Below are 57671 nucleotides of genomic sequence, written 5' to 3' on the forward strand. Positions count from 1 at the left end.
ACGGCAGGGACGCCGTTGCAAGGAATGTGCATAGGGATGTGCGTACATTCCGTCTTCGACGATAATATAAATCTTAATTAAGGATTAGGGATTTAGCCGAAAGCGGCTCTTTTGGTTACTTTTCTAGCTGTTGAGAAAAGTGACTCGCCTTTAGGCGAAAAGCCGCCTGCAAGGCAAATAAAGGCGCAGCCTGCAAGGTGAATTATGTGATTCCTCTGCACTCGGTGGGAGATCCCTAATATCGCTGGGGCTCTTTTGGAATGACGTTTTTTGTTCTGGGTATTTGGAATGAAATTGTGCTACAAAAAAAGCAAACCTAAGGTTTGCTTTTTTAAGGAAAGAAAAAGACCCAATTAATTACATCAATTGCGTATCTTTAAATTTATCACCAAAGGCCTCTTTTAAACGACGAATTGCGTCTCTTAAAAGCTTCTCTGTAAGCTTTTCAGCTTTATCGGCATCGCCGGTAGAAATAGCATCACAAACTTCACGGTGAAATTCGACAGAGTCACTATTTTTGCGAGGGTCTTGATTCGTAATTCGAACACTGACTAACAATGCGGAGTAGATAACCCCTTCCATCGCATTTAAAAATTCGTTGTGAGCTGCCCGTAACACCGCTTGGTGGAATAAAGCGTCAGCAACGACAAACTTTTCTAGGGAACCGGTTTCTTCTTCCATTCGTCGACAAGCATCGTCTATGACTTTGATGTCTTCAGCGGTTGCACGTTCTGCGGCCCAACGGGCGGCTTTTGGTTCAAACGCTAATCGTATGTCCATTAACTGGCTGATAAATTCGAGTCTTGGGGTTGCTGTGATATGCCAAGCAAGTACGTCATCGTCGAGTAAAATCCATTCGTGTCGCGGTCTTACTTTGGTGCCTATGCCTCGGCGAACGTCGAGTAAACCTTTACCGACTAAAATTTTAACCGCGTCTCGGATAACAACTCGGCTCACTTGAAAACGATCTGCCAGTGCATTTTCGTCTTCTATTAAGGCTCCGGCTTCAAATGACCCTGCAACAATACGTCTACCTAACTCTCTAGCAACTTGCACAGAAAGACTCGGCGTCATTTTCTTGGCTCGTTTTAAATCGTAATATACTAATTCACTCATATTGTCAGAGTTTCTTCCTAATAAACTGATTTTTAAACATATCATGTTTAATTCGATGATAATACAAAAACATTGCTACACAACGCCTGTGTGAGTTGCGATTGTATATAACCTAACCTATTTACTCACTTAGTAATTAATTAAGCATGGCTTATGTTATTTAAACAAAGTTTGTACTGAGCTACAAAAGCTTTGGCTTGTGTTCTAATCTCCGCCATCGACATCGTAGGTTTATACAAAGCGGAACCTAAACCAAATCCCGCGGCACCAATTTTAACGTAAGGGTTCATACTTGCCACCGACGCATCAATGCCGCCCACCGGATAACACCCAGTGCCTTTTGGTAGTACCGAGTTTAATGCTTTAAAACCGTCTAGACCGACCATAGAAACTGGAAACAACTTCAAGCCTGTTGCACCTGCGTCTAATGCGGCAAAAGCTTCAGTTGGCGTGACTATGCCAGGAAATACCGCACAACCGGCGTCTGCAGAAAAGCGGATAACATCAGTATTGCAATTTGGTGTAACAACTAAGTTTGCGCCTGTGCCTACAACTTGTTTCGCTAAATCCATATTGGTCACGGTACCTGCGCCTAACAGGTAGTTTTTAGTGCCAAATTGTTGTACCAATTTGCTTATGCTTTCAATCGCACCGGGGCTGTTAAGCGGCACTTCAATCATAGTAAACCCTTCATCAATAAGGATTTGGGTAACTTCAATGACGTCCTGTGGGGTGACGCCACGGATAATTGCGATTAAAGGTAAGTGTTTGGTTAAGTCAAAAGTGGGTTTCATTTTATGCTCTTAATTAGTATTGCCATGCCAGCTAGAAAACAATCATTACCAGCAACGAGTGTTGTGGTTTTACCTAAATGTTCCGCAGCGAGTTGATAACGCAGTGATAGACCTTTTCCACCAACGATGTAGAGGTGTTTTTGAGGTAGGTTTTTAAGTTCCATGCCGATTAACATGCCTGATAAATAATCCGGGATCTGTGCTTCGTTTAACGAATTAAACAACCGTTGTGTCCACGCGAGGAATATCCGATTACTAAACTCACCACTTTGGCCGTCGTCGACGCCTTTGATAAACGCCTCGTGATCACTTGAGGCATCTGATGGCAGGCCTTTACCAAGCAATGAATGTTTGGTTAATAAGTCAAACAATTCACCAGTTAAATAACTCGAAAACTGAGTTAACTTGCCGTCAACCACATGGGCATGTTTAGAATGAGTGCCGGGTAACACTGCCGTTAATTCTGTCTGACTATATTGCGCGGCGAGTCCTAAAATTTGCACTTCTTCACCGCGCATGACGTCGTATTTATCAACTTCAGTTAAATCAAGACTGCTTTTTTCGGCTGTTCTGCTGTCGAGCAGATCACAATAGCCATAACACACACCAGGAATAATCACGGCTTGTGGCCCCCAGGGCAAAGCAAAAACATGTGCCTTGGCTACTAAATCTGGGGCTGAAACCGGCGCATGTGCGTAGTCGACATTAACCCAACCTTTCATCGAGCCCACCATGCCAGCCATATAGATTGGCAAGCTTTTATAGTCGTCTAGCCAATCATTAAGAAGTACTTCTAATGCTGTTGCGAATTCGCTATTTGGGACTTGTAAAAGTCCCATTGGCGCTTCTTTTACTTCAATTAACTGGTCGGTATCTGACATCGCGAACGCTCGGAAGTTAGTCGTTCCCCAGTCAATGATCAGATGATGTATTTGTTCTCGTGCCTTTTCCATCAAAAAATCCCTTATGCTCTGGCGTATTCTTGTTCAATGTCTTCGATAGTTTTACCTTTGGTTTCAGGCAATGCAAAGTACATAACAACAAGGCCAACAGCGCCGATTATGGCGTACAACATAAAGATGCTCGCGACCCCTAAGTTGTCGAGCTGCCACGGGAAAAATTGTTGAATAGACCAAGACGAGATAGTTTGAACCAAAGCTGCCACTGGCAGTGCGACACTGCGTACGGAGTTTGGAAATATCTCAGAAAATACCACCCACATTATTGGTCCGATGGACAAGTTAAATGCCGCTAAGAATGCAAATATGCCAAACAAAACAAGTGGTGCATTAATGCCTTGAATGGTTTCATTAATAATGGGGCCACTGACAATAGGCAGTTCTTTTTTGTTAAACAGCTCCTTGAGTTTTTGTTTTAATGCCACGTCGTTGTCAAAGGTAGCACCGCGTAATGACTCAATCTTTGCAGTATCAACGCCCTCTTGATTAAGTTCTACCGACAGGACTTCAACGGCATTATCGCTAAAGACAAAATTTGCCTGTTCAAAACCAATATAAGTAGAAGTATGTGCAACTACCACCAAAACCAGACCCGCTACGGTTAAAAATCGTCGACCGAGTTTTTCAACAAAACCGATGGCAATTAACGTTGCCAATAGACCAACAACGCCTGTCGTGATGGTTTGCATAAACGTATCTTCAACACTCATTCCCACTTGTTCAAATACCATTGGTGCAAAAAACAATACGGCATTCATCCCGGTTGCCCCCTGGACGATGGCGTAACTCACCGCAATAAATAAAACAAACCGCATTCGCTTACTAAACAAAGACTTCAGTTGCCCGAGCGTATCGAGTTTAGTGTCCTGTTCTAGGCTTTTTTCAACTTGTGCAGAAAGTGTTTCAACTTGATCTGCCGGAGCAATTAGATTAAAAACCGCTTTAGCTTCTTCTTTTCGTCCCTGCTTTATTAACCAACGAGGCGACTCAGGAATGGTTAGCAATAACCCGACCCAAATTGCATTAGCGATGAGCTCTGCGCCTAACATCACACGCCAAACATTATCATTTGTTAGCCAACCAATATCACCGATTAACTTGACTAAAAAGTAGTTGACGATAAAGGCCAGTAATAAGCCTAGGCCGATCATAAACTGGTTAATTGATACAAACTTACCGCGTTGGGCTGCAGGTGCAATTTCACCTATATACATAGCCGACACCGTAATTGACGCAAATGCGACCCCACCAATAAATCGGCCCACAATTAACATTTCATAATTTAATGCCGTAGCGGATAGCAATGACGATAAAGAATAGGTTAAGCCGATCCCTAACAAAACACGAGAGCGGCCAAACTTGTCGCATAACGTGCCGGTAAATAACAACGCAACAATAACGCCAAGTAAAGCACAGCCAACAACCGTACCCTGCTGAATACTGTCGAGTTCAAATAGAGAGCTGACAAAACGTACCGCACCAGAAATATTTGCAGCGTCTAGACCAAAAACAAAACCACCAAAAGCAGCAATTAATGAATATTGGGTGACGCGTTGATTAGGACTTTTTTCCATAATTTTACTCAAACCTATATACATACTATTATTTTAAACATATTATGTTTAAACAATTCGGAACACAACCAATAAATTCGAAAATACCAAATTAGGCAACAACTATGTTATTGACCAACAATTTTGTTAAAGCAACAACCGCCCTATTAGCGTTGCTTATAGTAAGTGGCACTAGTCAAGCAATGCCGCAACCGGCAACTTTGTTTGCAAACTTACCACAGCAATGCGTGACGCCAGATGCATTTGATGTTGCACCAAATGGCTCGTTAACATTGAGTTGCCCTAACTTTGCCAATCGAAAACTGCAGGGGGAGTTATTTTCGCTTACCCAAAACGGTACTGTTAAACACCTTGCTACCGTGCCTAGTTTAAGCCTTAAGACTAAAGCGAATCCGATGGGTATCGCGTACGGACCCGATGGCGGCTTATATATTGCAGATTCCCGCGGTGCCAAACATGGTCGAATTTTAAAAATGAACTTCCGTGGTGATACCCTAATATCAACCGAAGTTATCGCCTCTGGTTTTAACCCTAATGGCCTGCGTTTTCATAACGGCTATTTATACGCAACCCAACTTAACTTACCTAAAGTTAAGTCTAAAACCCCTACAAGTGGCATATACCAATTTAACGCAACTGACAGAAATGTCATGGTCAACAACACCTTAAACGACAAACAACTGATCTTTACCGTCGAGTCAACGACCAATAAACCTGGTCTCGATGGCATTGCCTTTGATTCTAAAGGCAACTTGTACTCAGGTCATATTAGTGACGGTACGGTGTATCGTTTTACTTTTGATGCTCAGCAAAATATTAGTAGCCAACAAATTTATGCCAAAGTACCTGCTGCGTCTGGCATTGATGGGATGGCTTTTGACAGCGAAGATAATCTTTATTTAGCGGGCTTTGCACAAAACCAAATTTTAAAAATTGACACCAATAAACAAGTGTCCGTTATCGCGGAATATTTGGACAACGACGGCTCTAATGGCCAACTCGACCAACCCGCAGATCTGATCGTTTACAACAATAAATTGATCATTTCAAACTTTGATCTCATGGTTCAAGAAGGCTTTAGAAACACAAAACATTCAAAACCTTACACCTTATCTATGATCGATTTGGCAACAATTAATTTTGATTTAACTAAATAACAAATAGTTTTGCTACGCTTAGCCCTTAACATCTATTAAACCGATGGCGAGTGATAAGCACATGGTGAAAATACAATTTATGAGGAAGACGTCATGACTTCATTGCATGCACATAACAAAGCAATCGTTGCAAACTCTGAAAGCCCGTTTGTAAAATTACACGCCATTAATTTTGGTGACTGTCAGTGGACTAAAGGCTTTTGGGCTGAAAAAACCCAAAAAGCTGTCGACGTTATGATCCCGTACATGGGTGATGTACTGTGTGGTGACATCGGCCACGCGCTTAATAATTTTAAAATTGCCGCCGGACTAAAAACCGGTGAGCACAAAGGCATGTATTGGCACGATGGCGACTTCTATAAATTTATGGAAGCCAAAATCTATGCCTATGGTCTTTCAAAAGACGCTGCGCTGCTAACCGAACTCGACGAGTACATTGATATTTTGTCCAAAGCGCAGGAACCCGATGGTTATCTGCAAACCCAAATCCAATTAGATCCAGACGCTGATCGTTACGAAAACCGTAAATACCATGAGATGTATAACACCGGACATTTATTTATTAGTGCCTGTGCCCATTTTCGGATCACGGGTCAACGCAATTTCTTAGACATCGCAATCAAACATGCTGAATTGCTTTACACTATCTTTTTTCCAGACACAAAACATTACCGCCGATTTGGTTTTAACCAAACTCAAATCATGGGATTGGTTGAGCTATACCGTACTGTGGGTGACAAAAAGTACTTAACATTGGCCCAAAAATTTATCGACCGTCGCGGGACATATGACATAGTGCATGACTCAACCACCGTCGGTTACCCAATTGGCGACATGGTGCAAGAACGCACGCCACTGCGTGAAGAGACAGACCCTGTTGGCCATGCTGTACTCGCTTTGTATTACTACGCCGGTGCGGCGGATGTATTTGCCGAAACCGGTGAAGAAGCACTAATCACAGCCCTTAATCGTTTATGGGAAAGTGTTACACAGAAAAAAATGTATGCTACAGGTGCCGTAGGCCAGACGCATTATGGCGCGAGTGTTAATCGTGACATGATCGAAGAAGGGTTTATCGACGACTACATGATGCCAAACCTAACGGCTTACAACGAGACATGCGCAAACCTGTGTAATGCGATGTTCAGCTTTAGAATGTTGGGTATTCATGGTGAAGCAAAATACGCCGATATCATTGAGCTGGTGATGCACAACAGTGGTTTATCGGGCATAAGCATTGAAGGTAAAGACTACTTTTATGCGAATCCACTAAGAATGTTACACGGCGTTCGAGACTACGACGCCCACGCCGACGTTACTGAAACACCAGACCGTGAAGGTTATTTAGCGTGTTTTTGTTGTCCTCCAAACTTAGTTCGTACTATTTCTAACTTATCTGGTTGGGCGTATAGTTTAACCGACAATGGTGTACACGTTAACTTGTACGGCAGCAATAACCTTGCAACTACCATGTTAGATGGCTCAGCGATTAAGTTAAGCCAAGACACAGACTACCCTTGGAAAGGTTTGGTTAAACTTACCGTTGATGAATGTAAGTCCGGCGCGTTTGATATCGCATTGCGAGTACCAGGTTGGTCGACAGGCGCAACCATTACCGTCAATGGCAAAGATGCCGGCGTGACCGCAACTCCAGCCACCTATGCTGTTTTAAACCGAGAATGGCAAGTTGGCGACGTAATTGTTATCGACATTCCTATGGAAACCACCTTTATCGAAGGTCACCCTAGAATTGAAGAAGTCCGTAACCAAGTCGCGGTTAAACGTGGTCCTGTGGTTTATTGCATTGAATCACCAGATTTACCAGAAGGTACAAATATTTTAGATGTGTACATTGACGGTGAAGAACCTCTAAAAGCACAAAGTCAGCCAGAATTTTTAGGCGGGTTAACCACCATTGAAGCCAAACTATTGCTTCGAGAAAACAAAGGCGATGCTATGTATCGTAACGTTCGTAAACCTAAGTGGCAGGAACTCAGTACTCAATTGGTTCCCTATTATGCATGGAGCAACCGTGGCACCGCTGAAATGACCGTATTTATGCCAGTTGTGTGGCGTTAGCCAGCCGAAGCTCGCTTTATTAAGCTGACAAATAAAACCCCGACAACCGGGGTTTTTTTATGAATTTTAGAATACTTTGGTTTAAACTGTCCCTCACTTTGAACTCAACATATCGTTAATTTTGCGGTTTATTATAAGCAGTTTGGTTTACTCTATACGCCAAGCCTAAGTTGCTCGCATTTACCCATAGTCATCAACTTAGTTAAACCCAATCGATACATAGAAAATGTGCCCATGTCCCTAATGAAAAGTCTTATTTGTTTTTTTATATTGTCCACTGCGTTTTGCTTCTCAGCGCTGGCAAACACACCAGAACAAAATTGTGTGTCTTGTCACCAATCTGCGGTTTCTGACTGGCAACAATCTGACCACGCGAAAGCGATGGCAGAAGCAACGTCTGCCACTGTGTTAGGGGATTTTAACAACGCGACATTTGATCACTTCACCCAAAAAGCCCGATTTTTTAAACAAGACAACACCTTTAAAATTGAATTTACCGAACAACAAAATACCAAGGTATACACTGTAGCCTATACGTTTGGGCACTATCCTTTGCAGGAATATTTGATCAAAACCGATGATGGCAAAATGCAAGTCTTTCCTTTTGCCTGGGACAGTCGTCTTAAATCGGAAAATGGTCAACGTTGGTATCCTGTTTATCCCGATGAAGACATCAAAAGCGCGGACCGTTTACACTGGCAACAACCGATGCAAAATTGGAATGGCATGTGTGCCGATTGTCATTCAGATGGGTTAAAACGGAATTATTCAATCCCTAAAAAACAATTCGACACCAACTGGGACAACATCAATGTTGGTTGTCAGTCTTGTCACAACGACATGACAGATCACACCAAAAACACCGCCTATAAAGCTGGCGATGGCAGTATCGCAGGTCACTTAACCTCAAGTGATAAACAAAAAGCCATGGGCTGGTTACTTGACCCAAGTAAACCTGTTGCCGAATGGCAAGGCGAGCCGCGCGATAACCAATTTATGGAAACGTGTTTTTCTTGTCATTCACTGCGCTCTCCTTTGACCGATGGCATTGAGCCTAAAACCCGATTTTTAGATCAGTTTTCACCAAGTTTATTGACCCAGCCTTTGTACCACGCCGATGGTCAAATCAAAGATGAGGTTTATGTTTACGGTTCATTTTTACAAAGCAAAATGTATGACAAAGGCGTTAACTGCCTTGACTGTCATAATAAACACACCATGAAAGTAAAACTTCAAGGCAATGGCTTGTGTCTACAGTGCCACAATGCTCAAGTGTACCAACAACCTGAACATACCATTCATCCACTTGACTCCGATGGCGGTCAGTGTGTCAATTGCCACATGCCACAAACCACCTATATGGGCGTTGATGCGCGACGGGACCACAGCTTTAAAATTCCACGTCCTGACCTTAGTGACCAATTTAATACGCCAAATGCCTGCGTAAATTGTCACACTGACAAAGACAACAAATGGGCAGCTGCCGCGCTTAAATCTAACTTTGGCGCACCTAAAGATTTAGCAATTAGTGAGCAGTATTTCATTACGTTATTGCACAATCGAACCTTGCCACTGGATCAACATTTAGCGCTCATTAATGACAGTTCAATGAGTGATATTAAACGAGCAAGTGCCATTGCCCTGCTGCCCAATTCCACTCAAATCTTAACCGACAGAGTTATCGCCCCTTGGGTTAGTTCAGAATTGCCCTTACTAAGATTAGCCACCGGACTTGTGGGCCAAATCCTTTCACCTGAAGACCGATTAAAGTCATTTAAAGCGTTATTAACAGATGAGTTTAAAGCGGTACGTACTGCGGCGGCGAATCATTTTGTTGATGTTCAAATCAAAGATCTTGCGGTTGTCCAACAAGCTCTTAACGAATTGAGTATCGCTAATGAAGTTAGCAGTTGGCGCGGCGAAGGTAACTTAAACCGAAGCATAATTTACCAACGTCAAGGTCGCACTGAACAAGCTATCGCGGCATTGGAACATGGCTTAATCGTCGACCCTTATTTTGAGCCAAACTACATTAACCTTGCCGATCTTTACCGTAACAATAATCAGGTAAAACGAGAGGGTGAAATTTATCAAAATGGACTTAAGGCGAATCCAAAGTCAGCGACATTGCATTACGCCTATGGCATGTACCAAATCCGTAATGGCGCAAAAGCCGAATCGGTGGCTTCGTTTAAAACCGCCGTAAAATACGACAATACAAATACCCAATATGTGTATCTGTATTTCCTCGCTTTGGATAACGTTGGTAAAACAAACGTGGCCCTTAACGAACTTAAACGTGTATTAAAACAATACCAATATCAACGCCAGTTAGTTGAGCTGGGGTTAAACTTCTCGCAAAAACTAAATGATCGTGAGAGCTATAACTTTTTTGTTCGCTTTTACCAGTAGCATTAGTAGCACTAAGCGGCCCTTGCTAATGTTTGACCTAGTGTAAATTTGGCTATTATCTGTTTTCCTTTTTTTTATAAATAAATAAATAAATAAATAAATAAATAAATAAATAAATAATAGAAAATAGATAGTAGCCAACAGACTAGGTATATTCCTTAGTTCTCATCCTAAGGAAGGATTTATTAAATGACGTCACCCGACTTTACCCAATACAGCAAACAACAACTCATCGAAGCATTGGCCAATACGGATGTTAAACCATCTCCTCAGGAAATCGCGCTTATCGAACTTGAATTAACCAAGTTTGAAACTCAACAAACAGAACCTGCCATTAAAGAATTTTTTCATGTCGAAAACGACCCCCTAGCCATGAGCCTAGTTAAAGGCATGGACCCATTAGTTTATGGCTTTATTTGTGCCTGTCTCGCTATGTTAATTTTCCCAATGACAGACATTAAAAATTACCTCGATGGCGTTGCATCAACAGTTAGCGAAACCCTAGGGGTACGATTATTTTTTAGCGTGTTATGTGGTTATGTTTGTATTAAAAATATCGGCCGATGGTTTACGAAACGAAAGTCAAAAAACAATAAACCTCAGCAATAGAATATTTTGCTGAAATAAAATAAGCCTTCTTTGTTGTTCTGCTCTATTATTTATTTCTGTGACCTACGACGTAAAGTCATGACTTAAAAGTTCTATGGCCTAACAATCTACAATAGGGGAAAAGAATGACTCAACCAGTAAATGAAACCGCTCCGATTATTCCGCAAGAAGCTTTTGATTGGTACGATGAATACGCACACGGCATGATTGACCGCCGAACGTTTTTAAAACGTTTAGGCACGCTTGTCACCATAGGGTTAAGTATGTCGGTTCTCTCAGCTGCGTTATTACCTAACTATGCCCTTGCCGAGCAAGTCTCATTTAATGATGATGCCATCAAAGCGAGTTATGTAACCTTCCGTTCGCCAAAAGGTCATGGCGAAGGTCGAGGATACTTTGTTACCCCAAAAAACCTTGATAAACCATTACCCGTTGTTCTAGTTATTCATGAAAATAGAGGACTTAATCCTTATGTTAAAGACGTTGCTCGGCGTTTAGCCAAAGCCGGTTTTGTCGCGTTTGCGCCCGACGCACTGCATATTTTAGGCGGATATCCTGGCAATGACGATGAAGGGAAAGCAATGCAACGCTCCCTAGATAAAGCGAAAATTCAACAAGATTTTGTCGCCGCTGCTGAATTTTTAAAAGCCCATGCCCTCAGTAACGGCAAGCTCGGTGCTGTTGGTTTTTGCTTTGGTGGTTATATCGTCAACATGTTAGCTGCAACTATTCCTAATAGCCTAAGTGCTGGCGTCCCGTTTTATGGAACCCCCGCCGCCGCCGAAATCCGTGACAACATTAAATCGCCATTGATGATCCAATTGGCTGAACTTGATAAACGAGTTAATGCCACATGGCCTGAGTACGAGGTGTCTCTTAAAAAGAACAAGGTGGATTACCAGATGTTTATGTATGAAAACGCAAACCATGGCTTCCATAATGATTCCACAGGTCGGTATGACCCTAAAAATGCCAACCTAGCGTGGGATAGAACCGTAAACTTCTTTCAACAGCATTTAAGTTAACGACTAAGTCATACTAGCCTACAAGGGTTCCGCAGAATTAAAGCAATAGCGACAAAAAAAGCGGGTGATGAAATTGTACTTTCATCACCCGCTTTTTAATCTTCTTAATCATGCCCTAACAAGGGCAATAATCAGAGGGTTACATTTTTTCCATTGTTTTGATGCCGAGTAGCTCTAAACCTTGTTTCAGGGTACGGGCAACTAACAAGCTTAATGCCATACGGCTTAACTTGGTCTCTTCTGCTACGCCGTCTTTTAACATTGGGCAAGCTTCGTAGAAGGTCATAAATAAGCTCGACAATTCATACAAGTAAGTACACAACAAATGTGGCGTTGAATTAGCGCTCACACCAGCAATCGCTTCAACAAATTGCAATAACTTAACGGCCAGTGCTTTTTCTTGGGCTTCAGTAATAATGACTTCGGCATTAAACGTAGCAACATCAATTTCGGCTTTACGGAACACACTCATGGCTCTGGTATAAGCATATTGCAAATAAGGAGCCGTATCGCCTTCAAAGCTCAACATCGTTTCCCAGTTGAAAATGTAGTCGGTCGTTCTGTTTTTACTTAAGTCAGCGTACTTAATTGCACCAATACCAACTTTACGAGCAATTTCTTTTTGCTCATCTGCACTTAAATTGCTTTCGCGTTCTGACAGTAATTTTTCGGCACGCTCAACCGCTTCATCTAACAAGTCCGCTAGTTTAACTGTGCCGCCAGTACGGGTTTTAAATGGCTTGCCATCTTTACCCAACATCATACCAAATGGGCCGTGTTCGTAGCTCGTTTCAGCTTTTAGTAATCCACCTTTACGGCCAACCATTTCAGCTTGCTTAAAGTGCAAAGCTTGACGAGCGTCAGTGAAGATAATGATACGGTCTGCGTTTAAGTCAAATGAACGGTATTTCATTGCCGCTAAATCGGTTGTTGAATATAAAAAGCCACCGCCTGATTTTTCAATTATAAAGACGGCAGGTTCGCCTTCTTTATTTTTCATTTCATCAAGAAATACAACCTGAGCACCTTGGTCTTCAACGGCAATGCCTTTCTCTTTCAAGTCTGCAACTATGCCAGCTAACATTGGGTTATATGCACTTTCACCCATGATATCTTCGTGTTTTAGATTAACATTCAATTTGGCGTAAACTTCTTCGCTGTGTTGAATCGATACATCGATAAATTGTTGCCACAACGTAAGGCATTCTTGGTCACCGCCTTGCAATTTAACCACGTACTCGCGAGCTCTATTGGCAAAACCTTCTTCTTCATCAAACCTAATTTTAGCTTCGCGATAAAAGTCTTCTAAATCTGACAACGCAGTTGTTGCAACGTTTTCAGACAATAACTTGTCTTGCAAATGCGCAATCAACATACCAAATTGTGTGCCCCAATCACCCATGTGATTTTGACGAATAACCTTGTGACCTAAAAACTCAATTACTCGAGCCACTGAGTCACCAATGATAGTTGAACGCAAATGGCCAACGTGCATTTCTTTCGCTAAATTTGGTGACGACAAGTCAACTACTACTGTTTGTTCAGGCTCTTTTTCTACCGCTAATCTTGGATCGGTTAACGCAGCAGTAATTTGCTCACCTAGCCATTGAGGCTTTAGCTTTACATTAATAAAACCAGGACCGGCAATCTCTAAGCTTTCAGCTAAATCGTCTAATTCAACAGCGTCCAAAATTTTTGCGGCAATTTCTCGAGGGTTTGATTTTAGCTTTTTCGCTAACCCCATAGCACCATTAAATTGGTATTCTCCAAATTCAGGGCGATTGCTTCGAGCCATTGGCGCAGCAGCACCTTCGGCTCCTTCAATTTTTGTTAACGCTTGTTTAAATCTATCTTGTACTAACTGAAAAATGTTCATATTCAAAATGCCTTTGCTCGTCGCGAGAAAAAGTAAAAACAGATGCAACGCCTAAGGCTGCATCTCATTTGTTTGGTTTAGTGCTCTCTTGTTTCCAAGAATGAGACTTCTGGATAACGTTCCATCGACAGGTTTAAATTTACGCGAGTCGGCGCGATATAGGTCAAGTTATCACCGCCATCGAGTGCTAAGTTTGTCGCGCATTTGCGTTTAAAGTCTTCAAACTTTTTCACGTCTTCGCATTCAACCCAGCGTGCTGTAGCAACATTGACAGGTTCGTAAATCGCCTCAACGTTATATTCAGATTTAAGACGCTGAACAACAACGTCAAACTGCAAGACACCAACCGCACCAACGATCAAATCGTTGTTTTGCATTGGTCTAAATACTTGCACAGCACCTTCTTCCGATAACTGGATTAAGCCTTTTAATAACTGCTTCTGTTTCAGTGGATCTTTTAAACGAATACGGCGGAATAACTCCGGCGCAAAGTTTGGAATGCCCGCAAACTTAAATGCCTCACCTTGCGTGAATGTATCGCCAATCTGAATCGTACCGTGGTTATGTAACCCAATAATATCCCCAGGAAATGCCTCTTCAACGGCTGAACGGTCTCCGGCTACAAAGGTCAATGCATCTGAAATCCGTACGTCTTTACCTAAACGTACATGCTTCATCTTCATGCCCTTTTCATACTTACCTGAGACAATCCGCATAAATGCCACGCGGTCTCGGTGTTTAGGGTCCATGTTGGCTTGGATTTTAAATACAAAACCACTGAAATCAGCTTCACTTGCAACAACTTGGCGTTCATTAGTATCCCGAGGCATAGGCGTTGGCGCCCACTCAGTTAGGCCGTCTAGCATATGGTCAACACCAAAGTTACCTAAGGCTGTACCAAAAAATACTGGGGTTAATTCGCCCGCCAAAAACAGTTCTAAATCAAATTCGTTAGATGCACCGATAACAAGCTCTAGCTCTTCGCGTAGTTGCTCTGCTAAGTCTTCACCAACGGCTTCGTCTAATTCTGGAGTATTAACACCTTTAATTGTGCGAACTTCCTGAATTGTGTGCCCTTTACCCGTGTTATATAAAATAACTTCGTCGCGATGAATATGGTAAACACCCTTAAACAATTTTCCGCAACCAATTGGCCAGGTTATTGGGGCACAAGCAATTTTTAATTCGTCTTCAACTTCGTCCATGACTTCCATCGGATCACGGATGTCACGGTCAAGTTTATTCATAAAGGTAATGATTGGCGTGTCACGTAAACGGGTGACTTCCATTAATTTGCGCGTTCGGTCTTCTACACCTTTAGCGGCGTCAATCACCATCAAGCAAGAATCCACAGCCGTCAACGTACGGTACGTATCTTCAGAGAAGTCTTCGTGTCCTGGAGTATCTAGCAGATTGACTAAATTATCGTTATAAGGAAACTGCATAACAGAGGTTGTTATAGAGATACCACGATCTTTTTCCATCTCCATCCAGTCAGATTTTGCGTGCTGTTTTGAGCCACGACCTTTTACTGTACCGGCAGTTTGCAGGTGTTGTCCGTACAACAATACTTTTTCAGTAATGGTTGTTTTACCGGCATCTGGGTGAGAAATGATGGCGAAAGTGCGTCGGCACTCGATTTCTTTGGCAAGTTGAGAATCTGTCATAATTTTCTTAGATAATGGTGCTGGAAACGCACCAAAAATTCAGTCTTTTTGGCCTATTAATTTCAATGGCCGGAATTATACCTGAATCAATACCGATGTAGTACCCATCAATCATTCTAAAATTGCGTCCTTATAGTCGATTTACCGGACGACTCGCCGATATTTATCAATATCATTTCAATTTTTAAAATATTATATCGCGCTAGACACATGCCTGATTAAGCGTGTTATGCTCGTAAAAAAAATTAACCCCTACATTTATCAAGGAAAAAGATGAAGCCTTTTGAATTCCAATCTGTTTTATTCAACTTTCATGACGTCATGTTGTTGATGACAACGATGCAGTGTTTGTTTTTTGGGGTTTTACTTTACGTTACAAATACAAAGAATGTAAAAACGGCAATGTTCCTGTCGGCCTTCCTCTTTGCCCATGCTTTGATCCCAGCAAACGAGCTGATTATGTGGGGTGCCGAGTTTAAGGTACAAGTCAGATATGAATGGCCTGGCTTATATTTTATTCTACAGATGGCGTATTACTTAGACGGTCCCTTGTTATTTTTATGTATTAAATCATTAGTTTTTAAGGATTTTAGTTTAAGAAAAATCGACATCCTTCATATCGTGCCCCTCATTATTTACCTCGTTTTCATTTCAACAACGTTTTACAGTCATACCTTCGACGAACGCCAAGTCATGCTTATCAATGAGTCTTTTGTCTATGATACGGGTTATGTCAGCTTAGAATTGTTCAATAAAGGATTACGAGTATTTTATGCCATTGCCTGCGTGATCATGATTAGACGCTACAGATATTTATTACAAGATACCTATTCCAACATAGACAAGGCCCACACCAACTGGCTAAATGGTCTTGTCTATGGATTTATGGCAGTGATGTTTTCAGAGACCGTTTTGGTAATGGCAAAAATTATTAGCTTATTCACCCCTATTGGAAATTCAGTATTTTCACAAATTGGTTTAACCGGAAATTATCTGTCTTTTGTTTTAGTGAACTTGTTGGTCTTTACTGCCATTCGCCACTTTTTGACCTTTGAGCAGGTTACCTATAAAGAAACGGCGACAAAACCGGTGGATGATCAATTTGTGAATCCCGAAATTGCCACTGAAATTGACATAAAAATGAAAGACAACAAAGCGTTTATGGACCCAGATATTACATTGGACAGTTTAGCGTCGGCGTTAGAAATTACCTCTCGCGATCTTTCTATGTTAATCAATCGGCATTTTGGTATTAACTTCTACGAATTTATTAATAAATACCGAATTGAAGAAGCCAAAAAAATGCTAAGTGATCCCACTCATAAAAAGGACACCATTACCGACATTTACCTAGCCGTTGGGTTTAACAGCAAGTCAGTGTTTTATACGTTTTTTAAGAAATTTGAAGACGTAACACCGTCACAGTTTAGAAAGTCAGCCTTAGAGGTGGGACGTGCATAATTAGCTGTAATTGGCTCATAATTTCAGAACAAAAAACGTCATTCCCTAGCTTGTAAAATGAGTCGAGCCACAGCGATATTAGGGATCTCCAACCAAGTGCAGAGGAATGACATAATTCGCCTTGCAGGCTGCGCCTTTCTTTGCCCTGCGGGCGGCTGTTTCGACTGCGTCGACCATACTTTTTGCAACAGCCCCAAAAGTAGGCAAAAAGGCCGCTTTCGACCAAATCCCTAATCCTTATTTTAGATTTATATTATCGTCGAAGGCGGAATGTACGTACATCCCTATACACATTCCTTGCAACGGCGTCCCTGCCGTTCACTTCGAGATATAAATCTCAACTAAGGGGGATTTAAACGAAGTATATGTAGTCTGAACTTTAGGAGTGAAAACGTGTTTTTTTTAAAATGTCATCAGAACCAAACAGAAAAAACCGTCATCCCAATTAAACAGAAAAAAACGTCATTCCAAAAGAGCGGAGCGATATTTGGAACCTCCAACCAAGTGCAGAGGAAGTTCATAACTCGCCCTAAATTAGCTCACAATAACCAGAATAAAAAACGTCATTCCAAAAGAGCGGAGCGATATTTGGAACCTCCAACCAAGTGCAGAGGAAGTTCATAACTCACCTTAAATTGGCTCAAAAGTCCAGAACAAAAAACGTCATCCTAAAAGAGCCAAAGCGATATTTGGGATCTCCAACCGAGTGCAGAGGAAGTTCATAACTCACCTTAAATTGGCTCAAAAGTCCAGAATAAAAAACGTCATCCTAAAAGAGCCAAAGCGATATTTGGGATCTCCAACCAAGTGCAGAGGAATGACATAATTCACCTTGCAGGCTGCGCCTTTCTTTGCCCTGCAGGCAGCTATTTCGACTGCGTCGACCATACTTTTTGCAACAGCCCCAAAAGTAGGCAAAAAGGCCGCTTTCGGCTAAATCCCTACTCCTTATTTAAGGTTTATATTATCGTCGAAGACGGGATGAAAGTATGTCCATGGTTCGTCTGACGTACATCCATGTACTGACGAATTCCCTTCGTCCTTGAAGTGAACAAGCATCCCTTGCAACGGCGTCCCTGCCGTTCACTTCGAGATATAAATCTCAACTAAGGGGGATTTAAACGAAGGAAAATGTCGCCTGAAATGTAGGTTTAATAACTAGTTTTTAAGAAAAACGTCATCCCAATTAAACAGAAAAAACGTCATTCCAAAAGAGCGGAGCGATATTTGGAACCTCCAACCAAGTGCAGAGGAAATTCATAATTCGCAGTAAATTGGCTCACAATAACCAGAACAAAAAACGTCATTCCCTAGCTTGTAATATGAGTCGAGCCACAGCGATATTTGGAACCTCCAACCGAGTGCAAAGGAAATTATAAAATCAGCGACTCTGACCCCACAGGTTTTGACCCCACAGGTTTACGCCTTATATTATCTCCCCTGCACTGCTTTTTAAATTTTAATAAACCAGAGTCTGCATGGCCCTTGCTGGAATGGTCAGTATGGTCTGTAGGTCTTCGACAAAAAAGTTGTACTTAATTTCTTTGTCGGTCTGATTCATAACAATCGTTGCCATTTTGTTGTCTTCATTTACAAACGAGGTTGCTAATAACACACTGCGGCTGCTGCTAGTACTCATTCGCTGGGCGTTTGGTTTAACAAATTTAGAAAAATGGCCGATGTAATAATAGGTTGGCGTATAAATAAGTTCGCCACTGTCTGTGTCGGCATGGATTGGAGCAAAGCAGAAGTTACTTACATGGTTAGGACCGCCGTTTTGATCTAATAGAATATTCCAATCGGTCCAGCCAACAGTACCTCTATTAAAGTCGTTAATCATTGAATGGCCATAACGTTCTGCGTTTGGCCAGTATTGGTAACGGTCTGCTCTAAACCCTTCTACTGTCCCTTCCGTAAACAAAAGATTCATATTTGGATATGATTCATTAATAAGTGCTAAATTATCGTGCATCGTTTCGCCACCAGCCCAGGTTTCGTACCAATGAAAACCAATTCCCCAGGCGTATTTAGCGGCTTCAGGATCGTCAAAAATGACGTTCGCGCGATTGGTGATTAGGTCACGGTTATGATCCCAAACTACGATATTTTTATCGCCATAACCTGCTTTTTCCATTACAGGACCTAAGTGGTTTTTTAAAAAATCACGCTCTTCTTCAGCGGTGTATATCATAGATTCCCAACGTTGTGTTGCCATCGGCTCGTTTTGAATCGTCACGCCCCAAATTGGCATACCTTCGGCTTCATAGGCTTGAATAAATTTAGTGAAATAAGTTGCCCATGTATCGTAATACTCTGGTAACAACTTCCCACCTTGCAACATGTTATTGTTACTCTTCATAAAGGCAGGTGCGCTCCATGGACTGGCATAAAGCATTAACTCTCCACCGGCGGTTGCAATTGCTCTTTTTATCATAGGAATACGGTACTGGCGGTCATGGCTGATGTTAAAGCTTTTAAGTGACTTATCGCCTTCTTTTATATAAGTGTGACTGCCACTACCAAAGTCAGAGCTATGAATTGTGGTACGCGTTAATGAGTAACCAATACCTTCTTTTGGGTCGTAATACGCTTTTAATAGTTCGGTTTGTTTTGCTGCGGGCAATTTGGCAAATACTTCTGCACTGGCATCGGTTATTGCGCCGCCAATGCCCAAAACTTTTTGAAATCGTTTATTTGGATTAACAAATATCGAAATTTCACCTTCCGTAGGCTGAACACGAGGTTTAAGGGATTTGCTATCGGTAAGTTGCAAACGCAGTGTTGTGTCTTTGGCGGTCGTATAAACATCGACACCTTTGGCGTTGCGTTCGCTCGCATACAGAAGTCCTGTCGATACTAGGCAAACTAGTGACAACAGGGTGGCTAGTTTTTTTAACTTTATCTTATACATTGGAAAACTCTTTTTAATATTTGATTTAATTAATGTCATATCGCTAATTTTTGCATTTGAAAAAGCGGTTAAAATGGAAAGCGGCTACCGCAGCACCTAAAGTGCTGCGATATTGCTAAGTTGGATTTAGCTAAATCCTTGTATTATTGAGTCTTAGAAAATCGGATCCAATTGAGGTTCCACTGCTCACCTAATGCTTCAATTCGAAGGATATGCTCACCTGCAGGCAAGCTAATTGTTGTGCTTTGGGTCGCCCAAGTTTGCCACCCGCCAGTCGCTTCAACCGCTACAGTGTCGATAACCTCATCATTCAATTTTAAGGTAAATCCTGTGCTGCCGCTTTCGGTGGCAAGTCGATATTCAACAAGATAATCACCCGCACTTTCGATGTTTACGGCATATTCAAGCCAGTCACCTAGATGGGCAAAACCGGTGTTTTTACCGCCGCCGGCATCTGCTGTCGCTTCTACTTCAAACCCGTTCATTGTGGTCCAGTTTTCGGCTTCTACAGTACCTGGTATGGCTTGAACTAATTCACCTACGCTTATCTCGTCACTGCCATAACTAATGTCTTCTGCGTCAACGGCGCTGACTTTATAAAAATATAAGTTATTGTCGATAACCGTGTCATCTAGATAGCTAAGGCCTGCTACATTCTCAGCAAAAAGTTGATAACTGCTATTGTTGTTAACACTTCGGTAGACATGGTATCCAGTCACATCCGTTTCTAGGTTTGCATTCCAACTTAACATGGCCCCAGAGTCAGCCATTTGTGCAGTGAATCCAGTAGGTTTTGCCGGCAGTGTGTATAAGTTTGAAGGCGCTTCGGCTGTCATCGCATTAAACAGTGGCTGATGAATTTCATAGGATATTGAGCCATATAATTGGAATACGGCTTCGATTTCTTCAATTGGCGCATTGACAAAGTCGACACTTGGCAGAGCCGCCTCTTCAAGAATATCAACGCCGTTTTCAGGCATCGTGGCGACAATATAAAATTCCCCCCAGGCATTAGCACTTGCGTTGTCTTTAAACACACCAGATAAGGTATAGTTTTTACCGCTTTCTAATGTAATTGCTTGGTAAACACCGCCGTTAAATTCAGTCACAGTTGCATCTGTCGTTCCAGTCATTCTAAGAACGGGGCCGTCGGCATTTGTTGGCGCTAAGGCAACGTCAGTTTCATTAAAATTAATGGCTGGTGCCGCGCTCGCCGACCATTGAGTCCAGTTGCTGTCAGAACCAAAATTACCATTTAATAAAACTTCATTATTGTCTTCATCAACCAAACTAAGTTTGTCTAAACTAATGTCGAGGTTGCCATCGCAACAAGCACCAAATTTAACAACAAAATAGTAGGTCTGCGTGCCTTCTGCTTGCGGGGTAATGGTGTCTGCGCCAATTTCACATGCGGTACTAAGTTCACTGTCCCAACCAGGACATGCCCAAGTACTAGCTTTAGCTACCAACCCTAAACCAGATTTTTTATTGGTGACCATGCCCCACGTACCATTACCTTGACCGCCGCCTCCGGTTAATACTTTATAAGACCAGTTAGTTGCAGCCCAATTTAACGCACCAAATTTGTCATAGGTAGCACGGGTGTTTTCGCCACCAAATTCATAGCCGGTACTTGCCCACGGTTGGAATTCACCGACTAATAATGGAGACTCTAAATTGGCCATTTTGGCCTGCCATTGGCAAATGCCTTCATTCCCAGCTTCACCGCAAGTTAACCAGTCACGATGAGTTTCATAGGTGGGGTCACCCCAACCAAATATGCCCGGATAAAAGTGCATTTCATAAGCGACATTAGTACCGTTAAATGAGTCAGGATGGCCGTATTCATCAATCCCAGAATGGTGCCCTGGTAGAATAATAATTTTGTTTTCATCGGCTTCGCGCAGTTCGGCATATAAATCCAACATTACTGATGCTAAGTTAGCGGCGTCTGTACCCCATGGTTCGTTTAATAAACCATAACCCGCTACCGTACCGTTGTATTTATACCGCTCAGCGATTTGTTGCCATAACCAAGTTGTACGTTCTTGGTATTCAGGTGTGCTCCAGTATAAATTTTTATCGGCACAACCTGAATGATCTGGCCAGCCCTGTGAACCAACAGCGCCATGCAAGTCTAAGATCACATACATACCGTGGGCTTCTGCTTGTTCGATGGCATAATCAATGTACTGCCAGGCATCTGCACGAAGTGTTTTAGGGTTATGCTCATCTTCAATCACATTCCAAACAAACGGCAGACGGATCACATTAAGTCCAAAGCTCTGCATGACATCCCAATCGCGCTCCGCTATCCAATTATCACGAAACATATCAAGGAGACGTTCGCGCTCTTCAAACCCAAATCGTTCGTCTAGTGTGGCTTCAAGTCTACATTGATCGGTGGCTACGGTATTTGATGATTGGTTCATCATCCAAAACTCATGTAACAACCAGTTACCTAAGTTAGTTCCTTTTAAAATAACGGCTTCGTTGTCGGCATTGACCCATTTAATACCGTCAGTATGAAGTGGTGACAAACCGACGTATTCTGGTTCTGGTTCCTGCTCGGTTTCTGTTACCGGTGGATTTGTTTCATTAGTGGTTTTAGGCAGCTCGTTATCGCTACTGACACCAAAACACCCAGAGATAGCTAATACGCAAAAACATGTTAGCAACGTTAAAGCCACTCTAAATGACTTTATGTTTGATTTTGTAATTATATTGGTAAACACGATAGTGTTTCTCCTGCTAATTAAATAGGCGTTTTTTTAAGACTCATTAAGTCATTAATTAACGCTCCAGTTTTGACAGTAACAGCCTTGGTTTCCTCTTCCCGAAAGTCGTCTAAATAAACGAACATTACTCAAAATAAATTGAATGATTTGGTTCGAATAAAATCCGGTTATTCAGGCCGTCTTTTGGGTACTTTTAAAGAAACTAAGCTCTGTACATAAATAAAAATGGGTTACATAAAGCCACTAATTAAAGTGGCTTTACTGAGCACTAATTTAAAATGAGTAATGAACCCCGACGTTGTATCTAGCGTGGCCAACAGAATATTGCCTAACTTGGTAGCTAGAACGACCATGAATTCGTTGGTCTTCTTCTGTTATGTTTATGCCTTCGACAAAAAACGAAAGATTGTCATTAACTTGATAACTGATATTGGCGTCGAGCTGGAAATACTCTTCGACAAAACGAGGGTCCCGAGCAGCCGATTGCAAATACTTGTCGCGCCAGTTATAGGCAATTCGAACTTGCAAGCCGTCTTTGTCGTAAAAAGCAACAAAGTTTGCGGTGTCACTCATACCAGGCACGACCCATTGCTCTTCGTTGAGATTAATGTCGTAAACCAGATCCCCTTCAACCACGGTGTAGTTAGCTTGAAAACCAAATCCGGACTCACCAAACGTATGTTGTAAAACAAACTCCCAGCCTTTTACCGATGTTTCGTTTTGGTTAATGGGCATAGTGACATCAAATGTCGCTACTGGATCGGTGGCTAAACCGGTCACCACAACTTCAATTTCGTCGCCTTCGCCTGTCACTTCAACATTTGGTTCATCAGCAAAGTGTTCAGCAAAATAATCATTGATGTCTTGGTTATCGTAGACAAACAGCGGATCGCCACCGGTAATGGCTTCAATCGCTTCATCGTATAGCGCACCGTCCATTGGCGTCGTTAGATCTTGAAACAGGGGTTGGTCTTCGAACGTCTCGCTCACGATAAAGTTGTCAACATCTTTGGTCCAATACCCCGCAGACATGTAACTTGCTTCGTCGTAATACCACTCCAAAGAGAAATCAAGATTGCTCGATTCCATCGGTAAAAGTTGCGGATTGCCTCGGCCACCACCACCGCCGTCAGCACCAAAATAATAGATATTCATCGCACCTTTGAGGTCGTTATAAACTGGGCGCGTAATGGTTAAGCTATAAGACGCTCGAAAATACACATCTTCAATAAACTCAATATCAAAATCGACACTCGGCAGTAACATGTCGTATTCGCCGTCAATTTCAGAGAAGCCCACAATCGTATTATTGTCTGCGTCTTTTTGTTCATATAAAGCAAAGTTATTGTTGATTACACTCCATTCAATTCGATCCTGTAATGGCACAAGGGCTTCTGAATGCACTTCGGTTTTTTCATACCGTAAACCTGTAAATAAGTTAATTGGCATGTCAAATGGTTCTGCCATATAGTGGCTTTGCAGGTAGATTGAAAACGTTTTTTCTGTTGTGACTTCATCCGCGTCAAAATCATATGACGGACAGAACCCCGTCAAACATGGACCGCCATTAGTGACATTGCCGTGGGCACCAGTTTGCAAAAGGGCTTCGCCACGTTCAATTAAGCTTGCAAAATCCCAAGTGAAAAACTCGGTAACTTGGCGAGGATCATTACTGCCTTCAAGACCGTCAAAAACGCCGTCAATTGAATCGATAGTCAGTAAATCAGCAATATCTCCCGGAGTACCAACGCCACTCCAGCTATTTCTTGAAATGCCAGTAGATTGTCCTCTGTTAGTCACTTCAACGGTGGATACGCCGAAGTCGATACTGTGGCCCTCATCAAACTCATAAGTACTATCAAACTGAACTTGCTCTACGTCCATTCGGTTGTTGTAGCTGCCAAAGTTACTGCCTGACAACTGCATATCATTAACATCAATTTCATCAAGACGGACAATTTGATTATGTGAATTACGCTCACCTAATTGCACCTCGAGTACCGGCATACCGGTTGCGCTAAAATAACCTGACGTTGTGATCCGGTTTAACGCTGCAACAGCCACCGAGCCGCCAGAGCCATATTTACTGTTTGGCTGAGATTGACCACTGGAGTCGTGATAATCCAATGCCATCGACAAATTGTCTGTAGCCTGCCATTTTAAGTTAAAACCCACTGATTTGTTTTCATCAACCGTGGCGTAAATTCCCACCCCTTGCAGGTTATCCTGAGCACAACCCACCTGAGTATAGGAAGTAGGAGAGTATATATTACCCTCTTTTACCCATTCGCTTTCTCGAGTTGAACAACCAGGGTCAAACCAGGCTGATAAATCTTGATGTTGGTAGTTCTGCTGATTTTCAGCGTAGGTGTAATCTACCGTCGCGGTAAGATTATCAAAGGGTCGCCATTGTAAAGTCAGTTGGCCGTTAATCCTTTCACGATGAAAGTCATCCAAATTGTATTGAATATTCGTCGGGATTGCGTAAATACCCGTACCGACTTCCGTTGGGAAGTTTTTTGCGCTCGGATCGCCCACTGGAATAGAACCCCATTCCGCATCGTCAACTTCGTCTATGATGTCTTGTTGAGTCACAAAGTTACGCCCCATGAAGTCTTGGGTCGTTACCGACTGATTCCCACCATCTCGCTCTTGATAACTCAGTGAAATCGCAACACCAATCGTATCGTCGGCAAACGTATTACTGTATAACCCAGCAAACTCTGGAGTAATACTCTCACCTTCCCTTGTGCCTGGATCATAGGCTGCCTTCATGCTAAGTGCGCCCTGCTCTCCCGGTTTGGACAGCGGTTTACGAGTGGAAACATTTACCACGGCTCCAATACCACCGGTGGCGACATTTGCCCGCCCTGACTTATAAACTTCGACGGATGAAATGCCTTCAGAAGCAATATTGCCAAAGTCGAAAGAACGGCCCCCTGTAGTTGGCATTTGGCGGCTATTAAAGGTCACAATGTTAAAGTCTGGGCCAAACCCCCTAACCGTAATTTTTGAGCCTTCGCCATTGTCACGTTCAATCGCGATGCCTGTAATTCGCTGCAAAGATTCGGCTAAGTTTGTATCGGGGAACTTACCGATATCTTCAGCAGATATGCCATCTACAATACCTTTAGCTTCCCGCTTAAGGTCCATAGAACGGAGCATACTGCCTCGTATGCCCGTGACTTCAATAACTTCAACATCTTCATCAATTGGTGTTGGCTCAGCTACACTTTCTTCTGCAAATCCAGGCGTACTTATTGCAGCTGCGATGCTAACGGCCAAAATATGTGGTTTAAATTCTTTTTTGTACATAATAATTACCCTAATGAGACAACAGTTGTTCTTTATTTTCTGCTGTTGTCCGTGTCAGTGATTAGTTCGAACCGCTCAATTAATGGCGGTGCATAATTCTTGATTGAGCGATTAATTGGTTATTTTTATCCAATTAAAGTTGATTGCTCCGCCAACAAAATCGATTCGCATCGTTTGTTCGCCTTGAACTAAATCAACTGTCGATTTTTGAGAAACCCATTCTTGCCAACCACCGGTTGCTTCGAGTTCTTGGGTATCTACCACGACACCGTCAAAAGAAACGGTGAACCCTTCACTGCCAAGGTCACTGGCTAATCGATATTCAATACTGTAAGTACCATCAGCGGGGATATTGACGGTATATTCAAGAAAATCACCGGGGTCTGTGTAACCCACATTTTGGCCGCCGCCTTCATCTGCCGTGTCTTCCAATTGCGTGCCTGACTCTGCGACAAACGCTTCTGCTTCAACAAAAATTTCAAACACAGGTTCAAATATTTCAAACCAGTTGAAATTAATTGCGCCACCGATAAATGCGACTCGAACCGTATGTTGTCCCGCAGTCATTTCAAATTCTGTTGAAGTCAGAGTTGTCCACTCCTGCCAACCGCCTGTTGATTCAACGGCTTGGGTGGCGACCACTTGGCCGTCGACCAAAAACTCAAATCCCTCGCTACCGCCATCGCTAGCCACTCGGAAGTCGACGTAATATGTGCCATCTGAAGGGGCTGTGATCACATACTCAAGGAAGTCACCGGCATCGGTATAACCCACATTTTGGCCACCGCCTTCATCCGCAGTATCTTCTAACTGGGTTCCAGATTCTGTCGTGAAATCTTCCGCTTGATAAACTGTACTTGGCGCTTTAGGACCTGACTCAGCATGAATAGCCAATGGGGCTTGCACGCAACTTTCAGCGGCGATGCAAGTTAAGCGAATGTTGTCTAATTGAAAATGCACGCCATCATGAAATTCAATGACAAGTAACGCTCCTATATTGGTTGGGTCAAGTGGCAGTGAGTCCCCTTCGGAAATGCCTGGCAGCCAAGTTAACCAATCAGGCGCGATAAACGGTGTATTGATAAATTCAGAGACCGGTATGGAATATGTGACCCAGGCATCTTGAGTTAAATCAGCCGTCATCCATGTCAACATCCCCATATAAGGCCAACCGGTTTCCATTCTGATGTCAAAAGACTCAGTAAGGGTATTGGCACTGTCAATGTACATATCAAAACTTAACACTGCGTTATGACCAATCAGTCCAATGCCTGGGGTGGCAAATCCAATATTGGCATCGCCTTCGGTAGAACTGATATCTATCACCGTGGCTTGATCGTTTTCAAGCACGACGGTTGATATCGTTGGGCTGTTAAAGTTGGATATATTCATCTCGATAATTTGGTCTGTGTGGTGCCAAACTAAAGGTTGAAGATCAGAGATTTTGACGTCGTCTTTATCATAAAATCCATCAACAAAGACATCTGTAGTTACTTCTTCAATTGTCGGTATTTTATCTGACGCGAGTTTATCAATTGTTCGACTGACTTTAGCCGAACAGTCATTAAGTGCTGGCGCGACAAGCGGATCACAGGTCCAAACGTTTATTGAATCAACCAACAACATGGCGGGTTCAGAGCCTGAGTTTTCAAGTTTAAGCACGAGTTGCAGGTCTTGATCAAATGGACCTGATGCCCCACCCAATGTAAAGATATTTGCCAATACTTCGTCATTGACTAGGTTATGAGCCCATAGGTTGAGCCGGTCGACGGTATGAATATGTGTACCGTCGATATACCAGCGAATAAAGTCGTCATTCCATTCAACGGCATAGTCATGAAACTCAGTGGACGCCGAGGCAGTTACTTCACTATTAAATTTAACGCCATTAGTTTCGCCGATACCAAAATGCGCGCCCGCGATCAGGTCACCATTTTGAAAGCTTACCGCTTCTATTGCGTTATATCCGTCATATTGGTCCGCCATCGGCAAAGCGGCAAATATAGATTTTACAGCGTCGCCCGCTGCGACTTGAATACGTGCTTCAAATCGACCTTGGGGTAGCGAATTAACCGCCATTAATGAGGCAAAACCGCCTGCTTCTGCTGTTAATACTAAGTTACCCTCAGTTTCAGTGGCGCCTTCACTTAACCATTGACCACTTGTCAGGCTTGATCCGTTAAAGTCTTCCTGAATTACAAGACCCCAACCGGCTTCTTCTGGCGTTTCAAAATCGCTAACAACATTGATGGTTAATATCGCAGAGTCGGTTTCTCCGGTACCGGCCTGGTTGACCACATATTGGTATGAGTCCGTCCCAGAAAAATTAGCATTGGGTTTGTAGGTAAATGTACCGTCGGCATTAAATGTCAATTCACCATTTTCAGACAAACCGTCGCCACTTAACACATATGACAATCCTTCGCCCTGATCATTTTCGCTAACGTCACCTTCGATCATCTCACCATCTTCTAGCGCCTCTACTGTCTCGCCAATCGCAAATAGGTTACGAACCACATTTTCATCAGCGTCTCCACTACCGCCACATGCTGTGAGCGACGTTGCAGAAGCCAGTAGAATTAAACGCAGCAATCTACTTTTTCTCATTTTAAACCCCATTAATTGTTATTTTTATTTTGTGTGTGCAACTAAGACTTAGTCCGATGCAATTGTCACTTTATTAATAAAAATGAATATTTAGAGAGACAAAAATATTCAATTTCACTTAGCTACAATAAGCGACTAATACGGTTTTATAATGAGGGGGGAATTATGTCGTCCTGTTAAACGACTCGAACAAATAAAAATAATTAATTGCTAGTATGAGTAAATTTCACTTATTCAAACACCTTATAAACAGTGGGATACAAGCTAAATTATTAAAATAGCGTTACTTAAAAATAGTTGGTATTTCTTACGTTTTTTCGAATGGTTAACGCCATAAATTGGCTATTTTACATTAGGTTTAGCAGTAAAAATGGGGACTATTATTCGGCAGAATCAAAAGTAATTTATTTCCCTTTACTATCGTTTCGCTCTCGCCCAAAATAATTAATCAATCCCATTTTGATAAGTTAAATGTTGCTCACATCCGATACGGTTTTGCTAAAACAAAAAATATTTTTAGGTATTGGTTTTTTTGCAATATTTTTTGCCAACCAAGGGATAGGTATTTTAGCCATTCCGTATTATCAAATGACCCTTGGAGTCGATCCTTTTCTATTGGCTTTTGCCATGAAAGTGCCCGTTTTTATCGCTAGCTTTATCGCCCCTTTTGTTGGTCAATGGTCCGATCGTCTCAACACGCCATATGGTCGACGCCGCCCCTTTCTATTTGTTTTCCCTTGGTTGTCTTGCCTTTTTTTTGGTTTGATTTGGATGGTGCCTGCTCATTGGAGCAGCGACACACAACTCATTTATTTTGCCGTTATGGTATTGGCGTTTTATTTGTTTAATACCTTTTGGACTGTGCCAATGAAGTGCTTGGCCTATGAGGCCACGCGTGATTACCACGAGCGCACTCGTGTAATGGGCTTTGTCACTTACTTCTTAAAATTTGGTGCCATTTTATATCATTGGGTCTTTCCCATTGCTCAACTAAGCTTTTTTGGTGGCATCATCATTGGAATGAAATTTGTTGGTTGGGGTGTCGCCCTTATTTTTCTGGGGCTTTGCGGTATGTTGCCAGGCCTATTTTTGAAAGAAAGACAATTTGAGCCCGCCAAAACAGACCAAAAAATGCCATTATTTAAAAGCCTAAAAGCCATTATCAAAAACAGAAATATGAAGATCCTGTTGGCCATCATTTTTATTCAGCTAACCCTTGGTGGCTTTGCCGCGAGCATGGATTATTACGTACTTGTTTATTATATGAATGACGGCGATGTCGCTGCTGGAGCAACATGGAAAGGGGTTTTATCCTCAGCGTATGCAATCACTGGGATCATCACAATTGGCATTTTAACCAGACTGTCTAGTAAGATTGGAAAAGTCGCGACGATGAAGTGGGTTTACTTAATCACAATCATCGGTGGACTATGCAAATGGTTTATCTATCAGCCAGGCAGTGGGCTTTGGCTAATTGTTGACGCCATATTATGCAGTGCAATTTGGGGCGCAATGGCGGTTATCATAAGCTCCATGATTGCTGACCAAATCGATGTAGATGAAACAAACCACCATATTCGCCGCGAGGGCCTATTTGTTTCATTACAAAGTTGGATCATTTCTATGTCGAGTGTTATCGCAGTCATTAGTTCAGGTATCGCCCTCAATGCCATTGGCTTTGAAGCATTAAATGGCCCAGAACAAAGTCACTTTTCTATTTTGGCGATGCGAATATTTTTAGTGGTCGGTACAGTAGTATCCGCAGGAATTGGCTACTGGCTAATTAAAAAATACAACTATAGTGAGCATTCACATACCCTGTAACCTTTATATTTATTAAATTTGATTGAATTACTTATATCGTCCTCAACTCGTCATGGTATAAATATGCCGCATTGTTCAAATATCTGCATTTCTTGTTTTTGGCGTTTATTCTTTGGGGCTTGTTAAAACTAGGGTTGAGTTATCCCTGCCAAAAAAGCACGTTATTACATGGTCAATGTTGCTCTGAATGGGTCAAACCAAATAAAAAAAGACCAAATCTACGGCCTTAAAATACAAAACGCCCGATGAGCTTTATCGAGCGTTTTAATATGATTATATTTGAGCAATAAGTGTCAACCTATTTCAGGTCGATTCAAACTTTATGATTACCACCAAGTGGCATACAAGCCAATTAATATCAATATGATACCAATTGCGGCAACATTAAAGTTTCTGTCTGTTTCAAAATTCACTTCATCCAAGCTTACGCAGTTATTGGAACCTGTAGTTTTTGTCATTAATGACACCACAACACACAGTGCTAAACAAATCAGGAATACTAAACCAACGCGGTCCATAAACGGCAATTCAGGCCAAATTATCTTAAACAATATAGAGAAAGCTGCCGAACCAATTGCCGCTGCAAGTGCGCCCGCAGAAGTTGCTTTCGACCAAAACATACCCATTACAAAGATGACCACGATCCCTGGTGTAAAGAACCCCGTGAACTCTTGTATGTACTGGAATGCTTGTTCAAATTTACCGAGTAGCGGTTCCGCTACAACTAAGGCAACAGCGAGTGAAACAAGTGCGGCGATTCGACCGGTTGTCACGTAATGTTTTTGTGTCTTTCCAGGTTTTAATTTTGCGTATATGTCCATGGTGAAGATAGTCGAAATGCTGTTGGTCATTGAGGCTAACGACGATACGATTGCCGCCACTAGTGCAGCAAACACTAACCCTTTAATCCCAACTGGCATTAACGCCATCATAGACGGATAAGCTTGGTCAGGTGATGACAAATTAGGATAAAGTACAACCGCTGCTATGCCCGGTAAAACCACAATGATAGGCATTAGAAGTTTTAAGTAAGCTGCAAATGCAATGCCCTTCTGTGCTTCTTTTTGGCTTTTAGCCGCAAGTGCACGTTGAATAATATACTGATTAAATCCCCAATAACCGAAGTTCATTAACCACATACCACCAACCAAAACTGAAATTCCAGGGAGGCTCATATAGTGTTCATTTTCAGGGCTTAAGATCATATCAAAGTGGCTCGGAAGTTCAGTGGTTAAAACGCTAAAACCAGCGATAAAACCTTCGCCGCCAGAAACTTGGTTAAGCGCGAGATAACTTAAGAATAGGCCACCAAAAACCAGCAGTACTACTTGTAAAATGTCAGTATAAGCTACCGCCTTTAGACCACCGTATAATGAGTAGGCCACTGAGAATACAGCTAGGAAGATCATGCCATACATCCAATCAACACCAGCGACCGTTTCTATCGCCAGTCCGCCTAACCACAATACAGCGGTTAAGTTAACAAAGATGTAAACCGCTAACCAGAACAGCGCTAGAGTTGTTTTAACTCTGCTGTCAAAACGCTGCTCTAGATACTGAGGCATAGTATAAATTTCATTTTTAAGGAAAATTGGCAACATATACTTACCAACGATGATCAAAGTGATTGCTGCCATCCATTCATAGGATGCAATAGCTAAACCGATAGCAAAGCCTGAGCCTGACATACCAATGATTTGTTCGGCAGATATATTTGACGCAATAAGCGAAGCACCAATTGCCCACCATGGTAATGATTTAGAGGCTAAGAAGTAATCTTCTGTGTTCTTTCCCCCTTGTTTCTCCTCGCGAGAGATCCATAACGCCAATATTAGCAACCCCAAAACATAGGTTATGAATATTCCGATATCCAGCATTTCAAGTTTCATTTTTACCCTTTTTTATTTTTATTAGAATGTAATTATGAAAAAAAATAACAGAACTGAAAACCAAGAACAAACGCAATTCCATAATAATTTATCCCTACAATTTAATCCCAGTTGAATTGCCGTATTGTATTGTTGTTAACCATTAATAGTCAACTATCGTCTAATTTTTGAAAGTCGCGTTAAATATCTTCGGTATGGCCATTATATATTTAACGGTAAAACCTTAAAATATGCACAATGTTTACACAATTTTGCATTATCCTATGGCTGTAAATTTGAAATAAATTATTATCTAAAGGTTGTTGTTTTTATCTATGAAGATCCAAAATAAGCTTTTTCTAATCCTATTTGGCTTTAGCATATTACTTGTCACTAGCTTAGTAACACTTATGCAATGGAGCCTAGGTCGTGGAATGGTGGAATATGTAAACACCAAAGAAGTGCAGGCTCTGCAACCTTTAGTGGCTCAATTGATTGTCGAATACAAGAAAAACGACAGTTGGTCGTCTATGACCAACCGACACAATAAATTCCGCCGCTTAATTTCAGAACAACTTAGTGACAGCGAGTTCTCACCCCGTGGCAATCGACAGGGCAATAGACAGGATGATCGTTCGCGTCCATCACGACGCCCTCCGCCACCGCATGAACGTGACGCTCGTGATGCAGCAGAAGGACCAATTGCACAAGGTGGCCCTAGACAACAATTTGATCGACAACCCCCACCCCCTAATGAAAGTAAACAAGTGCATTACGCTATTCTAGATGCAACCGGCGAAGTTGTTGTTGGCCAATATTTGTCAGATTTAGACTATAGCAAAACCCCGATGACCATTGACGATTTTGTCATTGGCCAATTTGCCGTATCTAAGCGCAGTCAACTAACCAAAGGGTATGAAGTCGATTTTGTGAATCAGCAACAAAGTTACTTTTGGATCATCGCTACCTTTGTTTTAACCTTAGTGGCGCTTATTACTTTGCCGCTAACTCGGCATTTAGTGCAACCACTCAAACAAATAAAAAATGGCATGCACGGTCTAACACAAGGCGAATACGACCAGCAAATACAATTGAAGCGTAAAGACGAATTTGGCGAACTAAGTGAACATTTTAATGAACTTGCATTAACACTTAGTGAAAATGAATCAGCACGAAAACGTTGGTTAGCTAATATATCTCACGAACTTAGAACCCCAGTCGCCATTTTACGTGGCGAATTAGAAGCCATGTTGGACGATGTTCGGCCTTTAACAAAGTTTAATATTGTGTCGGTAAACGATGAAGTGAAACACCTACAACGCCTTATCGACGATTTAAACCTATTGGCCAGTGCCGACATCGGCGGTATGCGTTATCGTAAAGAGCGGGTTGAATTAAATGACCTAATCGAAGGTGAAGTTGAAAAATACCGTGGTTATTTGGCCGATTCAGGCATTAAATTAGTTACCAAAGTCGAAGATAAAAACATCACCTTGTATGCAGATCAAACGCGATTGTGTCAGTTATTTGAAAATATTATCAATAATTGCATCAAGTACTCAGGCGCAACGAGCATTAGTCTGAATGTGAGTCGAGAACTTGAGGGTGGTAAAGAGTTTGTTGTTATCAACTTCGAAGATAACGGTATAGGCGTAGATGAAATTCATTTGCCAAACCTGTTTGAACACTTGTATCGTGTTGATAATTCACGAAACCGAAAAACCGGCGGGTCAGGATTAGGATTGTCAATTTGTCGTCATATTGTCACTGGACACCAAGGTGAAATTTTTGCAGAAAAAGCGGCATCCGGTGGGTTAAGTATTATGATTAAGCTACCTATTTCGTGATAGCAAACCAGCAAGTAAAACAATAAGCAACATAGTGAAATAGCGCCTTATTTAATTATCAGTCCAATTAAAACTAGAGAACAAAAATGCAACATTCAATCCTCATTGTGGAAGACGAAATAAAATTGGCAACCCTACTCGCCGATTACTTTAAGCTTACTGACTACGTTCCCCATATGTTGCACGACGGTAGTGAAGTCGTTGACTGGGTAAAACAACATGAACCTAAGGCCATTTTGCTCGACATAATGCTACCGGGAAAAAATGGCATCGATATCTGCAAAGAGATCCGCCAGTTTTCAAATGTTCCAATTTTAATGATCACCGCGAAAGTCGATGAAATTGACCGACTGTTAGGTCTCGAACTTGGCGCAGACGATTATATCTGCAAACCCTTCAGCCCAAGAGAAGTTGTCGCTAGAGTGAAAGCGGTATTGCGTCGGACATTAACCGAGTCCAAACCGAGCAATGGCTTAATTCTTGATGAAAGCCGTCTTGTCGTGGCGTTTAATCAACAGGAAGTGACACTGACATCAGTCGAATTCCAATTACTCAAACCCCTTGCAGAAAAGCCTGAGCGTATTTTTACGCGGGAGCACTTAATGCAAAATATGTATTCTGATCACCGAATCGTGAACAACCGAACTATCGACAGTCACATAAAAAAGCTCAGAAAAAAGCTGGCTGATATAAGTGATGGAAAAGACTGGGTACAATCAGTCTACGGTACGGGCTACCGCTTAGTATTATAGTTCTAAGAGAAAACCTTAGTTGTTCTTCACTTAGAACCGTAATAAACCACAAAGGAAAAAGAGCGAAATACTTCCTCTTTTCTTGCACAATGTTTGCAATTTCCCTTGTTATTCTCGTTTGGCACTTGAGATTAACAACAGGAAATTCCCATGAAATATTTTGCAAAGTCATTTTTAATCGTTGGATTGATGTCTATCATTTCAGCAACAAGTCAAGCCGCCGAAAATGACGATAGACGCGGCGACAAGGACGGCCAAGGCAAAGGACGTCCGCAGTTTTCCACCCTCGATTTAAACGCCGATGGCGACATTAGTTTTGACGAATTCTCTTCCCACGACATTCCTCATGGCGATCATGAAACGGTTTTCAATAATATTGACGCCGACCAAAACGGCGTGATTAGTGAACAAGAGTTTACCGACCACAAACCACCACGCGGCAAAAAACCAAAAGGACAACGCTAATGATTAGTGGTATTAATTCTTCTGGAGAAATGTCCAGACCTAGCAGAATGGAGCAAAGCCTCACGGCAGATCAAAAAACTCAAATATCTGACGTTCTTGGACAATTTGACCCAGAAAATCTAACCGAAGCAGACGCAAAAAGTATCGTTGAAGCGTTTTCTGAAGCAGGAATTACTCCGGGTTCAGGTCTAGCAAGTGCTATGGGTGAGTTAGGATATGACGCCAAAACCGTTGGCGATCTAGCTAACGTAGAGCAGCGAGGTAATCGGCCCCCTCCTCCGCCACCACCTTCTGGAAGTACTCAATCGAGCGATGAACTGAGTTCATTAGTTGAGTATTTTACTGAATTAATGGAAGAAAAATTAGCGGAAAGTGGGGAAACTGAATTAAGCGACAATGATAAACAATCTATTCTGGCTCAGTTATACGATAAGTTTGGCATTGACGAGGGAAAATCAATTATCAATACAGTTGCCTAACTTGAGCGATGTATTCCAAACTAGCTGATATAGGGATAAAACTTTGTATTGTGCATACTTTCTAAGTAGTAATAAATCGGCTAGTGACCAAGGTTATAGGTCTCTAGCCGACAAATCATATTACCAATTTTATCTTATTAACCAAAATTAAGTTTTTTAGTTAAATTTTTCGAGCCCATATAAACCGGTACTCTCTGATGCAGCGTTGTTGGTTGTATGTCTAATATACGTTGCTGGCCACTCGTTACTGCTAACCCACCGGCATTCTCCACTAACATTGCCAACGGATTTGCTTCATATAACAAACGTATTTTGCCATTTTCGATACCAGGTCGACTATCACCTGGGTAAGCAAATACACCACCTCGGCTAATAACTCTGTGTACGTCACCGACCATAGCCGCATTCCATCGAATTGATGCGCTGTTATAATCATCGCTGGCATACAATACATCATCAAAATATTTCTGAATGAGGTTATCCCAAAAACGATAGTTAGCCATATTCACTGCAAACTCGTTGCTGTCGGCCGGCACTGCCATTTTATCTTGCGTTAACAAGTAACCACCATGAGTTAAATCCAATGTATAACAACGAGTCGGTCCACCTGTTGTCATCACCAACATAGTCGACGCACCGTAAAGTACATAACCGGCACAAACCTGCTCAGAACCCGCCTGAGCAAATTGCAGCTCACTATCAAATGGCACGTCATTTCGAGCATTATAAATAGTGAAAATCGTGCCTATTTGGCCATTAATGTCGATGTTAGAAGAACCATCTAGTGGATCAAACGCCACGATAAACTGCGCATCTGGGTGACCACCAACGACATAGTCTTCTTCTTCAGAGGCTATTGCGCGAACAGTATCGTCATCCAATAGCATGTCTCTTAATAATTGATTAGACAAAACATCGAGCTTCTTTTGCACTTCACCCTGAATATTTTCATCAAGAGTTGACCCTAACACACCGGCTAGTGCGCCTTGACTCACTCTGAACGCGATTTCTTTAGATGCAGCCAATATGGTACGAATTAACATGATGAGGTCTTTATCGACTCCATCCTTCTTTAACACTGGAACTAGACGTTTCATTTTATTCCTTAAAGCTACACGAATCGATTTAAACAGTTCAACTCGGCAAAACATTGCTCAAGTCGAGTGACCATAGAGTCTTCAGCTTTACGCAACCACACACGTGGATCATAGTGTTTTTTGTTTGGTTTATCGTCGCCGTCAGGATTGCCAATTTGGCCCTGCAAGTAATCTTGTTTATTTTTGTAGTAATCCAAAATGCCTTGCCAACTAGCCCACTGCGTATCGGTATCGATATTCATTTTAACCACACCGTAGGTCAAAGACTCTGCAATTTTTTGAGGCTCTGAACCTGACCCGCCGTGGAAAACAAAATTTAAGCTGTTGTGAGGCAAATCGAACTTCTCTGAAACATAGGCTTGAGAGTTTTTCAAAATCTCTGGGGTAAGCACAACATTGCCTGGTTTGTATACACCGTGAACATTACCGAATGATGCGGCAATTATAAATTTGTCAGACACCTTCGACAGTTGTTCATAGGCATAGGCAACATCTTCTGGCTGCGTATATAGTGCAGAGGCGTCCATATGACTATTATCAACACCGTCTTCTTCGCCACCGGTACAACCAAGTTCAATTTCCAAGGTCATGCCCATTTTGCTCATGCGCGCTAAATACTCTGCACATGTCGCTATATTTTCTTCCAAAGATTCTTCCGAAAGATCGATCATATGAGAACTAAACAACGGTTTACCCGTTTCCTTAAAGTGAACTTCGCCAGCATCGAGCAAGCCGTCAATCCAAGGTAAAAGTTTTTTCGCCGCGTGGTCAGTATGCAACATAACCGGTACGCCATACGACTCAGCAACAATATGAACATACTTCGCCGCGGCAACAGCACCTTTAACTGACGCCTCATGCCCTTCTAGTTTTGAGCCTTTCCCCAAGAAAAAGGCCGCGCCACCATTAGACAACTGGATAATAACCGGAGAGTTTACTTTTGCCGCCGCTTCTAAAGTGGCATTAATAGAATTTGTCCCTACTGTGTTAACAGCAGGAAACGCATATTGATTTAATCTAGCGTGGTTGTATAAGGTTTGAACATCATCTCCTAATACAACACCGGGTACCAAAGCTTCAGTTAGTTTAGTCATTTTTATATAACCTAATTATTGAATAGCATTTTTACAAGCATCTGTGATTGCTTGCCAGTTTTCTTCCGCCACCCACTCTTTGCGGCAAACCCAAGTTCCACCAACAGCGATGACGTTATTTAAGGCCAAGTACTCGCCTTTATTTTGTGGTGTTACCCCACCCGTTGGGCAGAATGTAATATCTTGAAATACCGAACCAACCGCTGCTAAAAACGGCGCACCGCCAGATAGAGACGCCGGGAAAAGCTTGAGTTCTGTGTAACCAAATTCTCGCGCCATCAAAATATCACCCGTATTTGAAACACCTGGTAATACCGGAACACCGCAAGAGACTAAGTGTTCTAATAGTTTAGCAGACACAGCCGGTGTTACGATAAAATCGGCACCTGCATCGATTGCTTCTTTTAAAATAGCTTCGTTGGTAATCGTTCCTGCACCAACAATAAGTTCAGGTACTTGTTCTTTAATTGCAGTTAAAGCCGCTAATGACTGCTCAGTTCGCAATACAACTTCAACCAGTTTCAGACCGGCACTTGCCATTGCTTTAGCAATGTTAACACCTTGTGTTGGGCTGTCAGCTTGAATGATTGGTAAAAGCGTTTGATCGCCCATTAAAGTAGAAAAAGAAGTCATTACTATGCCTTTAATATTACAATTTTGATTAAGTCGATTTTGCGAGAAAGAATAACAAGCTATACTTTCTCGCTTATTTACAGTTTGTAACAATCCCCGAATAAAGGGATTAGTTTACAAATTTACGGATATTTTTTACGATTTTACTGCATCAAATGCCGCAACTGGGCAAATCGCCCCAGGGTGTTGGATCACAATCCCTGCTGCTTTTGCTGCTAGTTGCACGGATCCACTTACCGCTTGTCCCGTTAGACGAGCACCTAAATAAACACCATTAAACGCGTCGCCAGCTGATGTCGTATCTACCACATTAGTTACTGGTGTAATTTTGTGAGTAAGTAAGGTTTCAGATTCAAATGTAACCACTGAACCTGGGCCATTTTTAATAACCAATTCTTGCAATCCAAACGGACGACAAAAATCAATAACACCTTGCGCCGAGTCTACACCATACAATTCGGTTAGATCTTCTACTCCTGGCAATGCGATATCAGAAACATGAAGTGCGCGTTCAAACTGTTCTTTGGCCTGTTCTTCACTGCGCCATAAACGAGCACGGTAGTTAGGATCAAACACCAATTTTATGCCTGCATTTTTAAGCAGTTCCAGTTTTTCCCAAAATAATGAGCGGGCATCTTCCTCTATTACCGCTAGCGAAATACCAGAGAAAAAGAACATATCGCCTGTAGCAAGTTCTGCGAGAACGTCACTATTTAGGAAATCGACAACTTTTCTCGCTGCCGCGTCACTGCGCCAGTAAGTGAAACTTCGTTCACCGGTTTCATCTGTTTCTACAAGATATAAACCTGCAACCTTGCTTTCATGTCTGAACACATATCTCGTGTCGATAGATTCTTGCTCAAACGTCGCGACCATTTTGTCGCTTAAGTTGTCCTGTCCTACCGCCGTAACGATGGACGTAGCCACTTCAGGAAACACACGCTTTAAATACACAGCGGAATTGTATACATCACCAGCAAATGACTGATGCATAGTTGACGCGTCACCTGCCCGCAACTCAACCATACATTCGCCTAAAAAATGTATCTTTTTCATAGAGTAAATTTATCCACTTTAATTAATTTTGAAAATACCCAATGCCTGCAAATGATGTTTTGAGGCATTGAGTATTGAACTGTCAATTTACTGAGGTTTATTTGAGTCGTTAGTTAACGCTTTTAGTGGCTCAACTTTAGGAATAAGTAACCAAACGGCTGCCATGGCAATAATTGCCAATGATGCACCGATAATAAACGCTGGGTAGTAGTTACCATCAGCCGTTAACCAAGGTACTAGCGTAGTTAGACCTACCGCACCCAATTTGGCCGCCATGCCAGCAAAACCAGATAAAGTCGCGACTGATTTTTTACCCAATAAGTCACTTGGTAACGTTTGTACATTTCCGATAGCCGTTTGAAATCCGAATAAAATAACAGCCATAATTAACACGGCATTTACCGGAGCGCCTGGGTTAGCCATCGCTAATAACGAAGGCAACATAATCAAACAACCTAATGAGATAACAAATTTACGTGTTTTATTCGTATCCCAACCGGCTTTAATTCTGTTTTGAGCTAATAGTCCGCCAAACCATGCACCAAACATTGCACCTACGTATGGAACCCAACCGTAGATACCGATGCCTTTAACGTCCATACCATAAACTTCATTTAGATAAATTGGGATCCAAAATACAAACAACCACCAAATTGGATCAATCGCTGCAGAGGCGATAATTACACCCCAACTTTGCTTGCGAGACAATAACTCTTTAGTTGACGGGTTGTACTCTTCTTCTTCAATTGAAGGGTCGTCGGCGTTTAAATTCTTTTGACCTGTAAGGATATAGGCACGCTCTTCCTCAGTGATCCATGGGTGAGAACCAGGAGGCGATTTTACAAGCACAATCCAAGGTATTAGCCACAATAAACCGACTAAACCAATAATGACAAATACCATTTGCCAGCTAAAGTACACGGTAAGGTATGCAACTAACGGTATCGCAATAATCCCACCAATTGCAGCGCCAGAGTTAAATATCCCCTGAGCTAATGCACGCTCTTTAGTTGGAAACCATTCAGCGTTACCTTTGGCAGCACCTGGCCAGTTACCAGCTTCGGCAACACCTAATATGGCTCGGAAGATACTAAAACTTAAAATCCCCTGAGCGAACGCATGAGCAGCAGTTGCCACAGACCAAACACCGATGGAGATAACAAAACCTACTCGTGTACCAATCCAGTCAAAAATCTTTCCAAATATGGCTTGACCAAACGCATATGCGAATACAAATACAACAGAAATTGTCGCGTAAATTTGCTTACGTTCGAATTCTGATTCATTTGGCCAAAGTTCAACTTTAATGGCAGGCCACAATACGCTTAACGCAGAGCGGTCAATATAGTTGATAATTGTAGCTAGCGCGATTAACGACACTACCCACCAACGTAATCCTTGAATTTTCATATTATTCCCCTAGGAAGTCTTCGCGAGGTGGACTGAACGTATCAATCAAAATACCACCGGTTGGGCACGTTGCACCGTGATCAGCATGTGGAGGCATATAACAGCTGTCACCAGCTCGCAATATTTTAGTTACGCCGTCAATGTTAAAGTGAAACTCACCTTCTACGACATAAGTAACTTGAGAGTGACGATGCGCATGATTGTAACCAATCGCACCTTTCTCAAACCAAATTTTAACCGCCATTAGCTCGTCGTTATAACCTAACATTTGACGTTTTAAGCCACCGCCAATATCTTCGATTTCAGTTTCGTTACCAAATGAAAAATGTGCACTTTCTTTTTGCATCTTATGAACTCCTAAGGATTTGTCAGCACATAAACGGCCAATCTACCGTTCAGTGAAAATGTTTTATTTTGATATGTAAATTTACGCTGTAGCTCACTTTCTAACTTGTTCTTCTTGTTAGCTACTTTGTTAATTGCGACTAAGTAAGTATTTCCTGCAATAGAAATTTTAACCAGCGCTAAATCGCCGTTATTGGTCAACTCAAGACCGGTAACTCTGCTTGTGGCTTCTAGTGTGTACTCCTTACTTGGATTGTACTCACCGTGAGGTTCTAACACTGACACAAATTGATGTTGCTTAGTACCTTTAACTCGGCGAACAAAGCCGTTTTCATTACGTAGATTAAAGTTAGGGTCATTTGCACCAATTTGCGTGAACATAAATGATTCATCACCATTTACTAAACTAGTCTGTGTATAAAAGCGACCGTTTTCGTTTAACCAGGATACTTTAGCTAACCCTTTTTCCGGTGTCGCTTGACCTTTCAACCACAAATGTTGGTAACCGTTTTTCTTGCCTAATGCCATTAGGTGCGATGCATTTGCTTTAAGCTCAAAGTTCGTGTCGATTAACTGACCTTGATAATGCAGCGGTAAATCAAGTTGGTGTTTATCAGTTGCAACCACATCAAACAAATCAAGTGCTAACGTACTTTCAAGCTCTGGTAAGTTAATTAGCGCCATTGTGCGTTCTAATCTAACATCGTCATATGCAGTGCTTATTTCACCACTTGAAACTGAACCAAACTGATTGGTTTCAAAAAAGTTTAATGTCGGGGCGTTATTATTGCCCTTTTCCACATTACCATCAAAATGCGTAGTTTCATCTACTACTACAGTATTATGTGCAATGGTATGTTTTGCATAGGTATTGTTTTCAGGTAAATAACGACCGCCGTATTTAGCTTCTACGTTAAGGAAGCGTGCTGCGCCATAATCTGAAACAATTTCATTACCGTGGTCGTAAAACTGCCACGTAAGTTTATCAAAGTGACCATGACCTAAACCCTGTGCGGCCGGTTTAAATAACAATGCTTGGTCGCCGCCAACTTGCGTACGCATGACAACAAGCGCGCCTTGTTTACCGTCATCACCGTCACCAAATGCGACTGATTTAAATTTATATGGCTTTGCTAAATTTTTATCTAAAGCCTGGGCAACTTTAAGACCATCACCTGTAAGAATGATTTGATCTTGCTGCTGGGCAATATCTAAAAAGCCAGGATCGTTTGTTAATCCATAAGCAACCGTGACACCGTGCACCAATTCTATAGTGTCTATGCCTTTGCTTTTGATTGCATCATTGATTGGGAAAAACAGACCGTTGTAGCTAAGTTGAATCGTCGTATCGATTGCTTTTAACAAAACCCCATTGCGGTGTTGGTAAATTTTACGTTTAGGGTCGTTGCTTTCAATTGCTTTTGCAAAAGTAACAAACGGCATTAACGCGTATCGCTGATAATAAGGGCCTTCATTGTAATACCCTTGTGGTGAGAATAATTGATCAAGTTGCTTTAAGAAGCCGCCTTTACCAGACTTATCTAAGTCATATAGTGCTTTTTCAACCCATTCTGGTTCGTTCATTACATAACCGGCCATGCCTACGCCAGCCGTAGCCCAAGTGCCGTGATTATGAACTTTATTAAATGTTGAAGGCTGCCCTTCTGATAAAAACAAGGCAACTGGTTTTAATAGGTTTTGCTCAATATTCTTAATTTCAGCAGCGTCTAAAGAATCATGTATTAGGTCATAGGCTTGAATGGTGTAAACCAACCAAACGGCTTCGTTTAGGCTTTGCCAAAAAAACTTACCTGGATTCTGAGATTTCATTTTACGTTTTGGATGTACATCTAGCGTTGGGTATAATTCAGCATACTCAAACAACATGTCACGCACGTAATCTGCGTACTTTTCGTCTTGAGTTAATTGATAAATCATGCCCGCGTTGTACATCAGTTGATAGTTCTTTTTATGACGCTCGTGGGTATAACCGCCACCACCATCTTTAGGAACAGGCACCTCAATTGGTTGTGCAATTTGCGCATCAACCTGTTTCTTTTGTGCAATAAATGCTTGTTTGAATCGACCATCTTTGGTTAATTCTTTACGCATCTCAACAACGTCGGCCTTACTTGTGACTAAGCTCGGATGTACAGCTTCTGCTCGTAGTGACAACATAATTGCCACTGTTGCAGCAAGTACGACAACTGCTTTTAGGCTATTAGAAAATAAATTCATAGTATTTTATTTAACCTTATTATTATTTAGTTTTGCAGTATGAGGACCTTTGACGCGCAACTCTGTCACACTTGGGGCCTTCGTGGCGTCAAACACATTATTGTTTATGACTGTTTTAGGTTCACCAACGGTATGCTCAACTGTTATCGGTGCAGATTTTACAATTGTATTACTGTCGATATCCGTTACTTGAACACCGTGTAAATAAACGCTTGATTTACTTTTGTTGCGTTTACCTAAACCAACGTTAGTTAGCTTGTTGTTCGACATTAAGATGTGCGGACCAAACGTACTTTCATCAGACCCACCGCGATATAATTTAACTAAACCGCCTTCAACATCCGTAAAACTATTCTCTTTAAGGTTAACGTATTCCGCATTGTAAATACCTAGGTCTTCAATTTCGCTATCGAGACGAATAACGTCGCCAGTAACATTTTTAAAGGTATTGTTCTTTAAAGTAATTTCGTCGGCAAATGCGCCTTTACCCGTTACAAAAAAGTGGAAAGAGTGGTTAATATCAAGATCGAGAATTGTCGAATTTAGTAATATAAAGCGGTAGTTTTCGACCATACCCCATTTCTTAGTTCGAACAACGCTGTTACCTGCTGCATCTGGGCTACTTGCACCGGTAATCGTTAAACCGTCAAGTTTCAAGTTTCCGCCGTCTTGGATTTCAAATAAAGCAGAACGTTCAAATGTTAGGGTAACACTGCCCTTTGCTTTCGCTTTTAACGTCAATGTTTTGTTGATAACAGCAACTTTAGGGACATCGTATTGACCGGCGGCTAATACCAGTATGTCACCTGCAGACGCGTTATTAATTGCTTCTAATAAAGCCTTTGGGTTTGCTTTTACTGAATGCGTTTTACCTGAATCAAACTCTACACTGCCAGGTAATTTAGGGTACCAACTTACGCCCGTATCATCTTTTGAAAGCACTTTTAAACCACGTTTAGCGCCAACACTAACAGATGGAGATGCCGGATAAAGTAGTCCATTACTTAATCCAGCAAGGGAGACGTTTTGCTTTTTAACACCATAGATAAGTTCATCAAGAACACGGGTATTGGCGATGTTACCTTCAAATTTAATACCACTGACATCGTCAAAGGCGGTAAATGGTTGTTTGTTGTCTTCATTAATAATGAGGTTATTTTTCATCACACTGTTAATTGGTGCCGCGCTGCGTTCTGCGTCGCTACCAGCAGCAAGTTGAATATGACGAACATTAACAAATGTATTGTTTTCAATTAACGCGTTGTCAACCTGGTGATAACGATTAATTGTAGAATTAGGAACACCATTCATCACGGTAAAACCACTACCAAATCGGTAACCAGTTAACCCTTCTAAATAGTTATTGCGGATAACTTGGTGCTTATTGATGACACGGATACCGCCGGTGTGATCTACGCCGCCACCGAAGAAGATATTTTCTTCAACCACATTGCCATTACCATGACGCATTGTTAGAGTGCCGCGAGCTTCAAAAAACACATTGCCACGAAGTTCATTTTTACCAGACTTAACTGAGATAATTTCGACTTCGCCGTTTGTTCTTTCAAAATAATTGTTTTCAACCAGCGTAAAAGAATCTGTTAATGAATAATGACTTGTTCCTATACGAAGGGTTTCACCACCGTTTGAACCAAATATTGGACGATAGCCAAAAAAGTTGTGGTCAATTCTATGATGATTTTGTTGGCTTTCGACTGTGTTTAATCTAACCGCTACCGTAACGCCTTTGTTGCGTTTACCAACTAAATTGCTGTGATCGAAGCGATTGTATTGGCCGTAAAGAGCAACCCAATAATCCGATTCAGTTTTGTCTGGATTATTGTAATTATCGATAACGATTTCAGTTACTCTTGAATGAAATGCCAAATCAGTTTTGTTACGACGAAATTCAATAACAGCACTACTTGGCGTGAAACCGTTTTTAAATACTAAACCTGATGCAACTAAGTGCTTACCTGCGAGTCTTAAATTTGATTGGCCCGATAATATAACCTTGCCTTTGGTCTCTGCAGTAAGAGTGATTGGTGCATCTTTTGTACCTTGACCACTTAAGATAATCTCAAAGTCAGTCCAAGTACCATTTTTAAGAACTACTGTGTCACCCGCTTTTAATTTAGGCGCGACATTCTGATACATTTGCTGATTTTCTACGAAGTAATCTTTAGCAACTAGTTCTGTTGCAAAACTGGATACCAGCACTAAAAGAATTTTTAATAAGTGATCATTTAACAAACGCATAGTTAGCTCTTTTAATTTGTGAAAGTTACTGTGGTTAAATCATTCAAGCCACATCACTTTGTTTACAATACAGCCACGTCTAATATTGGCTATACCTTAGTAATTGATTACGTTGAAATCTTGCTGTTATTAAGGCCCTTAAAGTCCAAATACTAGTCTACTAATTCTGACTTTGCATTTGCCCTTTAAGCGCCTCACAATAATTGCTTTAAATTACTTCTCTAATGTCTTGAAGTAATCAAAGATTTCTGGAACGTTGCCATTACCCATGCCTGCATCAAATGCAGCTTGTAAGTTAGCTGAAGAACCTTCTGCAATTTTAGATTCAGTTCCTAAGTCACTCACCATTTGTAGGAAATAACCCAAGTCTTTGTTTGCGTTTGCAATTGAGAAACCTAAGTCACTCACATTGTCGACAGCGTAATTTTTACAGAACTGCATGAACGGAGAGTTAGAAGGACCCGTTGACATGATGTCGAATAGTTGTTGACGGTCAACACCAGCAAGTTCAGCAACAGCAAATGCTTGAGACATTGCACAAACCGTAGTCATACCCATGAAGTTATTAATCAATTTAGTTGTATGACCTGCGCCAAGTGCACCTAGGTGGAATACGTTTTCGCCTTGATCTTCTAACACTGATTTAACTTTGTTAAATGTCTCAGTATCACCAGAAGCCATGATGTTTAATAAACCATCTTTAGCGTGAGCAGGAGTACGGCCAAGAGGAGCATCGATCATGCCAGCGCCTTTTTTCGCAAGGTCAGCACCGATTTTACGAGTTGACGCTGGGATAGATGTTCCAAAGTCAACTAAAACCGCGCCTTCTTTAATTCCGGCTAAGATACCGTTGTCAGCATATACAAGCTTTTCAACTACTGCAGAAGTCGTAAGACAAAGCATTACGATGTCACTTGATTCTGCTAATTCTTTTGCTGAAGTAACTTCTTTAGCGCCACGAGCAACACATGCTGCGACAGCTTCTTTACTAAGGTCCATTACATTAAGCTCATAGCCTTTTTTCTGTAAATTTTCGACCATATTGCCGCCCATAAGACCAAGGCCGATGAAACCAATAACAGGTTTTGACATGTTAAACTCCTAAATATATTAGCGCATGCTTGTCTGAGCATGAATAATTTATCACCCTTAATTGGATGAATTTGTTAATTGAATTGGTTTAATGAAACCTCGACTTTTTATCGTCACCAGGACTTCATTCTATTTTTTAGTGAGTTTTATAAGCTCACTGGAACTTTAAAATTGGAAACTTTTTCAAGTGTTTGTTTAAAAAAGTTTCCTTATATTTACTTAACTTGATTCACTACAAATGTTGGTTCAATCGACTTCTAACCCATCTCTAGCTAAACGTCGATTTACCGGTCTACTCAATATTAGAATTTAGCTTTGATACCAAATTCCCACTTAGCACCTGAGCGCGAATAATCCGCAATCGTAGTGTCATTACCGCGAGTATAAACTTGTGGTGTATTGGTTAAGTTAAGACCTTTTAAGAACACACTCACATTTGAGTTGATCTTGTATTTCGCAGACATGTTCAAGTAAGTTGCATCTTGGACATATCTATGTGAACGGTCAGGGAACGGTAAGCTGTTTGGCTGTAGGTATTTAGAGCGGTATTTCCACATCAAACGCACAGTTGTTTGGTCGCCTTCCCAATAAACAGAAGCAGATGCTACGTTTTTAGAGAAACCGAATAAATTGGCATCTGGAACAACACCTGGGCTACCAGGCTCAGCTGTTACAAAATCAGAATCAGCATAGTTCCAAGCGAATTTTGTACCTAAACCATCAAATGGTTCTGGTAATTCAACAAAATGTTTTTGGCCTGTAAATTCAACACCACGAATCGTTGATTCTTCATCAGACGTTTGTTTTACAAGATGTGACACATTTGGGTAAACAGTATCAACACCATCTAAACTAACAATGATGTCACGAGATTCTGTTGTTACATCATAGCCACCGGTGAACGTTTTACTATAGAAGGCAGCTGTTAGCGCCGCGTCTTCTGAAGGATAATATTCTAGTGATAAGTCGTAGTTAATCGCTGTATATGGCGACAAATGGTTACCATTTGCATCACCACTTCTGATTACAGCGGTATAATCAGTATTTGTATTTGGGTCACAAATTGTGTCGTCTTCATTTTCACACGTTTCATAACTTACCCCAGCTGACATCGCATTCATTTGGAAGCGCGACATAGAACGATATACCGCGGCACGAACATAAAACTCATCAGTAACCATAAAGGTTAAGTTAGCGCTTGGTAATACTTCTGTGTACTCAGAGTCCAAAGTAATGGCTTCAAGATCACCTGTTGGGTTAATGACCGCATCAAATGTACCAAACTCTTCGTTAGACGTGATGTGAACTTTGTCACCCCAACCGTCAGAATGTGTTTCAGTTTTAACAACTCGGACACCGACGTTACCAAATACTGGCGTGCTGCCAATTTCAGTATCAATGTTCGCCATAACATAGCCCGCAGTTATGGTTTCAGTTACGTCACGGTCAGCACCGTCACGGCCGTCTTCACGTTCGCCAATATCGTAATAATCAGTTCCTGTAGCGCCAGGAAGTTGACCTAAAATTTGACCGATAAAACAATGATGGTCATACGTTGCAAAATTCGCTGCATCGCCGCCAGCACCTGGTTCTTCTTGGAATAAGTTATTATTAACATGGTCATTTGTACAGTTATCCATAATGCCATTAATTAACGCTAAGTTGGCTTCAGGATTAGAACCGTCCCAGTTATTATCTTCGTTATCACTAGCGCCATTTCTTTGTGTACCGTCTGAAATAACTAATGAAACATCGTTGGTAACTAAGTCAATTAGGTGTTCTTCAGAAAAACGGAAGCCCGCTTTAACGCTTGAAATATATTTGTTGTCTAATTGGTATTCAACATCAAAGTTCAACGCCAATATGTCATCTTTACGTTCTTCATGGGTACGACGGTATTCAACATAAGCATGGTCATTATTTACGAAGTTACTCATGTAGGACGCGTCAAACACATCTGATGCTACATAACCTGCGTCATCTGGACCTAAGCGATTGTCGTCCAACCAAGTTAACTCTGGGACATTACGCTCACGGAAATCAAGAGCGTAGTTGTAACGTTCTGTTGAACGGAATTTAGTACGATCACGTTGACGATAACGATATGATTCAGAATAAGATAAGTCTAAACCAATCGTTAAATCATCAGTTGGTGAATATTCGATGTCGATACCACCACCACGATATTCATCAAGTTGGTTTCGCACTTCACCTTGCAATGTTGGACGTGCTTCACCAGTCGCATAAAGCAAAGTACGGTCTGCAGCTACGATGTGGTCTTTAAGATCGTCAAGACGTGAATCTAATGCAAATTCCATACGATTTTCAGTGTATTCAAGATCTGAGAATTCGTAGTCAAAGTTGATGTTTAAATCGTCGTTTGGCTTCCACTGGAATGTAAATACCGCACCCGTACGAGTATCTTCGTCTTCACCGGTACGCCAATAAGCATCATTTGGTACATAGAACAAGGAGCTTTCGTCAAAATCAGCAACATCCGAATCAATACCAAGTTCTGGTGAACGACCTACACGGCCAGCACTTACACCTTGTTGACCAGTAGCACAGTTGCTACCACCTACTAGATTATTACCTTCATTATCGCGTAATGCACAAACACCCATTTGTGAATTACCGCCATAATTTTCTTCAGGGTTAGAAGAACGTGTATGGTTAACACCAAATGTAAAGCCCATTTCGCCAAGTGAATCTGTTTCCCATTGTTGCACTGTTGAGGCAACAATTTTAGCGCCGAACGGTGAAACGTCACCTTCAACGTCGCTATAATAAGAATTATAAATACCAGTAGCTTGAATCGTAGTTTGTGACTTACCGTAGTCAACCGCACGCAGTGAATTAACATCGATAGTACCTGATGTACCACCTTCCACTAAGTCTGCCTGTTGGCTCTTATATATAGTGACACCTTCAACCAATTCAGAAGGGAATTTTTTAAAGTTAACAGCTCGACCCGGTCCCGCATTCGTAATTGTGCGGTTATTAAACGTTGAGTAACCCCAATAAGAACCAAGACCACGGATTGAAATTTCGTTCTGACTACCCTTTAATCTATGGCCAGACGCACCTGAAATATTTTCAATAACATCAGAAAGGGACAGCCCAGGTAACTCACCAAAGTCGGCCGCGACAACCGCATCTACAATCGCAACACTGTTCTTTTTACGGTTAAGTGATTTCGTCATTGTTTGACGTAAACCCTGTACCTCAATGACCTCTATTTCTTCAGCTGACTCTATTTTGTCTTCATCAGCAGCAAATGCTGGTAACGACAATAATGAAAGAAGTGTAGATGTTAATACTAAGTTGTTTCGATAGCCTTTGTGTTGGCGCAACACTTGGCTGATTTTGTTTAACCTGTTGACTGTTGCCATTTGTAAGTTCTCGCATAGTTATTTTTATAATATTGACAACGGTATTCAAACAACATAACCAACTATTGTCAACCATTTTGGTTAACCATTTGTCATTTTATTGTTATTACCAAAAGCCAATACTGTAAATTACCAATTAACCATATAGACAACAAACCCTATAACACCTTGTATTTAAACAATATAAAAACATAAAAGGCACATTAACCACGAATAAAACAGGTGATTTAGACTTGTAAAAAGTTATATAACTCACTAAATAATCATTATCAAAACAACAAATCAATCTATTAAAAAGACGGAATCGCAGCGTTAATAACTGACCATTTAATATACTAATTTACCAAATTGACAGACCTAAACTCACCGAAATAAAGCAATACTTATTACAAGGTGATTTTAATTGCAGCTGTTATTAATAAAATAAAAAAACCACCCATTAAAAACATATAATTAACAAATACAACAACTTAAAATACCAAAATAGAAATTTACATTTCTATTTTTAGATTGGTGAACCTTTGTTTTTACGTTCGACATATTTTTTAGCAGTTACCACCAAATTACTATTTTTATAAAAAAGCAAAGACCAAAATCAAAATGGTTAACCATTAACCGTAAAGAGCGATAATAAAATTTAACAAATAAAATCAACAGACTACAAAAGCAAGGTTAGTAATAGGTTTACAAACTGCACTGCCAAATAGTTATTGATTGACAAAATGATCATATATTTTGGTTGACAATCTGGTTTTCCAATTTAATACTGGAAACACATTGGTTAGAAATTTGGCAATTACCAATTTCTAAGTATTGACATAAAAATATAAAATCAACAGGAAGACTATAATGAAAAAGTTATTTGCAATGTCTGTAATTGCATTAGCAGTTGCGGGCTGTTCTGACGACACAACATCTGAAAAAGTAGGCAATTCATTTGGCCAAGTGACATTATCAGGTACTGCTTTAGTAGGTGAAACATTAACTGCAGCCGTTAGTGATGTTAATGGCGTTGACGCTGCAAACATTACCTACACTTGGATGGCAGGCGACGTAGTTATTTCTGGTGCAACATCTGAAACATTGGTTCTTACTGAAGACCTAGCGACCGCTGAAATTACAGTTACCGTTTCTTACACAGATAATGACAACTTTTCTGAAGTCATTAAATCAAATGAAACTGATCCCGTCATCGGCCTAACAACGCCAGCTTCATTTAGTGGTGACCGCTCAGCTGTTGTTAAAAACAACATTACCGATGTTGTTATGGGAACGGTAGTGGTAACGGATAACGATGAAGGCGAAGCGGTACTTGAAGCGCAAACTGACGTTGTCGCTATGTACGGTACGTTTTCTATCGCTACAACTGGTGAGTGGACATATGCTTTAGATACTTCAAATAGCACAATCTCTTCTTTAGATGGCGAAAGTGATACCGTAACCGATACGCTTACGATTACATCAGCGGACGGTACAACGTCTAGTGTAATGGTAACCATTACCGGTGTATCTAATGTTGCAGTTACAACTAAGGTCGCGAAAATCACAGATAGCATGACTGACGATGCTGGTGAACTAAGATACAAGCTTAGTGATGCTATCTCAGAAGGCAAATTAACGGTTTCATTCTTTAAAGACGATAAAGCAGAAACATCAGACGGTACTGCAAAAGATGCATACATCGGACTATATGGTGAATCAACAAGCACGAGTAATGCAATAATCGATTTGCGTATTCAATCTGACAAATTCGTAATTCGAGATCAAGACGATATCGACGTTTCGATTCCGTTTACTCCTGGTGTTTGGACAGATGTTGAAATGACATGGGATGCCTCTTCTGCATCAGATACTGTTACACCAATGCTGACTGTTACGATTAATGGTACAAGTGTGACAACTGACGCATTTTCTTCAGCGTCTTCATCACCTAGTGACGTATTAGGCGGAGTTCGTTACGCAATCTTTAAATTAGGCGACAATGGTTCAACCATCCCTAGCGCTGCGTATTACATTGACGACATTAAAATCTATTCTGATATTGCTGGCACAACTGTCGCGTTTGAAGACGACTTTGAAAGTTACAACGTTGGTGATTCACTAGATGACGATAATACTGCGTCTCCATACAACTCAAACACGGCAGAAGCCGTAGTTGCAGAAGTCACTAAAGGTGGTGACTCGGTAGACCCTGTCGACCCAGTTGATAATCAAATGGCAAAAATCACCGACTCAATGACAGATGATGCTGGTGAATTACGTTACAAACTTAGTGATGCAATTTCTGAAGGTAAACTAACTGTATCATTCTGGAAAGATGACATGGCTGAAACCTCAGAGGGCGTAGCAAAAGATGCATACATTGGTCTTTATGGTGAATCAACTAGCACAAGTAATGCGATTGTCGATTTACGTATCCAAGCCGACAAATTTGTTATCCGCGACCAAGATGACATCGATGTAACAGTGCCATTTGTTCCTGGTCAATGGAACCAAGTTGAAATGACATGGGATGCATCTGATGCAACTGATGCGGTTACCCCGCTTGTGACTATTACGATTAATGGCACTAGCGTAACAACTGACGCTTTCTCATCTGCATCTAGCTCACCTAGTGATGTTATGACCGGTGTTCGATATGCGATATTTAAATTGGGCGACAATGGTTCAACTTTGCCAACTGCTGCATATTACATTGATAACATCAAAATCTACTCTGACTTAGCAGGTACAACTGTTGCGTTCGAAGATGACTTTGAAGGTTATGCTGAAGGCGTATCGCTTGACACTGATAACACCGACTCTCCTTATAACTCTAACTCAGCTGAAGTTGTTGTAGTTAAAGAGTAATAGAGTACGGATATTTATCGATAAGCAAAATATTAAAATAGCGCTGCATTTATTCAGCGCTATTTTTTTATCTCCTGATCGTCCAATACATCGCACTATTGAATAGTCAGAGAATTAAAAATAATAAAAACTAAATGCCCTTTTGAATAGACCATTATCCGTTGAGAATTATGATAAATAGAGGTTAATCAAAATGATATTAGCTTTTAGTAAAACTCACTCTATGATTTTGCAAAAAGATAATTTTACCCAGCGATAACAGGCTCGCGATTCACAAAAGGTCATGATTACAATCACATTAAGGTAGGGAACAAATAATGGATAAAAAACTACTCTCAACTCTGGTATTGCTTGCGCTTGGAGGCTGTAGCACAAGTGATGATACTGAAAATACACCGGCGACATTTTCGGGTGTTTCTTCTGCGGTAATTGATATCAATGTACCTAATTCAAACAACGCTTTGACGGTTATTGATGAAGATGAAGGCGAGGCAAATATTGTTAGCCAAACCAACACTAAAACAACCTATGGCACCTTTTCAATTACCGAGTCGGGCGCATGGACTTATGAATTAGATGTCACAAATAGCGACGTTACTTCATTAACCTCAGATGCAACCTTAACCGATTTTATTACGATTACCTCCAAAGACGGTACTACTAGCGTTATTGAAGTGACCATTAACGGTATTGCTGCTGTTAACACCGCCGCTTCTATCGGTGGTGATATGACCGCGTCAATCAATAGTGATAATGTAGATGACGTTACTGGCTCATTAACCATTACCGACCCTGATACCGATGAAGCTCAAGTTGAAGCGCAAACGGATATGGAAACAACTTACGGCACATTTTCAATTACAACAACTGGTGCCTGGACTTATAAGTTGAACGTGACAAACGCTGCTGTTGTTTCACTCGCTGCGACAGCCACCTTAACTGACTCTATTACTATCACTACAGCAGATGGCACAACAGGTACAATCGCGGTCACTATCTCAGGTGTTGTAGCTCAAAACTCAGCAGCGACTTTTAGTGGTGATCTCACCGCTAGTGTTACAAATGATACGACAGACGATATTACGGGAACAATCACCATTAGTGATGCTGACGACGGAGAAAGTGCAGCTCAAATTCAAACTGATGTCGTAACCACTTACGGCACATTTTCAATAAATGCCAATGGCGAATGGACATATTCAGTTGATGAAACAAATTCATCGGTAGCAGCTCTATTAGGTGAAAACGATACGCTTACCGATACCATAAGCGTAACTTCGACAGATAATACAACAACCGATTTGGTTATTACGATAAAAGGCGCAGCCGTTGTAAGCACTTCAAATGGCTTTAGTGCCGCAGAAGGCGGCAACCATATCGACGGATATACCGATGCAGTGCCCGTTGTAAATTGTACGCAAACAGTAAGTTCTGTTTCGGCTTTAGAAGATGCAGCAGAAGATTTAGTTGCTGGAGATACCTTATGTCTTGCCGATGGTACTTACTCTGGCGACCTAGAGTTACGAGTTGAAGGCATGGGAACCGCCGATAAACCAATTACAGTCGCCGCTGAGCATCCTGGGAAAGCGATTATTAATAATGGTGAAATTTCTGTGCGCATTGGGGGCGAACACGTTGTTATCCAAGGTTTTGTCTTCAGAGACGGCGAAACTGGCAGCTCAATTATCAAGTTTGAAAAAGAGACCTATTGTAATTATTGTCGAGTAACTGAAGTCTCTATTATCGATATGGACGGTGGCGACTTTAGCAGCTCAAAATGGGTCGAATATTATGGTCAATATAACCGTATCGACCACAGTTGGTTCTCTGGAAAAGAATCACGAGGTGCTCTATTAGTTCTTCCTCGTTGGATTGATGAGGATACATTTGCAACCAGTGGCTTCCCTGAAGATCGTGCCCAAATAGACTACAACTACTTTGGCGACCGTCCACCGGCATTTGGTCGTGGTTATGCTGGCAGTAGTGACAATGAATACGAAGGTGTGCGATTAGGATTGAGTACGACTCACTCCGCTCCATCCTTTTCCACGCTTGAAAATAATTACTTTGAACGTATTCAAGGTGAAGCTGAGGTTATTTCAAACAAATCGGCAGACAATACCATTCGCAACAATACCATTCGAGACAGTAATGGTTCAATTGTTAACCGTCATGGCGCTAGAGCAACAATTAGCAATAACTTCGTATTTGGTGATGACAACCCATTCTCAGGTGGTATTCGTTTAGTTGATGATGGTCATACGGTTGTTAACAACTACGTTCAGGGGGCAAGATACCTAAGCTCTAACTGGAACGGTGGGATCGTTTTAACCGCTGGTGATGGCGCAGAAGACACTGAAAACGGGTATCAAAACGTCGAAAACGTATTAGTTGCCCACAATACAATTGTGGATAGCGTAAACAGCCTGAATGTCTACGGTGGCAAAAACGACGAAGCACCTGAAGGCGTATATTTTGTCAATAACATTATCGCAGATGCAATCGGGCCTGTAATCCGTACTAATGGCGAAGACATGCCGAGTAGTTCAACTTTTGCTGGTAATTACGTATTTGGTCAAGGTTTTTCTGATAATGATGATGTGACAGAAGCGAATACATCAGGGTTTAATTATGTAGACGTCATGTTTGAACGAGGCGCAGATACTATTTATCGAAGCAGTTCAAATACGCCTGACATTTTTGCTGATTTAAATGTTGATACCGGAGATTTCTCATTGCCTACCACCGATATTGATGGTCAACCGCGCTCAGGTTCGACACCATCAGGTGCTAACGAAGATATTGCCGATACAGCGTCATTGACGCCACTTTCCTCAGCTGATGTAGGTCCAAAAGGCTATCGCCCTACGCCAGGAAAAGTCTATGTACAAAGTGTTAATATCGCGAATCATGACTTTGACAGCGGTGATTTGACCGGTTGGACTGACACTGGTGGCACTGGCGCAGCAATTACAACAAACGACGATGTATTCTCTCGTGGAAACAGCTTAGTTTTAGATAGTAATTCGGCAGCAGTGAGTCAAACGGTAACCGTTACGGCAAATACAAACTATACGTTGTCTGCATTTATGAAAGGTTCAGCGAAACTCGCTGTTACCGTTGATGGTCAAACCTATGCTGCTGAACGAACGTCGAGTAGTTATGGGTTTAGCTCTGTTAGCTTTAATTCTGGCAATGGTACTTCAGCTGTGATCACAGCATCTGTGGATGATATGGTGACTAATAAAGCGGCTATCCTAAATCCAAACTTTGATGACGATCAGGACGATTGGACAGTAGTTGAAGGTACAGGTATTGGTCAAGTACAAGACTCAAGCAACTCCTCTGGTGGCGCCGATGGGTCAATCAAATTTAAGTATAACTCTGATGACTCAGGTACGCCACATGACCCGTATATTGCCCAAACTGTAACTGTAGAAGCAAATACAAACTACAACTTATCTATATACAATTTGTACAAAAGTGACAATAATGACTCGTCTATTGTATTTGGCGTATCATCAGCCACTGACATTTCCGATTCATCAAGCTGGGTCGCTCAAAAAGATTCTGTTTATTCAGAGTTAAAGAGCGCTGGTAATGAAAAAGGTGATGATAGTTTTTATAAAGACAGCCTATCTTTTAATAGTGGGCCTAATACTAGCTTAACGGTATTTGCACAGTTTAAAACAACAACTGGCGCAGAGATCCGAGTGGATGAGTTTGAACTAAGTTATCAAGGAATGCCCGCTGAAGGTACAGAAGCATTTTTCGATAGCATACGTTTAGTTTCGCACCCATTGTCCCCAGCTGAATCTCAATCAGCGGAAGACGACTAACACTCAGTTCCTTAACAAATGGAATTGAAACTGGGGTTGTTGAATATATTCAACAACCCTTTTTTTATACATTACAACTCGGCAAACTTGCTGACAAATATGGATGTTTTATGCGTTTATTATCAACAATATTGTTAGGACTTACTGTATTCACAAACCCTGCAACTGCAGAAAACACAAATTCATGGCTGGAGCTTAGTTTCGGTGGCGGTGGAGAAGATTTAATGGGCGTAAAAACAAACATTAAATTCGGTGATCTTAAATCCAATTGGGCAATAGAGTTCAGTAATTATGAAGATTTTCGTATTTTGTCTTATGCCAAAGATCGAGCTAATGACAAAATCTTAAACCCAGAAGTTAAAACAATTGCTATCACCAAAAATTGGACCTCGACTAAACGTTTAGGTTATTTTGAAGCTGGCGTTGGTCTTGGGCTTGCTAAAGGGACCTGGACAAGTAATTGTTTTACAGAAAAGAGTCCCTCTGGTGGATGGGGAAGTTCGACCTATGACCTTTGTGATAGTGTCGAAGGCTATAGAGTGGGCCTGCCCCTCCATCTAAGTGCAGTATTTGGTAAATACGTTGGGATTGGATTAACTCTCAACGCGTTCATTACCAGTGAAAATTCTCACCTCGGTGTCATGCTTACAATTCCACTTGGAGATTTCACCCATTAACTAGGTTTATGTGACTTAGTACTACAACAGGCCGTTGTCTATATAGCACGGCCTTTTTTGTACCCACCGAATTATAAAGAATGTTGCTATCTTCTAACTACGTCGTAAAGCGTTAATTTTGCTTGAAACGGCTTATAAGTCCAGAACAAAAACC

Annotated in this window: 35 protein-coding genes; 14 read left to right on the forward strand and 21 right to left on the reverse strand. The window is 41.4% G+C overall.

Annotated elements, in window-relative coordinates; translation table 11 throughout:
• Nucleotides 1-357: 357 nt before the first annotated feature.
• From Q4575_RS17580 to Q4575_RS17595, 4 genes are all read right to left on the reverse strand, one after another.
• Nucleotides 358-1116 carry a FadR/GntR family transcriptional regulator gene (locus Q4575_RS17580; RefSeq protein ID WP_215964019.1) on the reverse strand — a complete coding sequence of 253 codons (759 nt, stop codon included), beginning with the start codon at nt 1114-1116 and terminating at the stop codon, nt 358-360.
• A gap of 140 nt (nt 1117-1256) precedes the next feature.
• Nucleotides 1257-1910: a 2-dehydro-3-deoxy-6-phosphogalactonate aldolase gene (locus tag Q4575_RS17585; protein WP_303523679.1), complete on the reverse strand. Its 654-nt coding sequence runs from the start codon at nt 1908-1910 to the stop codon at nt 1257-1259.
• Nucleotides 1907-2863, reverse strand: a complete 957-nt coding sequence (locus tag Q4575_RS17590) for a 2-dehydro-3-deoxygalactonokinase (protein WP_303523680.1) — start codon at nt 2861-2863, stop codon at nt 1907-1909. The genes Q4575_RS17585 and Q4575_RS17590 overlap by 4 nt, the downstream gene beginning before the upstream one ends.
• A gap of 11 nt (nt 2864-2874) precedes the next feature.
• On the reverse strand, nt 2875-4443 hold the full coding sequence (locus tag Q4575_RS17595) for an MFS transporter (protein ID WP_303523681.1): 1569 nt from the start codon (nt 4441-4443) through the stop codon (nt 2875-2877).
• Nucleotides 4444-4547: 104 nt separating this feature from the next.
• Here Q4575_RS17595 and Q4575_RS17600 point away from each other — a divergent pair, with 104 nt between their 5' ends.
• The 5 genes from Q4575_RS17600 to Q4575_RS17620 all read left to right on the forward strand — a co-directional run bounded on the left by Q4575_RS17600 (nt 4548) and on the right by Q4575_RS17620 (nt 11725).
• Nucleotides 4548-5600: an SMP-30/gluconolactonase/LRE family protein gene (locus Q4575_RS17600; protein WP_303523682.1), complete on the forward strand. Its 1053-nt coding sequence runs from the start codon at nt 4548-4550 to the stop codon at nt 5598-5600.
• A gap of 93 nt (nt 5601-5693) precedes the next feature.
• On the forward strand, nt 5694-7679 hold the full coding sequence (locus Q4575_RS17605; protein ID WP_303523683.1) for a glycoside hydrolase family 127 protein: 1986 nt from the start codon (nt 5694-5696) through the stop codon (nt 7677-7679).
• Nucleotides 7680-7913: 234 nt separating this feature from the next.
• Complete coding sequence (locus tag Q4575_RS17610; RefSeq protein WP_303523684.1) at nt 7914-10091, forward strand: multiheme c-type cytochrome; 2178 nt, start codon at nt 7914-7916, stop codon at nt 10089-10091.
• A gap of 189 nt (nt 10092-10280) precedes the next feature.
• Complete coding sequence (locus tag Q4575_RS17615) at nt 10281-10700, forward strand: hypothetical protein (protein WP_303523685.1); 420 nt, start codon at nt 10281-10283, stop codon at nt 10698-10700.
• 125 nt (nt 10701-10825) lie between these two features.
• Nucleotides 10826-11725: a dienelactone hydrolase family protein gene (locus tag Q4575_RS17620; RefSeq protein ID WP_303523686.1), complete on the forward strand. Its 900-nt coding sequence runs from the start codon at nt 10826-10828 to the stop codon at nt 11723-11725.
• Between the two features lie 139 nt (nt 11726-11864).
• On the opposite strand, the gene argS is transcribed toward Q4575_RS17620, so the two are convergent.
• Complete coding sequence (gene argS / locus Q4575_RS17625; RefSeq protein WP_303523687.1) at nt 11865-13601, reverse strand: arginine--tRNA ligase; 1737 nt, start codon at nt 13599-13601, stop codon at nt 11865-11867.
• Nucleotides 13602-13678: 77 nt separating this feature from the next.
• On the reverse strand, nt 13679-15268 hold the full coding sequence (prfC, locus tag Q4575_RS17630; protein ID WP_303523688.1) for a peptide chain release factor 3: 1590 nt from the start codon (nt 15266-15268) through the stop codon (nt 13679-13681).
• Between the two features lie 273 nt (nt 15269-15541).
• Here prfC and Q4575_RS17635 point away from each other — a divergent pair, with 273 nt between their 5' ends.
• A complete protein-coding gene (locus Q4575_RS17635; RefSeq protein ID WP_303523689.1) occupies nt 15542-16729 on the forward strand; it encodes a helix-turn-helix domain-containing protein in 1188 nt (395 codons plus the stop codon).
• Between the two features lie 1459 nt (nt 16730-18188).
• Here the strand turns inward: Q4575_RS17635 and Q4575_RS17640 are convergent.
• The 4 genes from Q4575_RS17640 to Q4575_RS17655 all read right to left on the reverse strand — a co-directional run bounded on the left by Q4575_RS17640 (nt 18189) and on the right by Q4575_RS17655 (nt 28300).
• Nucleotides 18189-19640: a glycoside hydrolase family 30 protein gene (locus tag Q4575_RS17640; RefSeq protein ID WP_303523690.1), complete on the reverse strand. Its 1452-nt coding sequence runs from the start codon at nt 19638-19640 to the stop codon at nt 18189-18191.
• A gap of 143 nt (nt 19641-19783) precedes the next feature.
• Complete coding sequence (locus Q4575_RS17645) at nt 19784-22375, reverse strand: carbohydrate-binding protein (RefSeq protein ID WP_303523691.1); 2592 nt, start codon at nt 22373-22375, stop codon at nt 19784-19786.
• 276 nt (nt 22376-22651) lie between these two features.
• Nucleotides 22652-25693 (reverse strand): TonB-dependent receptor, encoded by a 3042-nt coding sequence (locus Q4575_RS17650; RefSeq protein ID WP_303523692.1) that lies wholly within the window; start codon nt 25691-25693, stop codon nt 22652-22654.
• A 111-nt stretch (nt 25694-25804) separates the two neighbouring features.
• Entirely contained in the window at nt 25805-28300 is a 2496-nt protein-coding gene (locus tag Q4575_RS17655) for a carbohydrate-binding protein (RefSeq protein WP_303523693.1), read from the reverse strand.
• 471 nt (nt 28301-28771) lie between these two features.
• Here Q4575_RS17655 and Q4575_RS17660 point away from each other — a divergent pair, with 471 nt between their 5' ends.
• Nucleotides 28772-30124: an MFS transporter gene (locus Q4575_RS17660; RefSeq protein ID WP_303523694.1), complete on the forward strand. Its 1353-nt coding sequence runs from the start codon at nt 28772-28774 to the stop codon at nt 30122-30124.
• A 326-nt stretch (nt 30125-30450) separates the two neighbouring features.
• Here Q4575_RS17660 and Q4575_RS17665 read toward each other — a convergent pair whose 3' ends face one another.
• A complete protein-coding gene (locus Q4575_RS17665) occupies nt 30451-32013 on the reverse strand; it encodes a sodium/sugar symporter (RefSeq protein WP_303523695.1) in 1563 nt (520 codons plus the stop codon).
• A 389-nt stretch (nt 32014-32402) separates the two neighbouring features.
• Between Q4575_RS17665 and Q4575_RS17670 the strand changes: the two genes are divergently transcribed.
• From Q4575_RS17670 to Q4575_RS17685, 4 genes are all read left to right on the forward strand, one after another.
• Nucleotides 32403-33839 carry an ATP-binding protein gene (locus Q4575_RS17670; RefSeq protein ID WP_368393334.1) on the forward strand — a complete coding sequence of 479 codons (1437 nt, stop codon included), beginning with the start codon at nt 32403-32405 and terminating at the stop codon, nt 33837-33839.
• Nucleotides 33840-33925: 86 nt separating this feature from the next.
• A complete protein-coding gene (locus tag Q4575_RS17675; protein WP_303523697.1) occupies nt 33926-34591 on the forward strand; it encodes a response regulator in 666 nt (221 codons plus the stop codon).
• A 150-nt stretch (nt 34592-34741) separates the two neighbouring features.
• Nucleotides 34742-35056: an EF-hand domain-containing protein gene (locus Q4575_RS17680; RefSeq protein WP_272182223.1), complete on the forward strand. Its 315-nt coding sequence runs from the start codon at nt 34742-34744 to the stop codon at nt 35054-35056.
• Nucleotides 35056-35535: a hypothetical protein gene (locus Q4575_RS17685; RefSeq protein WP_303523698.1), complete on the forward strand. Its 480-nt coding sequence runs from the start codon at nt 35056-35058 to the stop codon at nt 35533-35535. The genes Q4575_RS17680 and Q4575_RS17685 overlap by 1 nt, the downstream gene beginning before the upstream one ends.
• A gap of 137 nt (nt 35536-35672) precedes the next feature.
• Here the strand turns inward: Q4575_RS17685 and Q4575_RS17690 are convergent, their stop codons facing one another.
• From Q4575_RS17690 to Q4575_RS17735, 10 genes are all read right to left on the reverse strand, one after another.
• Nucleotides 35673-36632 carry a class 1 fructose-bisphosphatase gene (locus Q4575_RS17690; protein ID WP_303523699.1) on the reverse strand — a complete coding sequence of 320 codons (960 nt, stop codon included), beginning with the start codon at nt 36630-36632 and terminating at the stop codon, nt 35673-35675.
• 14 nt (nt 36633-36646) lie between these two features.
• On the reverse strand, nt 36647-37726 hold the full coding sequence (fbaA, locus tag Q4575_RS17695; protein ID WP_303523700.1) for a class II fructose-bisphosphate aldolase: 1080 nt from the start codon (nt 37724-37726) through the stop codon (nt 36647-36649).
• Between the two features lie 15 nt (nt 37727-37741).
• Entirely contained in the window at nt 37742-38359 is a 618-nt protein-coding gene (gene eda / locus Q4575_RS17700; protein ID WP_303523701.1) for a bifunctional 4-hydroxy-2-oxoglutarate aldolase/2-dehydro-3-deoxy-phosphogluconate aldolase, read from the reverse strand.
• A gap of 135 nt (nt 38360-38494) precedes the next feature.
• Nucleotides 38495-39415 (reverse strand): sugar kinase, encoded by a 921-nt coding sequence (locus Q4575_RS17705; protein ID WP_303523702.1) that lies wholly within the window; start codon nt 39413-39415, stop codon nt 38495-38497.
• Nucleotides 39416-39502: 87 nt separating this feature from the next.
• Entirely contained in the window at nt 39503-40825 is a 1323-nt protein-coding gene (locus Q4575_RS17710; protein WP_215964053.1) for an MFS transporter, read from the reverse strand.
• 1 nt (nt 40826) lies between these two features.
• Nucleotides 40827-41171, reverse strand: coding sequence for a cupin domain-containing protein (locus tag Q4575_RS17715; RefSeq protein ID WP_215964054.1), 345 nt, complete (start codon nt 41169-41171; stop codon nt 40827-40829).
• Between the two features lie 11 nt (nt 41172-41182).
• Complete coding sequence (locus Q4575_RS17720; protein ID WP_303523703.1) at nt 41183-43408, reverse strand: heparinase II/III family protein; 2226 nt, start codon at nt 43406-43408, stop codon at nt 41183-41185.
• A gap of 6 nt (nt 43409-43414) precedes the next feature.
• Nucleotides 43415-45667, reverse strand: a complete 2253-nt coding sequence (locus tag Q4575_RS17725) for a chondroitinase-B domain-containing protein (RefSeq protein ID WP_303523704.1) — start codon at nt 45665-45667, stop codon at nt 43415-43417.
• A gap of 213 nt (nt 45668-45880) precedes the next feature.
• Entirely contained in the window at nt 45881-46759 is an 879-nt protein-coding gene (locus Q4575_RS17730) for an NAD(P)-dependent oxidoreductase (RefSeq protein ID WP_272182221.1), read from the reverse strand.
• 302 nt (nt 46760-47061) lie between these two features.
• On the reverse strand, nt 47062-50151 hold the full coding sequence (locus Q4575_RS17735; RefSeq protein WP_303523707.1) for a TonB-dependent receptor: 3090 nt from the start codon (nt 50149-50151) through the stop codon (nt 47062-47064).
• An 849-nt stretch (nt 50152-51000) separates the two neighbouring features.
• On the opposite strand from Q4575_RS17735, the gene Q4575_RS17740 reads away from it, so the two are divergent.
• From Q4575_RS17740 to Q4575_RS17750, 3 genes are all read left to right on the forward strand, one after another.
• Nucleotides 51001-53001: a VCBS domain-containing protein gene (locus Q4575_RS17740; RefSeq protein ID WP_215964059.1), complete on the forward strand. Its 2001-nt coding sequence runs from the start codon at nt 51001-51003 to the stop codon at nt 52999-53001.
• 317 nt (nt 53002-53318) lie between these two features.
• Nucleotides 53319-56840, forward strand: coding sequence for a chondroitinase-B domain-containing protein (locus tag Q4575_RS17745; RefSeq protein ID WP_303523709.1), 3522 nt, complete (start codon nt 53319-53321; stop codon nt 56838-56840).
• Nucleotides 56841-56950: 110 nt separating this feature from the next.
• Entirely contained in the window at nt 56951-57517 is a 567-nt protein-coding gene (locus Q4575_RS17750) for a hypothetical protein (RefSeq protein ID WP_272182210.1), read from the forward strand.
• The last annotated feature ends 154 nt before the right edge of the window (nt 57518-57671 follow it).

This window comes from Psychrosphaera sp. 1_MG-2023, assembly GCF_030548245.1.
Classification (GTDB): domain Bacteria; phylum Pseudomonadota; class Gammaproteobacteria; order Enterobacterales; family Alteromonadaceae; genus Psychrosphaera; species Psychrosphaera algicola.

Bases quoted from the DNA above. Each gene is read 5' to 3' on its own strand.
- Q4575_RS17735 (WP_303523707.1), bottom strand. From the start codon at position 50,151: ATGGCAACAGTCAACAGGTTAAACAAAATCAGCCAAGTGTTGCGCCAA.
- Q4575_RS17680 (WP_272182223.1), top strand. From the start codon at position 34,742: ATGAAATATTTTGCAAAGTCATTTTTAATCGTTGGATTGATGTCTATC.
- Q4575_RS17670 (WP_368393334.1), top strand. From the start codon at position 32,403: ATGCAATGGAGCCTAGGTCGTGGAATGGTGGAATATGTAAACACCAAA.
- argS (WP_303523687.1), bottom strand. From the start codon at position 13,601: ATGAACATTTTTCAGTTAGTACAAGATAGATTTAAACAAGCGTTAACA.
- Q4575_RS17710 (WP_215964053.1), bottom strand. From the start codon at position 40,825: ATGAAAATTCAAGGATTACGTTGGTGGGTAGTGTCGTTAATCGCGCTA.
- prfC (WP_303523688.1), bottom strand. From the start codon at position 15,268: ATGACAGATTCTCAACTTGCCAAAGAAATCGAGTGCCGACGCACTTTC.
- Q4575_RS17675 (WP_303523697.1), top strand. From the start codon at position 33,926: ATGCAACATTCAATCCTCATTGTGGAAGACGAAATAAAATTGGCAACC.
- Q4575_RS17750 (WP_272182210.1), top strand. From the start codon at position 56,951: ATGCGTTTATTATCAACAATATTGTTAGGACTTACTGTATTCACAAAC.
- Q4575_RS17660 (WP_303523694.1), top strand. From the start codon at position 28,772: ATGTTGCTCACATCCGATACGGTTTTGCTAAAACAAAAAATATTTTTA.
- Q4575_RS17595 (WP_303523681.1), bottom strand. From the start codon at position 4,443: ATGGAAAAAAGTCCTAATCAACGCGTCACCCAATATTCATTAATTGCT.
- Q4575_RS17640 (WP_303523690.1), bottom strand. From the start codon at position 19,640: ATGTATAAGATAAAGTTAAAAAAACTAGCCACCCTGTTGTCACTAGTT.
- Q4575_RS17580 (WP_215964019.1), bottom strand. From the start codon at position 1,116: ATGAGTGAATTAGTATATTACGATTTAAAACGAGCCAAGAAAATGACG.
- Q4575_RS17655 (WP_303523693.1), bottom strand. From the start codon at position 28,300: ATGAGAAAAAGTAGATTGCTGCGTTTAATTCTACTGGCTTCTGCAACG.
- Q4575_RS17690 (WP_303523699.1), bottom strand. From the start codon at position 36,632: ATGAAACGTCTAGTTCCAGTGTTAAAGAAGGATGGAGTCGATAAAGAC.
- Q4575_RS17705 (WP_303523702.1), bottom strand. From the start codon at position 39,415: ATGAAAAAGATACATTTTTTAGGCGAATGTATGGTTGAGTTGCGGGCA.
- Q4575_RS17685 (WP_303523698.1), top strand. From the start codon at position 35,056: ATGATTAGTGGTATTAATTCTTCTGGAGAAATGTCCAGACCTAGCAGA.
- Q4575_RS17725 (WP_303523704.1), bottom strand. From the start codon at position 45,667: ATGCGTTTGTTAAATGATCACTTATTAAAAATTCTTTTAGTGCTGGTA.
- Q4575_RS17745 (WP_303523709.1), top strand. From the start codon at position 53,319: ATGGATAAAAAACTACTCTCAACTCTGGTATTGCTTGCGCTTGGAGGC.
- Q4575_RS17665 (WP_303523695.1), bottom strand. From the start codon at position 32,013: ATGAAACTTGAAATGCTGGATATCGGAATATTCATAACCTATGTTTTG.
- Q4575_RS17585 (WP_303523679.1), bottom strand. From the start codon at position 1,910: ATGAAACCCACTTTTGACTTAACCAAACACTTACCTTTAATCGCAATT.
- Q4575_RS17635 (WP_303523689.1), top strand. From the start codon at position 15,542: ATGAAGCCTTTTGAATTCCAATCTGTTTTATTCAACTTTCATGACGTC.
- Q4575_RS17720 (WP_303523703.1), bottom strand. From the start codon at position 43,408: ATGAATTTATTTTCTAATAGCCTAAAAGCAGTTGTCGTACTTGCTGCA.
- Q4575_RS17610 (WP_303523684.1), top strand. From the start codon at position 7,914: ATGTCCCTAATGAAAAGTCTTATTTGTTTTTTTATATTGTCCACTGCG.
- Q4575_RS17730 (WP_272182221.1), bottom strand. From the start codon at position 46,759: ATGTCAAAACCTGTTATTGGTTTCATCGGCCTTGGTCTTATGGGCGGC.
- eda (WP_303523701.1), bottom strand. From the start codon at position 38,359: ATGACTTCTTTTTCTACTTTAATGGGCGATCAAACGCTTTTACCAATC.
- Q4575_RS17715 (WP_215964054.1), bottom strand. From the start codon at position 41,171: ATGCAAAAAGAAAGTGCACATTTTTCATTTGGTAACGAAACTGAAATC.
- Q4575_RS17615 (WP_303523685.1), top strand. From the start codon at position 10,281: ATGACGTCACCCGACTTTACCCAATACAGCAAACAACAACTCATCGAA.
- Q4575_RS17740 (WP_215964059.1), top strand. From the start codon at position 51,001: ATGAAAAAGTTATTTGCAATGTCTGTAATTGCATTAGCAGTTGCGGGC.
- Q4575_RS17600 (WP_303523682.1), top strand. From the start codon at position 4,548: ATGTTATTGACCAACAATTTTGTTAAAGCAACAACCGCCCTATTAGCG.
- Q4575_RS17650 (WP_303523692.1), bottom strand. From the start codon at position 25,693: ATGTACAAAAAAGAATTTAAACCACATATTTTGGCCGTTAGCATCGCA.
- Q4575_RS17620 (WP_303523686.1), top strand. From the start codon at position 10,826: ATGACTCAACCAGTAAATGAAACCGCTCCGATTATTCCGCAAGAAGCT.
- fbaA (WP_303523700.1), bottom strand. From the start codon at position 37,726: ATGACTAAACTAACTGAAGCTTTGGTACCCGGTGTTGTATTAGGAGAT.
- Q4575_RS17605 (WP_303523683.1), top strand. From the start codon at position 5,694: ATGACTTCATTGCATGCACATAACAAAGCAATCGTTGCAAACTCTGAA.
- Q4575_RS17590 (WP_303523680.1), bottom strand. From the start codon at position 2,863: ATGGAAAAGGCACGAGAACAAATACATCATCTGATCATTGACTGGGGA.